This is a genomic window from Rummeliibacillus sp. NPDC094406 (assembly GCF_044763875.1).
Taxonomy (GTDB): Bacteria; Bacillota; Bacilli; order Bacillales_A; family Planococcaceae; genus Rummeliibacillus.
On the sequence record NZ_JBIWGZ010000002.1, the window covers coordinates 230,687 to 288,357 of the forward strand.

62 protein-coding genes (2 of these 62 running past the window's edge) are annotated in these 57,671 nt (G+C 35.7%); all 62 read right to left on the reverse strand.

Features of this window, described 5'->3' with window-relative positions; genetic code table 11:
* Positions 1–603: the beginning of a polyribonucleotide nucleotidyltransferase gene (gene pnp / locus ACIQ4I_RS05940; protein ID WP_403093965.1), read on the reverse strand. It extends 1,509 nt beyond the left edge of the window; 603 of the gene's 2,112 nt are visible here — the first part of the coding sequence; the start codon lies at positions 601–603; the stop codon falls past the left edge of the window.
* 195 nt (positions 604–798) lie between these two features.
* Positions 799–1,068, reverse strand: coding sequence for a 30S ribosomal protein S15 (gene rpsO, locus ACIQ4I_RS05945; RefSeq protein WP_066785740.1), 270 nt, complete (start codon positions 1,066–1,068; stop codon positions 799–801).
* A 151-nt stretch (positions 1,069–1,219) separates the two neighbouring features.
* Positions 1,220–2,167: a bifunctional riboflavin kinase/FAD synthetase gene (locus tag ACIQ4I_RS05950; protein ID WP_403093969.1), complete on the reverse strand. Its 948-nt coding sequence runs from the start codon at positions 2,165–2,167 to the stop codon at positions 1,220–1,222.
* A gap of 11 nt (positions 2,168–2,178) precedes the next feature.
* Complete coding sequence (gene truB, locus ACIQ4I_RS05955; RefSeq protein WP_403093972.1) at positions 2,179–3,093, reverse strand: tRNA pseudouridine(55) synthase TruB; 915 nt, start codon at positions 3,091–3,093, stop codon at positions 2,179–2,181.
* A 258-nt stretch (positions 3,094–3,351) separates the two neighbouring features.
* Positions 3,352–3,699 (reverse strand): 30S ribosome-binding factor RbfA, encoded by a 348-nt coding sequence (gene rbfA, locus ACIQ4I_RS05960; protein ID WP_397537555.1) that lies wholly within the window; start codon positions 3,697–3,699, stop codon positions 3,352–3,354.
* A 19-nt stretch (positions 3,700–3,718) separates the two neighbouring features.
* Positions 3,719–3,997: a DUF503 domain-containing protein gene (locus ACIQ4I_RS05965; protein ID WP_397537554.1), complete on the reverse strand. Its 279-nt coding sequence runs from the start codon at positions 3,995–3,997 to the stop codon at positions 3,719–3,721.
* The gene (gene infB, locus ACIQ4I_RS05970) at positions 3,997–6,288 is read right to left on the reverse strand and encodes a translation initiation factor IF-2 (protein WP_403093975.1); all 2,292 of its coding nucleotides are present in this window, start codon (positions 6,286–6,288) and stop codon (positions 3,997–3,999) included. Before infB ends, ACIQ4I_RS05965 begins: the two co-directional genes overlap by 1 nt.
* A gap of 14 nt (positions 6,289–6,302) precedes the next feature.
* Positions 6,303–6,614: a YlxQ family RNA-binding protein gene (locus tag ACIQ4I_RS05975; protein WP_403093979.1), complete on the reverse strand. Its 312-nt coding sequence runs from the start codon at positions 6,612–6,614 to the stop codon at positions 6,303–6,305.
* A complete protein-coding gene (gene rnpM / locus ACIQ4I_RS05980; RefSeq protein WP_403093982.1) occupies positions 6,611–6,889 on the reverse strand; it encodes an RNase P modulator RnpM in 279 nt (92 codons plus the stop codon). The genes ACIQ4I_RS05975 and rnpM overlap by 4 nt, the downstream gene beginning before the upstream one ends.
* 77 nt (positions 6,890–6,966) lie before the next feature.
* Positions 6,967–8,112, reverse strand: coding sequence for a transcription termination factor NusA (gene nusA / locus ACIQ4I_RS05985; RefSeq protein ID WP_403093984.1), 1,146 nt, complete (start codon positions 8,110–8,112; stop codon positions 6,967–6,969).
* 20 nt (positions 8,113–8,132) lie between these two features.
* Positions 8,133–8,615 carry a ribosome maturation factor RimP gene (rimP, locus tag ACIQ4I_RS05990; RefSeq protein ID WP_397537549.1) on the reverse strand — a complete coding sequence of 161 codons (483 nt, stop codon included), beginning with the start codon at positions 8,613–8,615 and terminating at the stop codon, positions 8,133–8,135.
* Between the two features lie 129 nt (positions 8,616–8,744).
* On the reverse strand, positions 8,745–13,079 hold the full coding sequence (locus ACIQ4I_RS05995; RefSeq protein WP_403093987.1) for a PolC-type DNA polymerase III: 4,335 nt from the start codon (positions 13,077–13,079) through the stop codon (positions 8,745–8,747).
* A gap of 235 nt (positions 13,080–13,314) precedes the next feature.
* Complete coding sequence (locus ACIQ4I_RS06000) at positions 13,315–15,021, reverse strand: proline--tRNA ligase (protein ID WP_403093988.1); 1,707 nt, start codon at positions 15,019–15,021, stop codon at positions 13,315–13,317.
* 176 nt (positions 15,022–15,197) lie between these two features.
* Positions 15,198–16,457 carry an RIP metalloprotease RseP gene (gene rseP / locus ACIQ4I_RS06005; RefSeq protein ID WP_403093991.1) on the reverse strand — a complete coding sequence of 420 codons (1,260 nt, stop codon included), beginning with the start codon at positions 16,455–16,457 and terminating at the stop codon, positions 15,198–15,200.
* Between the two features lie 42 nt (positions 16,458–16,499).
* Positions 16,500–17,645: a 1-deoxy-D-xylulose-5-phosphate reductoisomerase gene (dxr, locus tag ACIQ4I_RS06010; RefSeq protein WP_403093994.1), complete on the reverse strand. Its 1,146-nt coding sequence runs from the start codon at positions 17,643–17,645 to the stop codon at positions 16,500–16,502.
* Positions 17,646–17,658: 13 nt separating this feature from the next.
* Positions 17,659–18,453, reverse strand: coding sequence for a phosphatidate cytidylyltransferase (locus ACIQ4I_RS06015; RefSeq protein WP_403093997.1), 795 nt, complete (start codon positions 18,451–18,453; stop codon positions 17,659–17,661).
* Positions 18,454–18,459: 6 nt separating this feature from the next.
* Positions 18,460–19,245 (reverse strand): undecaprenyl pyrophosphate synthase, encoded by a 786-nt coding sequence (locus ACIQ4I_RS06020; protein WP_403094000.1) that lies wholly within the window; start codon positions 19,243–19,245, stop codon positions 18,460–18,462.
* Positions 19,246–19,564: 319 nt separating this feature from the next.
* Positions 19,565–20,122: a ribosome recycling factor gene (gene frr, locus ACIQ4I_RS06025; RefSeq protein ID WP_403094003.1), complete on the reverse strand. Its 558-nt coding sequence runs from the start codon at positions 20,120–20,122 to the stop codon at positions 19,565–19,567.
* Positions 20,122–20,847 carry a UMP kinase gene (pyrH, locus tag ACIQ4I_RS06030; RefSeq protein ID WP_102692635.1) on the reverse strand — a complete coding sequence of 242 codons (726 nt, stop codon included), beginning with the start codon at positions 20,845–20,847 and terminating at the stop codon, positions 20,122–20,124. The genes frr and pyrH overlap by 1 nt, the downstream gene beginning before the upstream one ends.
* Positions 20,848–20,940: 93 nt before the next feature.
* Complete coding sequence (gene tsf, locus ACIQ4I_RS06035; RefSeq protein ID WP_397537541.1) at positions 20,941–21,825, reverse strand: translation elongation factor Ts; 885 nt, start codon at positions 21,823–21,825, stop codon at positions 20,941–20,943.
* Between the two features lie 99 nt (positions 21,826–21,924).
* Positions 21,925–22,647, reverse strand: coding sequence for a 30S ribosomal protein S2 (gene rpsB, locus ACIQ4I_RS06040; protein ID WP_403094006.1), 723 nt, complete (start codon positions 22,645–22,647; stop codon positions 21,925–21,927).
* A 151-nt stretch (positions 22,648–22,798) separates the two neighbouring features.
* Positions 22,799–23,365 carry a hypothetical protein gene (locus ACIQ4I_RS06045; protein ID WP_403094009.1) on the reverse strand — a complete coding sequence of 189 codons (567 nt, stop codon included), beginning with the start codon at positions 23,363–23,365 and terminating at the stop codon, positions 22,799–22,801.
* Between the two features lie 8 nt (positions 23,366–23,373).
* Positions 23,374–23,682, reverse strand: a complete 309-nt coding sequence (locus tag ACIQ4I_RS06050) for a hypothetical protein (RefSeq protein WP_403094012.1) — start codon at positions 23,680–23,682, stop codon at positions 23,374–23,376.
* A gap of 18 nt (positions 23,683–23,700) precedes the next feature.
* The gene (locus ACIQ4I_RS06055; protein WP_403094015.1) at positions 23,701–24,474 is read right to left on the reverse strand and encodes a FliA/WhiG family RNA polymerase sigma factor; all 774 of its coding nucleotides are present in this window, start codon (positions 24,472–24,474) and stop codon (positions 23,701–23,703) included.
* A 90-nt stretch (positions 24,475–24,564) separates the two neighbouring features.
* A complete protein-coding gene (locus ACIQ4I_RS06060; RefSeq protein ID WP_403094018.1) occupies positions 24,565–24,909 on the reverse strand; it encodes a hypothetical protein in 345 nt (114 codons plus the stop codon).
* Positions 24,909–25,409 (reverse strand): chemotaxis protein CheD, encoded by a 501-nt coding sequence (locus ACIQ4I_RS06065; protein ID WP_403094021.1) that lies wholly within the window; start codon positions 25,407–25,409, stop codon positions 24,909–24,911. The genes ACIQ4I_RS06060 and ACIQ4I_RS06065 overlap by 1 nt, the downstream gene beginning before the upstream one ends.
* A gap of 1 nt (position 25,410) precedes the next feature.
* The gene (locus tag ACIQ4I_RS06070) at positions 25,411–26,043 is read right to left on the reverse strand and encodes a chemotaxis protein CheC (protein ID WP_403094024.1); all 633 of its coding nucleotides are present in this window, start codon (positions 26,041–26,043) and stop codon (positions 25,411–25,413) included.
* A 16-nt stretch (positions 26,044–26,059) separates the two neighbouring features.
* Positions 26,060–26,506 carry a chemotaxis protein CheW gene (locus ACIQ4I_RS06075; RefSeq protein WP_397537533.1) on the reverse strand — a complete coding sequence of 149 codons (447 nt, stop codon included), beginning with the start codon at positions 26,504–26,506 and terminating at the stop codon, positions 26,060–26,062.
* A gap of 26 nt (positions 26,507–26,532) precedes the next feature.
* Positions 26,533–28,572, reverse strand: a complete 2,040-nt coding sequence (locus ACIQ4I_RS06080) for a chemotaxis protein CheW (protein ID WP_403094026.1) — start codon at positions 28,570–28,572, stop codon at positions 26,533–26,535.
* A 13-nt stretch (positions 28,573–28,585) separates the two neighbouring features.
* Positions 28,586–29,674: a protein-glutamate methylesterase/protein-glutamine glutaminase gene (locus ACIQ4I_RS06085; protein WP_403095083.1), complete on the reverse strand. Its 1,089-nt coding sequence runs from the start codon at positions 29,672–29,674 to the stop codon at positions 28,586–28,588.
* A gap of 51 nt (positions 29,675–29,725) precedes the next feature.
* A complete protein-coding gene (locus ACIQ4I_RS06090) occupies positions 29,726–30,595 on the reverse strand; it encodes a MinD/ParA family protein (protein WP_403094029.1) in 870 nt (289 codons plus the stop codon).
* A complete protein-coding gene (flhF, locus tag ACIQ4I_RS06095; RefSeq protein WP_403094030.1) occupies positions 30,592–31,713 on the reverse strand; it encodes a flagellar biosynthesis GTPase FlhF in 1,122 nt (373 codons plus the stop codon). Before flhF ends, ACIQ4I_RS06090 begins: the two co-directional genes overlap by 4 nt.
* The gene (flhA, locus tag ACIQ4I_RS06100) at positions 31,710–33,743 is read right to left on the reverse strand and encodes a flagellar biosynthesis protein FlhA (RefSeq protein ID WP_403094032.1); all 2,034 of its coding nucleotides are present in this window, start codon (positions 33,741–33,743) and stop codon (positions 31,710–31,712) included. Before flhA ends, flhF begins: the two co-directional genes overlap by 4 nt.
* A gap of 24 nt (positions 33,744–33,767) precedes the next feature.
* Entirely contained in the window at positions 33,768–34,853 is a 1,086-nt protein-coding gene (flhB, locus tag ACIQ4I_RS06105; protein WP_403094034.1) for a flagellar biosynthesis protein FlhB, read from the reverse strand.
* Between the two features lies 1 nt (position 34,854).
* Positions 34,855–35,631, reverse strand: a complete 777-nt coding sequence (gene fliR / locus ACIQ4I_RS06110) for a flagellar biosynthetic protein FliR (RefSeq protein WP_403094036.1) — start codon at positions 35,629–35,631, stop codon at positions 34,855–34,857.
* 4 nt (positions 35,632–35,635) lie between these two features.
* A complete protein-coding gene (gene fliQ, locus ACIQ4I_RS06115; RefSeq protein WP_397537525.1) occupies positions 35,636–35,905 on the reverse strand; it encodes a flagellar biosynthesis protein FliQ in 270 nt (89 codons plus the stop codon).
* Positions 35,906–35,918: 13 nt separating this feature from the next.
* Positions 35,919–36,587, reverse strand: a complete 669-nt coding sequence (fliP, locus tag ACIQ4I_RS06120; RefSeq protein ID WP_403094038.1) for a flagellar type III secretion system pore protein FliP — start codon at positions 36,585–36,587, stop codon at positions 35,919–35,921.
* Positions 36,584–37,255 carry a flagellar biosynthetic protein FliO gene (locus tag ACIQ4I_RS06125; RefSeq protein ID WP_403094039.1) on the reverse strand — a complete coding sequence of 224 codons (672 nt, stop codon included), beginning with the start codon at positions 37,253–37,255 and terminating at the stop codon, positions 36,584–36,586. Before ACIQ4I_RS06125 ends, fliP begins: the two co-directional genes overlap by 4 nt.
* Positions 37,256–37,259: 4 nt before the next feature.
* Positions 37,260–37,622 (reverse strand): response regulator, encoded by a 363-nt coding sequence (locus ACIQ4I_RS06130; protein ID WP_403094041.1) that lies wholly within the window; start codon positions 37,620–37,622, stop codon positions 37,260–37,262.
* 21 nt (positions 37,623–37,643) lie between these two features.
* Positions 37,644–38,837 (reverse strand): flagellar motor switch phosphatase FliY, encoded by a 1,194-nt coding sequence (gene fliY, locus ACIQ4I_RS06135; RefSeq protein ID WP_403094044.1) that lies wholly within the window; start codon positions 38,835–38,837, stop codon positions 37,644–37,646.
* The gene (fliM, locus tag ACIQ4I_RS06140) at positions 38,830–39,825 is read right to left on the reverse strand and encodes a flagellar motor switch protein FliM (RefSeq protein ID WP_403094046.1); all 996 of its coding nucleotides are present in this window, start codon (positions 39,823–39,825) and stop codon (positions 38,830–38,832) included. Before fliM ends, fliY begins: the two co-directional genes overlap by 8 nt.
* 32 nt (positions 39,826–39,857) lie before the next feature.
* A complete protein-coding gene (gene fliL, locus ACIQ4I_RS06145; protein WP_403094048.1) occupies positions 39,858–40,286 on the reverse strand; it encodes a flagellar basal body-associated protein FliL in 429 nt (142 codons plus the stop codon).
* Positions 40,276–40,497 carry a flagellar FlbD family protein gene (locus ACIQ4I_RS06150; protein ID WP_403095086.1) on the reverse strand — a complete coding sequence of 74 codons (222 nt, stop codon included), beginning with the start codon at positions 40,495–40,497 and terminating at the stop codon, positions 40,276–40,278. The genes fliL and ACIQ4I_RS06150 overlap by 11 nt, the downstream gene beginning before the upstream one ends.
* 72 nt (positions 40,498–40,569) lie before the next feature.
* On the reverse strand, positions 40,570–41,367 hold the full coding sequence (gene flgG, locus ACIQ4I_RS06155; protein ID WP_403094051.1) for a flagellar basal body rod protein FlgG: 798 nt from the start codon (positions 41,365–41,367) through the stop codon (positions 40,570–40,572).
* Between the two features lie 81 nt (positions 41,368–41,448).
* Positions 41,449–41,829 carry a TIGR02530 family flagellar biosynthesis protein gene (locus ACIQ4I_RS06160; RefSeq protein WP_403094054.1) on the reverse strand — a complete coding sequence of 127 codons (381 nt, stop codon included), beginning with the start codon at positions 41,827–41,829 and terminating at the stop codon, positions 41,449–41,451.
* 14 nt (positions 41,830–41,843) lie between these two features.
* Positions 41,844–42,527: a flagellar hook assembly protein FlgD gene (gene flgD, locus ACIQ4I_RS06165; protein WP_403094057.1), complete on the reverse strand. Its 684-nt coding sequence runs from the start codon at positions 42,525–42,527 to the stop codon at positions 41,844–41,846.
* Between the two features lie 3 nt (positions 42,528–42,530).
* Positions 42,531–43,979 carry a flagellar hook-length control protein FliK gene (locus ACIQ4I_RS06170; protein ID WP_403094060.1) on the reverse strand — a complete coding sequence of 483 codons (1,449 nt, stop codon included), beginning with the start codon at positions 43,977–43,979 and terminating at the stop codon, positions 42,531–42,533.
* Positions 43,980–44,008: 29 nt separating this feature from the next.
* Positions 44,009–44,629, reverse strand: a complete 621-nt coding sequence (locus ACIQ4I_RS06175; protein ID WP_403094063.1) for a MotE family protein — start codon at positions 44,627–44,629, stop codon at positions 44,009–44,011.
* 4 nt (positions 44,630–44,633) lie between these two features.
* On the reverse strand, positions 44,634–45,083 hold the full coding sequence (gene fliJ / locus ACIQ4I_RS06180; protein WP_397537512.1) for a flagellar export protein FliJ: 450 nt from the start codon (positions 45,081–45,083) through the stop codon (positions 44,634–44,636).
* Positions 45,084–46,409: a flagellar protein export ATPase FliI gene (gene fliI / locus ACIQ4I_RS06185; protein ID WP_403095089.1), complete on the reverse strand. Its 1,326-nt coding sequence runs from the start codon at positions 46,407–46,409 to the stop codon at positions 45,084–45,086. It abuts the gene before it with no gap.
* Positions 46,410–46,414: 5 nt separating this feature from the next.
* Positions 46,415–47,191 (reverse strand): flagellar assembly protein FliH, encoded by a 777-nt coding sequence (fliH, locus tag ACIQ4I_RS06190; protein WP_403094065.1) that lies wholly within the window; start codon positions 47,189–47,191, stop codon positions 46,415–46,417.
* On the reverse strand, positions 47,175–48,188 hold the full coding sequence (fliG, locus tag ACIQ4I_RS06195; protein WP_403094067.1) for a flagellar motor switch protein FliG: 1,014 nt from the start codon (positions 48,186–48,188) through the stop codon (positions 47,175–47,177). The genes fliH and fliG overlap by 17 nt, the downstream gene beginning before the upstream one ends.
* A gap of 15 nt (positions 48,189–48,203) precedes the next feature.
* Positions 48,204–49,802 (reverse strand): flagellar basal-body MS-ring/collar protein FliF, encoded by a 1,599-nt coding sequence (gene fliF, locus ACIQ4I_RS06200; protein WP_403094070.1) that lies wholly within the window; start codon positions 49,800–49,802, stop codon positions 48,204–48,206.
* A gap of 60 nt (positions 49,803–49,862) precedes the next feature.
* A complete protein-coding gene (gene fliE, locus ACIQ4I_RS06205) occupies positions 49,863–50,165 on the reverse strand; it encodes a flagellar hook-basal body complex protein FliE (protein WP_403094072.1) in 303 nt (100 codons plus the stop codon).
* Between the two features lie 26 nt (positions 50,166–50,191).
* The gene (flgC, locus tag ACIQ4I_RS06210) at positions 50,192–50,653 is read right to left on the reverse strand and encodes a flagellar basal body rod protein FlgC (protein ID WP_403094075.1); all 462 of its coding nucleotides are present in this window, start codon (positions 50,651–50,653) and stop codon (positions 50,192–50,194) included.
* A gap of 6 nt (positions 50,654–50,659) precedes the next feature.
* Positions 50,660–51,049 (reverse strand): flagellar basal body rod protein FlgB, encoded by a 390-nt coding sequence (gene flgB / locus ACIQ4I_RS06215; protein ID WP_403094078.1) that lies wholly within the window; start codon positions 51,047–51,049, stop codon positions 50,660–50,662.
* Between the two features lie 579 nt (positions 51,050–51,628).
* Positions 51,629–52,408 carry a GTP-sensing pleiotropic transcriptional regulator CodY gene (gene codY, locus ACIQ4I_RS06220; RefSeq protein WP_403094080.1) on the reverse strand — a complete coding sequence of 260 codons (780 nt, stop codon included), beginning with the start codon at positions 52,406–52,408 and terminating at the stop codon, positions 51,629–51,631.
* An 84-nt stretch (positions 52,409–52,492) separates the two neighbouring features.
* On the reverse strand, positions 52,493–53,890 hold the full coding sequence (hslU, locus tag ACIQ4I_RS06225) for an ATP-dependent protease ATPase subunit HslU (RefSeq protein ID WP_403094082.1): 1,398 nt from the start codon (positions 53,888–53,890) through the stop codon (positions 52,493–52,495).
* Positions 53,887–54,432 (reverse strand): ATP-dependent protease subunit HslV, encoded by a 546-nt coding sequence (gene hslV / locus ACIQ4I_RS06230; RefSeq protein WP_403094085.1) that lies wholly within the window; start codon positions 54,430–54,432, stop codon positions 53,887–53,889. The genes hslU and hslV overlap by 4 nt, the downstream gene beginning before the upstream one ends.
* Positions 54,433–54,455: 23 nt before the next feature.
* Entirely contained in the window at positions 54,456–55,358 is a 903-nt protein-coding gene (xerC, locus tag ACIQ4I_RS06235) for a tyrosine recombinase XerC (RefSeq protein WP_403094088.1), read from the reverse strand.
* A gap of 286 nt (positions 55,359–55,644) precedes the next feature.
* Positions 55,645–56,958, reverse strand: a complete 1,314-nt coding sequence (gene trmFO, locus ACIQ4I_RS06240; protein WP_403094090.1) for an FADH(2)-oxidizing methylenetetrahydrofolate--tRNA-(uracil(54)-C(5))-methyltransferase TrmFO — start codon at positions 56,956–56,958, stop codon at positions 55,645–55,647.
* Between the two features lie 30 nt (positions 56,959–56,988).
* Positions 56,989–57,671, reverse strand: the end of a protein-coding gene (topA, locus tag ACIQ4I_RS06245) for a type I DNA topoisomerase (RefSeq protein ID WP_403094093.1). 1,390 nt of this gene lie beyond the right edge of the window; only the last 683 of its 2,073 coding nucleotides appear in the window; its start codon lies off the right edge, out of view — the gene reads right to left on this strand; the stop codon is at positions 56,989–56,991.

The window sequence follows — 57,671 nt, forward strand, 5'->3', positions numbered from 1 at the left end:
AAGCATAGTTTCTTCCGGTACTTCTAGAGCACCTGCTTCAACCATGTTAATTGCATCTTTTGTACCAGCAACTGCTAAGTTGATGATAGAATCTTTCCATTGTTCAACTGTTGGGTTAACGATAAATTTATCGTCTATCATACCAACTTGAACGCCGGCGATTGGGCCATCAAATGGAATATCAGACACCATAAGTGCTAATGATGAACCAAGCATCGCTGCCATTTCTGTACTGCAATCTTGATCTGCTGACATGACCATTGAAATAACTTGGACTTCGTTACGGAAGCCATCTGGGAAAAGAGGTCGAATTGGACGGTCGATTAAGCGTGATGTAAGAACCGCTTTCTCAGATGGTCGTCCTTCACGTTTAATAAATCCACCTGGAATTTTACCAGCAGCGTATAATTTTTCTTCGTAGTTTACTGTTAATGGGAAGAAATCCGCTTGTTTAGGATGTTTGGACATTGTTGCGTTACATAACACAGCTGTTTCTCCATAACGTACCATAACGGCCCCATTAGCTTGTTTTGCGAGCTGACCAACTTCAATTTGCAAAGGTCGTCCTGCCCATTCATAGGTAAAAACCTTTTTCTCGTTCATATATAGAACTCCTCTCTTAAAAAGAAAACCTAATCACATATATGTTTATGTTATGTAGTTACTTGTAGTTTATCAAAAAAAATAATGCTTTGCGAAACATTTCTCTAAACTTCAGTTTCAATTATTAAATAGGAGGTTAGATTTATTGAAGCATAAAGAAAAAGCGGGACAAGCCCGCTTTCACAAAATTGCATTTTATCGACGTAAGCCGAGTTTAGTAATGATTTCACGGTAGCGTTGTACGTCATTTTCACGTAAGTATTTTAATAAGTTACGACGACGTCCGACCATTTTGAATAAACCGCGACGAGAGTGGTGGTCTTTTTTGTGAACACGTAAATGTTCGTTTAAGTTGTTAATCTCTTCCGTAAGGACAGCGATTTGAACTTCTGGTGAACCTGTATCACTTTCATGAGTACGGTATTCAGCAATGATTTCGTTTTTACGTTCTTGTGTTAGTGCCATCCAATTCACCTCCTAAATTGAAATATCCCCGATTACTGAGCTACTCGTTGGTGATTCGATGTGCCAAGTAATGGTTTAGTACCAGCTGTAAGCAAGTCACTTTAGAAATATTAACACAAAGATTTCCCTCATGCAACTATAATTCATGAAACTAGCAATGACTTAAGTATTCCATTGCATGTTGTTTATCTAATTCAATTTGAGCTTTTAAAGACTCGATTCCATCAAATTTTTGTTCACCGCGAAGATATTTATACCAATCCACTTTTACTTCTTCTCCGTATATATTTTTATCAAAATTATTAATATATACTTCAATTGTTAAATTCTTTTCATCAGGATTTTTGAAAGTAGGTTTAAATCCTACATTACATACACCGTCATGCCATTCATTTTGAACAAGTAAGCGAACTGCATAAACACCTATGGCTGGGATAAAGGATCCTTCCACTTCTTGAACATTGGCTGTGGGAAAACCAATTTGTCTACCGCGCTTGTCCCCATGAACGACAATTCCTGGGATTTGAAAAGGACGACCTAGAAGTAGACGAACCCGCTCCATATCTCCTTCTTTTAACGCTTTGCGAATATTAGTTGAGCTAATTTTATCTGATTCTTGCTGTTGCTTTTCAACTATTGAAACTTCATAATCTCCATTACTCATTTCTTCTAAATCCTTCATCGTACCACGTCCCATCGCACCAAATGTGTAGTCAAATCCTGCTGTTACATGTTTTATACTTAAATTACGGATAAACACATCTACAAATTGTTGTGGGCTTAATATAGCAAAATCTGATGTAAATCGAACGACAAATACTGTATCAACTTGTAGTTCTTCTAAAATTTCCAATTTTTGTTTTAGAGGCGTGATGTAAAATACTTGTTCTTTACGTTGTCCTAAAACAATAGATGGATGCGGGTCGAATGTCATTACCGCTAATTTTAAATTTTTATTTTTTGCATTTGTTTTTGCTTCTTCTATAACAGCTTGATGTCCACGGTGTACCCCATCGAAAAATCCAACTGCTAATGAATATGGTCCCTCAATTTCCTTTGAACTAATTTGATGAGGGTACATCAGTTGAATGACTTTCATACGATTGCCTCCTAATCAACTTTCGGGAACATTTTTTCTGGTTTCATAAGTCCCTTTTTCTCCGGATGCTTTACATAGACAGCAACCGCTTTGTTATTTTCCATATAAACTATTTTATCATGTTCTTCAAGAGAAGGATGCATTGGTAAAACTTGGCCATTAATTATTTTCTTAAGAATATCTGGTGTAATTTCAATATGTGGAAAATCCGTCAATGCATATTCTAACGGTTTAATGCAATCTCTTAATTGTTCATTCTCTACTTTTTCTTGTAATTGCTCTAATGTCACGCAATCATCTTTTGTAAACGTACCTGATTTTGTACGAACTAAGGATGCCATATGAGCAGGATAACCAAGTTCCTCACCAATTTGAACAGCTAGTGTACGAATGTAAGTCCCTTTGCTACAGGCAATACGAACAGGGAAAGTAATACTCTTTCCTTCATATATTTCACAATCATCAAGTAAATCTAGCGTATAAATTGTTATTTGACGAGTAGGACGTTCAACAACTTCACCACTTCTAGCATATTCATATAATTTACGCCCATTTACCTTGACAGCTGAAAACATTGGTGGTGTTTGAGATATAACACCTGTTAATGATTTTAAAGCTTCTAAAACTTGCGTGCGAGTAATATGTTTTTCTGTTGTATCTTCTTCTACAACTTCGCCTTCAGCATCTTCTGTTGTAGTGGTTGTCCCAATTTCTATGATTGCTTCATACACTTTTCCAGTATCTGTTAAATATTCAGCGAGTCTTGTTGCATTGCCAATACAAATTGGTAGTACACCTTCAACACCGGGGTCTAACGTCCCTGTATGCCCTACCTTTTTTGTATGTAAGATTTTACGGATTTTAAATACACAATCATGAGAGGTCATGCCTCTTTCTTTCCATAATGGGAGAATACCATGCTGCATGCATATTCACTCCTTTACTTTTAATTTTATTTCGACTACACACTCCAGTCCAACTGTGTTAAATAACTTTAACCATTGAGGCAAAAAGCACCTCTTCAGGTTAAAAATATTTACCTTTAGAAAGTCCACAGGATGGTGATCGATAGCCATCGCAACACGAAGTAGCAAACTTAGGCTATTTCCCATAATTCGGGCGTGTTACGCTATTTTTATTAACAGAAAAAGCCTGCAAATAATAGATCTGCAGGCTTTTTTCGATTATTCTTGCGAATCGTGTAGTTGACGTAACAATGTATCAATTCGATTACCGTACTCAACAGATGAGTCAAACTCAAATGAAATTTCGGGTGTAATTCGTAAACGAATACGTTTACTAATCTCAGATCGAATAAAGCCTTTTGCTTTTTCTAGACCTTTCATCGTATCTTGACGTTCTCTTTCTGAACCTAAGCTAGTAATATATACAGTTGCTTGTTGTAGGTCACCTGTTACATCTACATCTGTTACAGTAACAAATCCAACTCGTGGATCTTTTAACTTACGGCCAATAATATCTGCAAGTTCTTTTTTCATTTGTTCTGCAACACGGTTTGAGCGCATTGACATAATCGTTTCACCTCAATTTCTATAAAAACTCTCGTTGTATGTTGAGACATTGCCATTCAGGGTTAGATTCTAGAAATGCAATGGCACGTCCTAGCTCTTTTTCAGCTGCTTGTTGCGTTGATGCAACCGATACAAGTGCTAGAAGTGTTCTTTGCCAAACATCTTGATGATCAATTTCCGCTATTGAGACATTGTATTTTTGTTTTGTACGAGTAATCATACGTTGTAATACAGCTCTCTTCTCTTTTAGCGAATGTGCAGAAGGGACAAAAAATTCACACTCTGCATATACAATCATTAGCGTTTAATCTCTTCCATGATAAATGCTTCAATTTCGTCGCCAACTTTAATATCGTTGTAAGCTTTAACTGTGAAACCACATTCATAACCTTTTGCGACTTCTTTAGCATCATCTTTGAAACGTTTAAGAGAATCTAATTCTCCCTCAAATATTACAATACCATCACGGATTACTCGAACGCCACTATCACGTGTTAATTTACCTTCAGTTACATAACCACCAGCAATTGTACCCACTTTAGAAACTTTGAATGTTTCACGTATTTCAGCAGATCCAATTACTTTTTCTACGAACTCAGGATCAAGCATACCTTTCATCGCAGCTTCAATTTCTTCGATTACTTTATAAATGATTTTGTGAAGACGAATATCTACGCCTTCTGCTTCAGCAGCACGTTTTGCATTAACGTCTGGACGTACGTTAAAGCCGATAACGATTGCATTTGAAGCAGCTGCAAGTGAGATATCTGATTCAGTGATAGCTCCAGCGCCTGTATGGATAATTTTCACGTTTACGCCTTCTACATCAATTTTCATAAGAGATGCAGCCATAGCTTCTACTGTACCTTGAACATCTGCTTTTACGATTAGGTTTAATTCCTTCATATCGCCTTGTTTCATTTGTTCAAATAAGTTATCAAGTGTTACACGTTGTTTTTCTGAACGTTGCGCTTGGATAGCAGTAGTTTCACGAGCTTCCCCAACTTGACGAGCTGTTTTTTCATCTTCAAATACGACAAAGCGATCTCCAGCTTGTGGCACTTCATTTAATCCTGTAATTTCAACTGGAGTTGATGGACCTGCAGATTTTACACGACGACCTAAATCGTTGACCATAGCACGGACACGACCGTATGTATGACCTACTACGATTGGATCGCCGACATTTAAAGTACCGTTTTGTACTAATAATGTAGCAACTGAACCGCGACCTTTATCTAATTGTGCTTCAATAACAGAACCAATTGCACGGCGTTTAGGATTTGCTTTTAGCTCGCCTACTTCAGAAACGAGTAAAATCATTTCTAATAATTGCTCGATGCCGTCACCTTTTAAAGCTGAGATAGGAACAAAGATTGTATCGCCACCCCAAGCTTCAGGAACTAAACCATGTTCAGTTAATTCTTGCATAACACGATCTGGGTTTGATGTTAGTTTATCCATTTTGTTGACAGCTACAATAATTGGAACTTCTGCAGCTTTTGCATGGTTAATAGCTTCAATTGTTTGAGGCATTACACCATCATCTGCAGCTACAACTAAAATCGTTAAATCGGTGATTTTTGCTCCACGTGCACGCATTGTTGTGAATGCTGCGTGTCCTGGTGTATCTAAGAAAGTAATTTTTTTACCTTTTACAACAACTTGATAAGCACCAATATGTTGTGTGATACCACCAGCTTCACCTTCAGTAACTTTCGTATTACGAATTGAGTCCAATAATGTTGTTTTACCATGGTCTACGTGTCCCATAATTGTTACAACTGGAGGACGTTCTTTGATATCTGCTAGGTTTTCATTTTCATCTTCTTCGAAATAAGTATCAAGGTCTGTAACATCAATACGTACTTCTTCTTCTACTTCTACACCGTAATCAGCACAAATTAACTCGATGGCATCTTGTTCTAACTCTTGGTTGATTGTGGCCATAACACCAAGCATAAATAATTTTTTAATAATTTCAGATGGTTCGCGACCTAATTTTTTTGCTAAATCACCAACTGTTAAATATTCAAAGAAAGTAATTTTTTCTGGTAGTTCTTTTTTCACAACTGGTTGTGGCACTTGTGGACGGTTTTTACGACGTTGACCACCATTGATCCCTGGTTTTCGTCTTTGGTTAAAGTTACGGTTGCCGCCTTGAGAGTTGCCGCCTTGAGAGTTTCCTCCGCGACCTCCGCGATTGTTATTATTATTACCGTTATTATTTGAACGGCCTTGACTATTATTTGTATTTTGTTTTGGTTTTGAATTATCTCTTGAAGTCGAATTATTATTCATAGTACTTCCTTGTGTAGTTTTTTGTTTTGTTTGAGCAGGACTAGAAGAGGTTTGCTCTTTTCGTGCTACAGGACGAGTTCCTGGCTGTCCTTTTGATTGTTCCTTGTGATATGTTGGTTGTGTACTGCTGTTCTTTTTATATACACCATCCAATTTGCTAATCGCTTCTATTTCTAACATAGACATATGGTTTTTTACGTCAATTTGGAGCTTGGATAACTGTTCGATCACTTCTTTACTTGACTTACTTACTTGTTTCGCATATTCATGAACTCGTAATTTTGTCATGTATTCACCCCCGGTTAGATTTCGTTGAGTAGCACTGACAGTTTTTTTGCAAAACCACTGTCCATAATAGCTACGGAAACTCTCGCCTCCCTACCCATAGCGTGTCCAAGAAGATCTCTTGTCGCAAATTCATGTAGCTCAACGTTAAAAGACTTACATTTATCTTGCATTTTTTTTCGTGTATTTTTGGAAGCATCGGTTGATAAAATCACAAGTTTTGCGTTTTGTCCTCGTACTTCCTTAATTACTTGTTCTTCTCCGGTAACCACTTTACGAGCACGAGTGGCTAACCCTAATAAATTATAGATTGCTTGTTCTGGATTCATACTGATGGTTCCTTACTAACGATTGCCATTAAATCGTCGTACACTTGATCAGGAATTTTCACTTCAAGTTGACGTTCAAACACGTTTTTTTCCTTAGCTGTTTTGATGGCTGCTTCAGATTTTGAAACATATGCACCACGGCCGGATTTTTTACCTGTTACATCAACAGTGACTTCTCCCTCTTTTGTACGAACAACACGAATCATTTCTTTCTTTGGAAGCATTTCGCCTGTAGCGATGCATTTTCTTAAAGGTACTTTACGATTGATCGGCATCAGAACTCACCTTTCCTTTGGCGTTAAGAGTTGATTGGTAAGAAATAATACAATCCTACCAACCATTCTACTCTTCTTTATTCTTCGTCGTCTTTATATAAGTCCACTTCTACTTCTTCAACATTAGTTGATTCATTATCTATATCTTCATAAACATCAGTTTGTGCTTCTTGACGAGGATAAATTCCTAATTCAGTTGCATCTGTTTCACTTTTAATATCAATTTTCCATCCAGTAAGTTTTGCAGCTAGTCTTGCATTTTGGCCACGTTTACCGATCGCTAATGATAATTGATAATCAGGTACTACAACTGTAGTAGATTTTTCTTCTTCATTTACTTGCACATCTAACACTTGAGAAGGACTTAACGCATTTGCAACGAAAACAACTGGATCTTCTGACCATTCAACGATATCAATCTTCTCATCGTGTAATTCGTTAACAATTGTTTGAACTCGTGCACCTTTAGCACCAACACATGAACCTACTGGATCTACTTCTTCATTGTGAGCTAGAACTGAGATTTTAGAACGGTCACCAGCTTCACGTGCAATTGACTTAATTTCAACTGTACCTTCAAAAATTTCTGGTACTTCAAGTTCAAATAAGCGACGTAATAGACCTGGATGAGTACGTGAAACGAATACTTGAGGACCACGAGAAGTGCGTTCAACTTTCGTAATATATACTTTAATACGATCATGAGGTTTGTAAACTTCACCTGGAATTTGTTCGTTTTGTGGAAGAACCGCTTCGATTTTACCAATTCCTACATAAATATTACGAGGATCTAAGCGTTCTACAACACCATTAATGATATCATCCGCACGGTCTACATATTCTTCGTATACGATGCCACGTTCTGCTTCGCGGAAACGTTGTGTAACAATTTGTTTTGCGGTAGTTGCTGCAATACGTCCAAAGTTACGTGGAGTTTCTTCTTCTTCAACAACATCCCCTAATTCATAATTAGGATTAATTCTTTGAGCATCTGCTAAAGAAATTTGTAAACGTTCATCTTCCACTTCTTCAACAACATCTTTACGAGAATACAGTTTCATTGTGCCGCGTTCTAAATTTAAGTCTACACGGACATTTGCAGCTTGGTTATAATTCTTTTTATATGCATTAATTAGTGCTGCTTCAATCGCCTCAACGATCACCTCTTTTGAGATACCTTTCGCTTCAAGTGCGCTTAGTGCACCGACTAATTCCTTACTCATTGTCTATTTCACTCCTAAAGTTAACGTTCTGCTGAAAAATCAATTGCCAAGCGTGCTTTTGCAATTTTTTCTTTCGGTATAAGAACTGTAATTTTTCTAGTTTTTATCTGTACAGCAAGTTCAGCGCCTTCGTCTGTGTATGATTTTAAATATCCTTCAAATTCTTTCATACCGTTGATGGCTTCATATGATTTAATATGCACAAATTGATCAATTGCTTTTTCAAAGTCTGCATCTTTTTTTAGTGGACGTTCTGCCCCTGGGGAGGAAACTTCAAGGAAATAATTTTGTTCAATTGGATCAACTTCATCCAGTTTTACACTTAGTAATTCACTAACTTGAGCACACTGCTCAATGTCAATGCTTCCTTCAGGAGTATCCACATAAACGCGTAGAAACCAATCGTGACCTTCTTTAACAAATTCTACTTCGACTAATTCAAGGTTTAGACTTTCTACTATTGGCGTTACTAATTGTTCTACTTCAGTTGTAACTTTGCTCATACAATCCTCCTGACTCACTTAGTTGTCATAACAACAGAAAAGAGCGGGAAATCCCACTCTTTTGCTGCCGTTCTATCAACAAATAATTGACTAAATCATAACACAATTTAGCAGCAAATGCAACCAGCTCTAGAAGAGAGACAGTTGGTTCGCATCTGGTAACCCTTCTAAGCATCCTAATTTGTCCATATACTCAATTAATGATTTTGAAACGCGCCCTCGAATTTGCAAATCCTCTTTAGAAAGGAATTCACCTTCTTCCCTGGCCTTTTCAATAGCGTATGCTACGTTATTTCCTAGTCCTGGAATTGCATTGAATGGTGGAATTAAACTTTCCCCATCAATAACAAATTCTGTTGCCTTTGAACGATATAAATCAACCTTTTGGAATGACATGCCACGTTCACACATTTCAAGTGCTAATTCCAACACAGTTAATAAGTTTTTTTCTTTTGTCGATGCTTCTAAACCTTTTGCATCAATCTCATCAATATGTGCACGAATCATTTGTGAACCGTTCACCATTGCGATTAAATCGAAATCATCAGCACGTACAGTAAAGTATGCACAGTAATAAACAATTGGGAAATGTACTTTAAAGTATGCTATACGAACAGCCATTAATACATATGCAGCTGCATGTGCTTTAGGGAACATATATTTAATCTTTTTACAAGAATCGATGTACCATTCAGGAACACTTTCTTTTCGCATTGCTGCTTCCATATCCTCAGTAAGCCCTTTCCCTTTACGTACATGCTCCATAATTTTAAATGCTAATGATGGTTCGAGACCTTGGTAAATTAAATAAACCATAATATCATCACGACAACCAATAACCTCAGATAATACACAAGTGCCGTTTTCGATTAATTCACTAGCATTTCCTAACCATACATCGGTACCATGTGATAAACCTGAAATTTGGACAAGTTCTGAGAAAGTAGATGGTTTTGTTTCTTCCAACATTTGACGCACAAATCTAGTTCCAAATTCCGGTATTCCTAATGTACCTGTTTTACAATTGATTTGTTCAGCAGTTACACCTAGAGATTCTGGTCCTGTGAAGATTTTCATAACTTCAGGATCATCGGTCGGAATCGTTTTTGGATCAATTCCTGTTAAATCAAGAAGCATACGAATAACCGTCGGGTCATCGTGTCCAAGAATATCAAGTTTTAACACGTTATCATGGATGGAGTGGAAATCAAAGTGTGTTGTTTTCCACTCTGCATCCTGTGCGTCAGCTGGAAATTGGAATGGTGAGAAATCGTATATATCCATATAATCTGGTACTACAATAATACCACCCGGGTGCTGACCTGTTGTTCGTTTTACACCCGTACATCCTTGTACGAGACGGTCAATTTCTGCGCCACGCATATTTATATTATGGTCTGTTGCATATCCTTTTACATATCCGTAAGCAGTTTTTTCTGCAACTGTACCAATTGTACCTGCACGATATGCATAATCTTCACCAAACAATACTTTCGTATAGTTATGCGCACGCGGTTGATAACTACCACTGAAGTTTAAATCGATATCGGGAACTTTATCCCCTTTAAAACCTAGGAATGTTTCGAAAGGAATATCATGTCCATCTTTTTTGTAGTGTGTACCGCATTCAGGACAATCTTTGTTTGGTAAGTCATACCCAGAACCAACAGAACCATCATTGAAGAATTCTACATGCTGGCAATTTGGGCAAATATAGTGAGGTGGTAATGCATTAACTTCTGTAATCTCCATCATTGTCGCAACAAACGATGATCCTACTGAACCACGAGAACCTACTAAATAACCATCACTTAATGATTTTTTTACAAGCTTATGTGATATAAGGTAAATAACAGAGAATCCATGGCCAATAATAGAGCCCAATTCTTTTTCAAGACGCGCCTCTACTATTTCAGGAAGGTTTGGTCCATAAATTTTATGCGCCATATTATAACTCATTTCACGAACTGTTTCTTCCGCTCCTTCAATACGAGGTGTGTACAATTTATCTTTTACTGGTACAACATCCCCGATCGTTTCTGCTATTTTTTGTGAGTTCGTCACAACAATCTCTTTCGCTATATCTTCCCCTAAAAACGCAAAATCTTGCAACATTTCATCTGTTGTTCTTAAATGGACTTTTGGCAATTCATAACGATTTAAAGGATTTGCGCCACCCTGAGAACGTATTAGGATTTTACGGAAAACCGCATCATTTTCACTTAAATAATGAACATTTCCAGTTGCTACAACAGGTTTATCTAATTTTTTCCCGATTTTCACAACTTTACGAATTATATCTTCTAGATTCCATTCATCGCGAATTAATTCAGCTTCAATTAAAGGTGCATAAACAGCTTTGGGATGTACTTCTAAATAATCATAGAATTTTGCTACTTCCATCGCTTCATCCATCGATTTTTGCATAACTGCTGTAAAGAATTCACCTTTATCACATGCTGTACCCACTATTAGTCCTTGGCGATATTTTTGTAATGATGAACGTTTAATTCGTGGTACTCGATAGAATGTTTTAACATGTGATTCACTCACAAGTTTAAACAGATTTTTTAGTCCATCATTATCAACAGCTAAAATCGTACAGTGTGTAGGACGTGCTCTTTTAAAAGCATCTCCTCCACCTATATGTTTGTTGAAGTCATCATGATATTTAATATCTTGTTCGTCGGCTTCTTTTAATAAATGTAACAGTAGATAGCCTGTTGCTTCTGTATCGTAAATAGCACGGTGATGTTGTGTTAAATCAATACCGAATTTTTTACACAATGTATTTAATCGGTGGTTTTTCATTTCTGGATGTAAGAAACGTGCAAGCTCTAAAGTATCAATTACAGGATGATGGAAATCATCAATTCCTGCTTTTTTATAGGCTTCATAAAGGAAACCAATATCGAATGTTGCGTTATGTGCAACGACGATAGCATCTCCGATAAAGTCATGGAATTTTGCAATCATGTCGACCACTTCAGGTGCATCTCTGACCATATCATCGGTAATACTTGTTAATTCAATCGTTGTGGCAGACAACGGATGATGTGGGTTGGCAAAACTTTCGAATGTATCGATTACATCGCCATTCTTAATCTTTACTGCCGCAAGTTCAATAATCGTATCGTATGCCGCAGACAACCCTGTTGTTTCCACATCAAATACTACAAATGTATCATCTTCAAGTAAACGATGTTGGTCATCATATGCGATTGGCACACCATCATTCACTAAGTTTGCTTCAATACCATAAATAATTTTAATCCCATATTTTTTACCTGCATTATAAGCATCAGGGAATGATTGTGCAATTGCATGATCGGTAATCGCAATTGCTGGATGACCCCATTTTGCTGCTTGACCTACAAGTGCATCTACTGAAGATACAGCATCCATTTGGCTCATAGGTGTATGCAAATGTAATTCTACACGTTTTTCCCCTTCTGGTGCTTTATCCACTCTTAATGTTGGTTTAATTTCCATCATATCTTGAGCCATTACGATTAAATCACGTACGAATGTATCATTTTGAACCGAACCACGTACTTTTAGCCACATTCCTTTTTTAGCCATTTGCATAAGAGCTGCATCCTCTTTATCGCGTGAGAACATCTTGACCAAAATAGAATCGGTGTAGTCGGTTAACTTAATTGTTAACAATGAACGGCCGCTTCGTAACTCTTTTACTTCCACATCAAAAACAAAGCCTTCAATTACTACACGTCGTTCTTCATCTTGGATTTGATGAATTTCCATCATAGGTTCATCTGGTTTTATTGCAATCCCCAATTGGAAAGGTCTGTCGGCAACTTCAGCCAAATCAGGATTTTCTTGTTTTTCTTTTTCACGTTTTTGCATATCCATTACAGCTTTTTGTGCAAAAGCAGCTTCTTCTTTACGACGCTGTTCAAGAAACGCTTGTTGTTGTTCCGCTAAATCTTCCGTTGTTTCTTTTAATTGAAAATCAATCGCTATATAAGGGAAACCATAATGCATATATGCCTTTGAAATGACCTCTGCATATTTACTTTTTAATGTCATCAATTGGAATTCTTGTTGACAATTGAGCATTAGCTTTTGTCCATTCCATTCAGGGAATTGTTTTACTAACTCTTCTCTTAATGGTGGAGACATTTCATCAATTTCTTCGACAATCTTCAGCCAGTAATCTGAAATTATTTGTTGTGATACCTGATGATTTTCTGCTTCTATATCAACGAAAACATTCGCAATCTGAGAGAACGCTGCTTCTAAGCGCATTTGAAAATCTTGATATACACGAAAAGGTAATATATTTTGTAATTTCAATGAAAAGCGCCAAACACGGTCTGTTTTATGCACAGTCAAGCGTGTCATTTCAGCCGCTTCAAAAAATGGCATAAAGACGTCTTCTGTCATATTAATCTGTTGTAATAAGAGCTGGAATTTTAATTTTGAATCTTGTTCGTTTGCCATCTTCCCACCTACTTTCTGTCTTACATATATATGAACAAACCGCTTCTTTTTCTGTTACAGGTAACTCTTTATGTTAACGAAACGACGAACCGACGAGCCTCCTCTCAGGAGTCGCCGCCTTTCGCTCTTGTAAGATTCATTAAATAATCAACAATGTCATATAACAGAGCCTTAAATAAAGAAAAGAAAGTACAAGTGTACTTTCTCTCCTAAAATGACCCTTAGCAATCGTTAATTATTCAGCATTAAAGAAATTATTTAAGCGATCTACTAGCTCTTCTTTCGCCCATTCGAATGTTTCACCTGATTGACGGAATTTAACTTCAACAATACCTTCTGCAGCTTTTTTACCAACTGTTACTCGTACTGGTAAACCGATTAAATCTGCATCCGCAAATTTAACCCCTGCACGTTCTTTACGGTCATCATACAGCACATCATAGCGGTATGATTGCAACAATTTGTAAAGGTCTTCAGTTAAGCCTTTTTGCGCTTCATCTTTTTCGTTTACTGAAATTAGGTGAATATCATACGGTGCAACTTGTTTAGGCCATACAAATCCGTAGCTATCTTGGAATTGCTCAGCAACAGCTGCCATTACACGAGAAACACCAATACCATAACAACCCATAATAAATGGTTGTGAACGGCCATTTTCATCTAAGAATGTTGCTTTCATGGAATCACTGTATTTTGTACCTAATTTAAAGACATGTCCAACTTCGATTCCTTCAGCAAATTTAATTGTACCTTTACCATCTGGTGTTGGATCACCAACTTGTACAAAACGTAAGTCTTCATAACGATCAATAGCAAAATCTCTACCTGGATTTACATTAATATAATGATAGCCATCTTCGTTGGCGCCACTTACACCATTACGGATTGATCTGATAGCATTATCTGCTATTACTTTCACATTCACCGGTAATTTTACAGGTCCTAATGAACCTACATGGCAATTTAATAATTCAAAAATAGCATCTTCTTCTGCTAATTCAACAGATTCAGCATCTAATGCGTGTTTTAGTTTAATATCATTAATTTCGTGATCACCACGAGCAAGCACTACAACTAATTCGTCATCTACATTAAATACTAATGTTTTGATACATTGTTCTGGTTTAACATTTAGGAACGTAGCTACGTCTTCAATTGATTTTTGATCTGGAGTTGCTACTTTTTCGAGATCCTTCATTTCTTCGCTTGAATGTGTATAGTCAACATTTACCTCAGCCATTTCAATATTAGCTGCGTAATCTGTTTCATCAGAATAAGCAATTGTATCTTCACCAATTTCAGATAACACCATGAATTCGTGTGTATCTGTACCACCTATTGAGCCAGAATCGGCGATTACTGCACGGAATTTCAAGCCAAGACGAGTGAATATATTTGTATAAGCTTTAACCATATCCTGATATGTTTCATCTAAACTTTCTTGGTTTGCATGGAAAGAATATGCATCTTTCATCACAAATTCACGACCACGTAGTAGACCGAAGCGTGGGCGTTTTTCATCTCGGAATTTAGTTTGAATTTGATATAAAGTTAAAGGCAATTTTTTATATGATTTAATTTCATCACGCACTAGTGAAGTAATGACTTCTTCATGAGTTGGACCAAGAGCAAACTGGCGATCATGACGGTCTTTTAAACGCATTAATTCAGGACCGTAAGCTTCCCAACGACCTGATTCTTGCCATAGTTCAACTTGTTGCAATGATGGCATTAATAATTCCACAGCACCAGCAGCATCCATTTCTTCACGGACAATTTGTTCAATTTTTTGTAGTACTTTAATTCCTAATGGTAAGTATGAATAAACCCCACTTGTATTTTGGCGAATAAAACCAGCACGTAATAAGAGCTGATGAGACTTAACGTCTGCATCAGCAGGTATTTCGCGCAAAGTTGGGATAAATGTTTTGCTTTGTTTCATCAAAAAAACCTCACTTTGAGCAATATTTAATTAGTTTAACTTTTTTTAGCATATGTCTCCCACCTCTATTGGTGGTGAGTTAATTCATACTTTTTCTCTACTTTCAGCGGATGTCCAATACTCGCTAAAAGTAGTTAAGGCCTCTAAGACATAATTTCGCCGAGGCGTAATTGATTTTAAAAGAAGAACCGTTGTATATCATTCCAGGTTACTGCTATCATGAGAATCATTAATAGTACAATCCCCACGAAATGGACCATTCCTTCTTTTCGACGATCTACTGGTTTACCACGAACAGCTTCAAATCCGAAGAATAACAAACGACCCCCATCTAATGCTGGTAATGGTAGTAAGTTCATGATTCCTAAGTTAATACTTAATACAGCTGCCCAGTTCATAATGTTAACAAATCCGTATTTTGCAACTTCTTCAGTTGCTTTGTAAATACCAACTGGACCAGATAATGCATCAATCGAAAATCCTCCTGTAATTAACGATCCGAGGATAGTAAAGATTTTAATAATCCAATGATAGGTCTCTGAAAAACCAAATGCAATTGCTTTCAATGGATTTTTTTCCACAGGACTTTGATATTGCACACCAATTTGACCAATTGTTTGTCCTTCTATTGTCTTTTTAGTTGGTGTTACTTTGATGCTTTCATTTCCACTATTTCGTTTAAGATCTAATGTTAATTGATTTTCAGGATTATTTTGTATCGCATCTGATAATTGTTGCCAACTATCAATAGATTTGCCATTTATAGCTGTTACGACATCACCTTTTTCCAATCCTGCATTAGCAGCTGGGCTACCTTTTACAACTCCAGCAATTACTGGTTCATATGTCGGTACGCCTTGCATTAACGCAATAGCGATAAACACAACAATTGAAAGAATAAAGTTAAACAATGGGCCTGCAAAAATAGTCATTGCTCGTTTACCCACTGATTTTGAATTAAATTGACGGTCATATGGAGCAATAATAAGTTCACTACCATTTTCTTCGATAACCGCATTGCGCGCTATATTGTAACGTACAAGTTTTTCATCTTCATCATAACCTTCAACCCATAAATCTTTTTGAAGATCTGCCTTTTCCACTTCAAGGAATAGCATGTCAGGCAATTGCTTGTTTTGGTTTAAAACGATTTTCGTTATTTCGTTTTGATCGTTCAACAGCATTCCAATTCGATAACCTGGTTGAAGTTCAACCACATCTGCATCGTCTCCTGCCATACGGACATAACCACCCATTGGCAATAAGCGAATGGTATACAAGGTTTCGCCTTTATTGATCCCTAATATCTTGGGACCAAAGCCAATTGCAAATTCACGCACTAATATACCAGAACGTTTTGCAAAGATGAAGTGACCTAGTTCATGGAAAAACACGATGGAACCGAATACTACGATGAATGCAATGATTGATTGCATAGAATCCCACCTTTTTCAGCTTGTGTAAAATCACTACTATTGCTATTTTAGCATGCTTTGAACTGTTTTTCTCGTTTCTTTATCAACATGTAAAATAGTTTCTAAATCTGGATGTTGAATATTCATATGATCGTTCATCATTTTTTCGATAATGTCTTCAATTTCAAGGAATTTAATTTCCCCTTGCAAAAATGCAGCAACAGCAGCTTCGTTTGCGGCATTCATAACTGTTAAAATTGTACCACCCATTTTACCAGCTTGATATGCGAAATCTAAGCAACGGAAGCGGTTTAAATCTACATTTTCAAAATGCAATTGACCTATTTGTGCTAAATCTAATCTTTCAGCTGCCAGTCTTGGTAATCTCTCAGGATAGCTTAATGCATATTGAATTGGTGTACGCATATCTGGGGTACCTAGTTGAGCCATTATACTTGTATCATGATATTCAACCATTGAGTGAATAATGCTTTCTCGATGGATTAATACATCAATTTTATCATAGGGCATGTCATATAATACCGATGCTTCAATTACTTCTAAACCTTTGTTCATCAAGGTTGCTGAATCTATTGTAATTTTGGCTCCCATTGACCAATTGGGGTGATTTAATGCTTCTTTAATAGTTACATTTTCAAGCTCTTCACGTGTTTTGTCACGGAAGCTACCACCTGAAGCGGTAAGAACTAAGCGTGAAATAGACTTACGATTTTCACCTTGCATTGATTGCCAAAGAGCTGAATGTTCACTATCTACTGGTAAAATTGGCGCACCATATTTTTTGGCTTCACTCATTACTAAGTGTCCAGCAGTCACAAGCGTTTCTTTATTGGCGATTGCAATTGCTTTCTTTTCGCGAATTGCTGCTAATGTTGCTTCAAGACCTATACTTCCTAATACTGCGTTTAATAAAACGTTTGCTTCTGAAAAAGTAGCTATATCTACTAATCCTTTTGTTCCATAAGTAAAGTCAATATGAGAAAACTCTTTAGAAAGAGTATGTGCATCTTTCTCTAATTGTACAGATACTAATTTGGGTTTAAACTCACGAATAATATCTTTTGTTATTTCGATATTTTTACCTGCTGCAAATGCCACAATTTCAAATTCATCCGCATGTTCTCTTACAATATCTAATGTTTGCAAGCCAATGGAGCCAGTAGCTCCTAATAAGCTAATTGATTTCATTTAAAAGACTCCCTTATCCAATGAAGTGCAAGAAATAGAGCAATGGTAAAACGAATAATAGACTATCAAAACGATCTAATATCCCACCATGCCCGGGTAGTATTTTCCCAGAATCCTTCACACCATAATGACGTTTAATTGCTGATTCTACTAAATCACCTAATTGACCAAATATCGAAGCTACAATCGATACTATAATTAATGTTGCGTAAGATATATCTAATTTCGCGATTAATTGGAAAATTATCGCTGCAATAATAGCTACAATGATTCCGCCGACAAAACCTTCAACTGTCTTATTTGGCGAAATCTCTGGCCATAGTTTATTTTTCCCAAGTTTTCTACCAATGAAGTATGCTCCTGAATCAGTAGTCCATACAATAACTAATGCATAAACAACAAATGCTAAACCTTCTGCTCGTGTTGTAATAAAGAAGTGGAATCCAATTCCAACATACATAGCACTTGCTAATAAAAAGCCTACATCATCAAACGTAAATTTGTTTTTTAGTAGTACTGTATAAATCAGCAATAATATTGCAATTATGAATAGATATTCAATCTTTGAATAAGATGTTGCATTTTGGACTCGTTCACTCCAATCATCTGGCATTAATATAACAAACAATGCAAATAATGTGATGATTCCTGGTAGTGAGAATAACGAAATTCCTCGCATTTTCAATATTTCATATAACCCTACTGCCGCCATTACGTATATCAAAATGGTAAATGGTAATTGACCATAGATGACGAATGGTATAAACAGTGCAGCGGCAATTAGCGCCGTAATAATACGCTGTTTCAATCTTCCTTATTCTCCTTTCAATCCACCATATCGGCGATTGCGTTTTTGATAGGCTTTAATAGCATCAAAAAAGGCATGTTCGTCAAAGTCTGGCCATAGGATCTCCGTAAACCAAAATTCAGTGTAAGCAAGCTGCCACAACATAAAATTACTTAAACGAATTTCTCCACTCGTTCGAATTAATAAATCAGGATCTGGTAAATTAGCAGTCATAAGTCCAGATGAAATATTCTCCTCTGAAATATCTAATACATCTAATTCTCCATCCTTAATTTGTTTGGCTATTCGTTGCATAGCAAGTACTAATTCTTTCCGACTGCCATAGTTCAATGCAAAATTAAGAACCATTCCTGTATTTTCTTTTGTTTGATTCATCGCGTTTTGAACTGCGCGCTGTGTATGACCTGGCAATGCATCCATTTCGCCAATCATTTCAATTCGAATATTTAGCTCCATTAACTCAGGTAGAAATGAACCTAAAAATTCTTCAGGTAACCGCATCAAAAATTCTACTTCTTTTCTCGGGCGTTTCCAGTTTTCTGTTGAAAAAGCATATAACGTAATGGCTTTTACTCCGATTGCATTTGCAGCTCGTGTAATTTTACGTACGTTTTTCATTCCTTCATGATGTCCAGCAACACGAGGTAAAGCACGTTTTCTCGCCCATCTACCGTTGCCATCCATAATAATTGCTATATGGGCAGGCACTTGTTCATTTGAAATATCTGAAATTCGTTCCTGTAAATCTTGACGTTGTTTATCTGATTTTCCCCATACGAGTTTGTTTAACATTTAGAATCCTCCACTAACTTACAAATCGGAACGTATACTACTTCTATCATATCAAAAATACGGATTTTTTTCCTTAATCTTAACAAAAAAGACGTCCCTGTACTTATAGGACGTCTTAAAAAACACAAGGTTCTAAAAAATCAATTACGCCTCAGCGTAATTTCGTACAAATTTCGAACTGTGTTTGCACAATCAGAAATTTGTAACATCCAACTGAGACTTTAACTAATGTCAGCGATTTTTTTAACAATTGCTTAAAGTAGAAAAAAATTCTGTATTCATCTCTTCACCAATAGAAGTGGAGACTTCTGCTGAATGATTAAACAGACATAATTTCGCTTTCTTTTTCTTTTGCAATTTGATCGACTTTAACAATATTTGCATCTGTTAGTTTTTGGATATCATCTGAGAAGCCACGTAAATCATCTTCAGTAATTTCGCCAGTTTTTTCTAATTTTTTAAATTCATCATTAGCATCACGACGAACATTACGGATGACAACTTTCGTTTCTTCTGCTTCTTTTTTTACTAATTTAACTAGTTCTTTACGACGTTCTTCTGTTAATGCCGGAATTGTTAATCGAATAACATTACCATCGTTTGTTGGTGTAATACCAATATCAGATTTTAACAATGCTTTTTCGATATCACCAAGAACTGTTTTATCATAAGGCTGAATAACCAATAGTCGTGCTTCAGGAATTGAAATACCAGCTAGTTGATTAATAGGGGTTGGTGCACCATAATAATCAACGCTTACATGGTCTAGTAACGAAGCATTTGCACGACCAGCGCGAATAGATGCTAATGCACGTGTAAACGCTTGAATTGATTTTGTCATTTTTTCTTCAGCTTTTGCCATAACTTCTTTTGACATTATGAATTCCTCCTAACAACTGTTCCGATTGTTTCGCCTAATACGGCGCGTTTAATATTACCGTTTTCAGTAATTGAGAATACGATTAATGGAATATCATTATCCATACATAAAGTGGACGCTGTTGAATCCATTACTTGCAATCCTTGTTGAATTACTTCTAAGTATGTTAGATTATCATATTTTACTGCATCTGCATTTGTTTTTGGATCTGCAGAGTATACGCCATCTACGTTGTTTTTAGCCATTAAAATGACATCTGCATTGATTTCAGCTGCACGTAACGCTGCTGTCGTGTCTGTAGAGAAGTAAGGGTTACCTGTGCCCGCTGCAAAAATAACAACACGTTTTTTTTCTAAGTGACGAACCGCTTTTCTACGGATATATGGTTCTGCTACTTGCGTCATAACAATTGATGACTGCACACGTGTTGGAACGCTAAGATTTTCAAGTGAGTCTTGAAGTGCTAATGCATTCATAACAGTTGCTAACATTCCCATGTAATCGGCATTTGCACGTTCCATGCCCATTTCAGCACCAATTTTCCCTCTCCAAATGTTTCCGCCACCGACTACTAGGGCAACTTCTACCCCTAGATCAACAACCTCTTTTACTTGTTCTGCTACTGATTTAACAATTTTAGGTGATAAGCCAAAGCCTTCTTCTCCAGCAAGGGCTTCTCCACTAAGTTTAATGACTACTCTTTTGTACTGTGGCATACTCATTGGAACCTCCATCATGCTTTTTTCTTGAAAAAGAGGGAACACCATAAGCTGTGCTCCCTACTTTTTTCACATTAATATTTAATAAAATCGGTATTAGTTACCTTTAACTTGGTTCATTACTTCTTCAGCGAAGTTATCTTCACGTTTCTCGATACCTTCACCAACTTCATAACGTACGAATGAAGTTAATGTACCGCCAGCAGCTTTTACAAAGTCGCCAACTTTTTGATCTGGGTTTTTAACGAATGGTTGGTCAAGAACACAGATTTCTTCGAAGTATTTACGTAAACGACCTTCAACCATTTTTGCAACGATGTTTTCAGGTTTACCTTCGTTAAGAGCTTGTTCAGTTAATACTTTGCGTTCGTGAGCAATTTCTTCTTCAGAAACTTGATCATGAGCAATGTATTTAGGGTTTAATGCAGCGATGTGCATAGCAACGTCTTTTGCTGCATCTGCATCAGTTGTACCTTCAACTACTGCTAATACACCAATGCGGCCACCCATGTGTAGGTAAGCACCGAATGCATCTGCATCAGTTTTAGTAGCTACAGTAAAACGACGAAGAGTGATTTTTTCACCAATTGTAGCAATTGCTGAAGAAATATGGTCAACAACTTTTGCACCGTTTTCCATTGTTGTTTCTAAAGCTTCTTCTACAGTTGCTGGTTTAGCAACTAATAAGTGATCAGCTAATTCTTTAACTAAAGTTTTGAAACCTTCGTTTTTAGCAACGAAGTCAGTTTCAGCGTTAACTTCTAAAAGTACAGCTTCATTACCTTTTACTTCGATATAAGTTGTACCTTCTGCAGCTACGCGGTCAGCTTTTTTAGCAGCTGAAGATAATCCTTTTTCACGTAGGAAATCGATTGCTGCTTCCATATCTCCATCAACTTGTACTAATGCTTTTTTACAATCCATCATACCAGCACCAGTTTTTTCACGTAATTCTTTAACCATTTTTGCAGTTACTGCCATTGATAGTTCCTCCTTATAAATTCATATGAAATTATTATCATTCTCAAAAAAAGGTGATAAGAGGGTTTAGCCGCTTATCACCTTTTTTCTAATCAGAAATTACTCAGCTGCAACCTCTTCAGCTGGAACTGCTTCTTCTTCACCTTGTTTAGATTCGATTAAAGCATCAGCCATTTTTGCAGTGATTAATTTAACTGCGCGAATTGCGTCATCATTTGAAGGAATAACGTAATCGATTTCGTCAGGGTCACAGTTAGTATCTACCATAGCTACTAATGGAATGTTTAATTTGCGAGCTTCTGCTATAGCAATACGTTCTTTGCGTGGGTCTACTACGAACATTACGTCTGGTAGATCATGCATATCACGGATACCGCCTAAGAATTTAACAAGACGTTCGTGTTGTTTTTTAAGTTGAACAACTTCTTTTTTAGGTAGAACTTCGAAAGTTCCGTCTTCTTCCATTTTTTCGATATCTTTCATACGTTTTACACGTTTTTGAATAGTACCGAAGTTTGTAAGAGTACCACCTAACCAACGTTGGTTGATATAGTAGTTACCTGAACGTTCAGCTTCATCTTTAATAGCTTCTTGAGCTTGTTTTTTAGTACCAACGAAAAGAACTTTACCACCATCTTGGCCAACTTGGCGCATGAAGTCGTAAGCTTCTTCTAATTTTTTAACTGTTTTTTGTAAATCGATAATGTAGATACCGTTACGTTCAACAAAAATGAATTTTTTCATTTTTGGGTTCCAACGGCGAGTTTGGTGACCGAAATGTACACCAGCTTCTAGTAATTGTTTCATTGAAATTACTGACATGAGTGTTTCCTCCTGATATGGTTTTTTTGTCCTCCGCATTCATCATCTGTAGGAGTAACTCATAACGAGCACCTTCTCCATGCATCAGAATACGTGTGTAATGTAACACCACTTGATAATATATCACACCGTCTTGTCCTATGCAACCTTTTTAGTGCTGAAATTTCAATAATAATTCGATTTCTGTTTTTCCTTTTTGCAGCATTTTTGCAATTTCATCAACGGTCTTTCCACTATGATATAATTCTTGGATTTGTTCATCCAAAGTAAGTTTCTTTTTAGCTTCAACAAGATGCGCCATTTCTTCATTAAAGGATTCATTTTGCATTGTTATGGTTGGTGTTGTTGTAGAATTATTTTTATATGCCTTTGCTGCGACGTTTCTCGGCAAATTATAAGTTGGTACTATGACTTCTTCTTTTTTAGCAGATTGGTTTTCATGTATCCCGGCATTATCTTTCTCTGTAGTAGTATGCTTATTCTCGTTTTCATCTATTTGTCTATTTCTATTCATCATAGTTAATTCTTTAATTAATCTATCATTTTCATCACGCATTTCCGCTAAATAAGCACCAACTGCATTATACATTTCATCCTTTAATCGTTCCTGACTCTTTTCAATATCTTTTAGTCGAGAAATTTTCGTATAAAGTAAAATAATGAAGTAAAAGCTTAACATTTGTGCAATAAATAAAATCACTAAAATTGTTGCTACCATTATAACTCCTATCCGCTAAAATCTACAAAATGTCCTTTGAAAGGATGTTGAATCTGATCAAGAGTGGAAGATTCATGTTTCTTTTTTTTGCCTCGTTGCTTTTCATTTTCTCTATCATCGGATGGATCATCTTCTCTAATTTGGGCAGTTTTATCAGATTCTAAAACAGCTGTTCTATTTCGTTCAATCTGTTTTTGTAATGCCTGATTAGCTAAATCTTGGCCTGCATTCACTTGCTGCTGTGCTTGTTCCGTTATTTTACCTGCTTCAAAAGTCTTAGGTAAAGCAATTTGTAATTCTACTCCTTTTAAGCTCATACATTTGCCTCCAGCACATTATACATTTTGCATCTCGGCTGATAATAAATTTCGCAATTTAAAGAGCGCCTTTGAATGTATTTGAGATATTCTTGATGTGGAAAGTTGAAGCATATCTCCAATTTCAGTTAGAGTTAACTCTTCTGTATAAAATAAACTCAATACTTGTTGCTCTTTTTCGTTTAGCTTTAATATGTTCTCGACTAAATCATCTAATAGTTCTGTTCGAACAATTTCTTGCTCAGGTGTACGTACTTGTTCATCCCTAATGGCAAATGTCTTGACCTCTGAATCATCTTGATCTGAAGAATGCTCGTCCATAGATAAGATATTAGACATAAAATGTTCTTGCATTGTTTGATATACATCGTCTACACTGACGCCTAATTCTTGAGCTACTTCTTCCGGTGTAACATGCCGTTGTAGTTGTTGCTCCATCGCTTCAATCTGTGCTTCTAGTTTTTTTGACTTTTCCCTAGCAGATCGTGGCAACCAATCTTCCTTTCTCAGTCCATCAATTATTGCGCCACGAACTCGGAAAGAGGCATATGTATCAAACTTTAAATCTCGTGATATATCAAATTTGTTAAGTGCGTCGAATAATCCCATCATGCCAAGGCTTGTCAATTCATCTCTCGATACATTCTTGGGTAAACCAGTACTAATACGTTGTACATGGTAAGAGACGAGTGGAGTATATTTTTTTATTAACAAATCTCCTGCACGAGGATCACGTTCAGCTACCCAGCTTTGCCAAAGCTTTTGTTCTTCATTTGACGTTGGTTGCATCATCGAATCCACCTCGTTGTCTTTTCTAAATGACATGTATATTATATCAAATCTTTACTATAAAAGGGAGCCGAAATAAGCTCCCTTTCGAAATTATTCGTCATTTGACATCATTGTTTTGACAGCTTTCGCTAATTCTTCTGCTTGATTCTCACTAAGGGTACTGGAAGTATTCTCTTTCAATGAATGTTGTTCTTCAACTTCCCCATCAGATTGTATCATTGTTTCTTGATCTGTTGATTCTTCATCAGAAGGAGTGTACATAACAAACGCAATAATAAAACGAACTACATAAGTCAATAAAAACACAATAACAGCAACAATGAATGAATGAATAATAATACTTGTTGGATTTTCTACTGATTGAAATGTCATTAAAAAGTAAATTGTAAAAGCTATTACAGCTGCCCAACAATTGGATAAAAATGAGCCTATCATTATATTTCTTTCACTCCTTGGTTGACAGTACGAATATGTAAAACGGAAGTTGAAGTGTCGAATTCAATCGTACGCCCACTACTTCCACCAGTATCTTCTGCAACTATAGGAATTGATAACATCTTTAATTGCTGTTTCACTGCCTCTACATTTCTAGGGCCAATTCGCATCGAATCACGATTTGATGTGAATTGGAACATTTGAGCCCCTCCTGCAATCTTAGCTTTTAATTTAAACGAATGAACGCCTTCTCTTTTCAATTGTTCCACCATAGCCGGTATACCGGTATCAGCAAATTTCGCTACATTAATTGATTCGCTACGACCTAACTTTGAGTCTGGCAACATAACATGAACTAAACCTGCAATTTCTTTTAATTCATCATAAAGTACTACACCTACACATGACCCTAAACCTGATGTTCTAATTGTATTTGGTGATTTTGCTATATCCATTTGAGCAATACCAACTTTAACAACCGTGCTTATGCTCGCTAACATTTTATGAAACCCCTAAAGATCTAAAAATCGTTTCAAAAGAGTCAGGATCCGGCAATAAGAAGAAGTGTCCACGGACTGTTTCTGAATCACCCATATGTTCTTCAAAAATAGTAGTATCAATGACAATTACATGATCACCGATTTGTGAAACTTCAACAAGGCCAAAACTAATAATTGCACCAAACATATCAACAGTTAAAGCAGGTGGTGTAGGATAAATTTTCAAGCCAGTAAAATCTGATAATGCAGATAAATAGGAACCAGATAGTATATTTCCAAGTTCTTGCATAGCAGATCGTCCTAACTCGGAAACTGGTGTATTTCTAAAATCAAATGATTCATCATGGATTAATTTTTTGATAAAATGATTTGCTTGTTCTACCGGAAGAATAAAAAACATTCCACCTTCCGCATCACCTTCAATTCGAAGATAAATACCCGCAACAACACTTTCAGCACCCCCAACAAATTCCATCATCTCATTAAATGAGACCATTTCAACTTTTGGGACCCGCATATCGATTTTAGTATTCAACAAATCTGAAAGGGCTGTAGCAGCGTGAGCAGCCCCTATATTTCCAATTTCTTTTAAAACATCTAAGTGCAAAGACGTTATTTTATTGTAAAATGTCATTAGATTTTACCATTCCTTATTTTAAGGTATTAAGTACTTTCTCTAAATTCAATAATATTAATAGTCTTTTATCTACTTTTGCAACGCCTGAGATAAATTCTTCTTCATAAGACCCTACAACTTCAGGTTGTGGTTCAATTGCTACTTTTGGAATGTCCATTACATCATTAGCAGCATCGACGATAAATCCTACTTCCATTTCATCTAATGAAATAATAATAATACGTGTATTTTCATTTTCAACTGATGATTTCACGTTAAAACGGTCGCGAAGATCGATGATTGGTGTAACTACACCACGAAGATTAATTACACCTTTAACGTATTCAGGAGTTTTCGGTACACGTGTAATATGCATTGTTTTTTCAATTCCTTGAACTTGATTTACTGGAATCGCATACTCTTTATCACCAAGTTGAAATACAATTACTTTTACACTTTCTACATCAAGTGAATTTGCCATTATGGACACCTCTTTTTATAAGTACGTTATTTAATTAGTGAATTACAGTCGACGATTAATGCTACTTTACCATTACCTAGAATAGTAGCTCCTGAAATTGCAAATACATTTGTCAAATAGTTTCCAAGTGATTTTAAGACAATCTCTTGTTGTCCTATAAATGAATCTACTACTAACCCCGCCATTTTTTCACCTTTACGTACAAGTACAACTGAATGGAATTCATCATCTTTTGATTCAACGCGAGGTACTTCAAAGATTTCATCCAAAAATACAAGCGGAACAACTTTTCCACGGAAATCAATTACTTTTTGATTATGAGCATTCATAATATCAGATTTGCGAATAATTGATGTTTCTATAATTGATGATAGTGGAATTGCATATATTTCTTTTTCAATTTCTACTAACATTACAGAGATTATAGATAGTGTTAAAGGCAATTGAATAGAGAATAATGAGCCTCTACCTTCAGTAGAATCTATTGTGATATTACCGCCTAGTGATTCAATTGTTGATTTGACTACATCCAGTCCCACACCGCGTCCAGATATATCAGAAATTACATCAGCTGTTGAGAAGCCAGACGCTAAAATCAATTCATTTACTTGATTATCTGTCATGGAATCAGCAGTTTCTAGCGATACAATTCCTCTAGAAATGGCCTTTTCTAATACTCTTTCACGATTAATGCCAGCGCCGTCATCTTCTAATTCAATGAATACATGATTACCACTATGATAAGCACGTAGCACTATTTTACCCACTTCAGGTTTTCCTGCTGCTTTACGTTTTTCCGGGCTTTCAACACCATGATCTAGAGCGTTACGGATAAGGTGTACAAGCGGATCACCTAACTCATCAATTACAGTACGATCTAACTCAGTTTCAGCACCAATAATTTCCAAATCCACTTTCTTGTGTAAATCTCGAGTTAATTGACGGACCATTTTAGGGAAACGGTTGAAAACAGTTTCAACTGGTACCATACGCATTGTTAAAATAATATTTTGCAAATCTCCTGAAATACGTGACATTCTTTCTACGGTTTCATTTAATTCACTATGATTTAATTCTGATGCAATAGATTGTAAACGCCCACGGTCAATGACAAGTTCTTCAAATAGATTCATTAAAATATCTAAGCGTTCAATATTAACTCGAATCGTCTTACTACTTGTGTGTGAGGGTTTCTTTTCAGGTGCTTTTTTAGCAGCTGTATTAGTAGTTACTGGTGTGGAAGTATTCTGTGCAACTGGTACTTCTTCTACTGTTACAGCAATTTCTTGTTTTACAAGCGCATGATAATCGATTGATGTAACTATTACATTTTCTACTTCAGATACTTTCAATAATTTCTTTTGTACATCGTTCGCTGAATCTTTTGTTACCAAAGCAACATAGAAATCATTATCAAACTGCTCTTCTTCTAGTTTTTCAACAGTTGGCGAGGATTTAATTACATCCCCTAATTTTTCTAATATATCAAATACCATAAATACCCTTGCCGCTTTTAATAAACAATCTTCACGTAAGTGTATAGCGATTTCATATGTATTGAAATCTTGTTCATGCGATTGTTGAATGACAGTTAACTCAAATTCATCATATCGCAAGGCTTCAGCGCTAGAAATAGGTCCACCTACAGTAGATTCTTCAGCAGGAATATCCACTTCATCAATTGGTTCTCCGTTTTCAATATGTTTTAATTTAGCAACAGTGGCTGTTACATCACGTTTACCATCACCACCATTAGCAATATCATCAATCATCGCTTCTAAATGGTCGACTGATTCAAAAACGACATCCAAAATCTCTGGAGTTACGGTAATTTTCTCATTACGAATCGCATCCAATACGTTCTCCATTTTATGTGTCAAATCAGCTAAATCTTCAAAACCCATTGTCGCTGACATACCCTTTAAAGTATGTGCATTACGGAAAATTTCATTGACTATTGCTAAATCATGCGGATTTTGTTCTAATGCTAATAAGTTTTCATTACAAGATTGAAGATGCTCTTTACTTTCATCTATAAAGACCTCTAAATATTGGTTTGTATCCATTAAAAGCCCCCCTTTAAGGCAAATATTTCATAATTATATTTGAAATATCATCAACATCTGCAACTTCGTCAACTAAACCTGTTGCGTAAGCAGATTTTGGCATACCATAAACAACACATGTATCTGCGGATTCAGTAATAGCAATGACATTTCCATTGTTTTTTAATGCTTGCAATCCTTTTGTACCATCTGAACCCATGCCCGTCATAATGACAGCGATTTTATCAAAATCATTGTATTTACTGTTATCTTCAAACATGACATCCACAGAAGGTCTATGCCCCCCACGTGGTGGTTCTGATTGATCTAATTCAATACAATAGGACATGCCTATTTTTCGAATATGTAGATGGAAACCTCCAGGAGCAATATACGCAACACCCGATTGGAGAATATCTCCTTGTTCAGCTTCTTTTACGGTAATTTTGGCCAGTTGATCTAATCGATTGGCCAATGATTTCGTAAATCCTTCAGGCATATGTTGCACAATAAGTATAGGTGCTGGAATATTTTGCGGTAGCCGAGTAATAACTTCTTGCAAAGCTCTAGGGCCACCTGTTGAAGTACCAATAAGCACCATTTTCTTAGAATGCGAACTCCATTTCACAGGAGGATTAGCATGAATTCCTCGTTGAATATCATCTTTAGTATTCATGCTACTATGGGAAAGAGTAGATACTTTTTCTTTCGGAATAGTTGTCTTCTCGATATCCTTCTGTTCTGCATGTCGTAATTTAGATACATGTACTGTAGCCGCATTTTCTACAATTCGAATTACTTCAGATTGAATCTTGTATAGGTCCAATGAAATTGGCCCACTTGGTTTTGCGATAAAATCAACAGCGCCACTTGCCATTGCTTCTAATGTTATCTTTGCGCCACTTTTTGTTGTGCTTGATAACATTACAACAGGAACCGGACATTCTTTCATTATTACTTTTAGCGCTTCAAGTCCGTTCATCTCTGGCATTTCTACATCCATCGTTACAACATCTGGTTTAAGCATTTGAATTTTCCTTATTGCATCTTTACCATTACGAGCTGTCCCAATCACTTTAATATGAGGATGATCGCCAAAGAAATCTGATATCATTTTCCTCATAAACGCTGAGTCATCAACTATTAATAGTTTTTTCGGTTGGGTAATAGACAACTAATCACTTCCTTTCGAAAAAATACTTTTTAATTTAGAAATAAAATTATTCGATTGAATTGGAACGATAATTTCTTTCGTATTTCCTTCGATAAATCTATTCGTTATTTCTTTCAATGTCTTCGTAATTTGAGCGTTAGGATATAATATTGAAAAAGGGACTTGTCTTTTTACTGCTTGACGAACAAGTTTATCTTCTGGTAGTGCACCTAATATCGTTACTTCCTTTGCTAAAAACCGAGCCATTGTTTGTTTCAATCTATTCAATGTATCGGAGCCTTCTTCATTAGTTAAAACTCTATTGCAAAGCAAATAAAAATTTTTCTCACGATCTTTGTAATGGATATATTTCATCATTGAATAGGCATCCATAATAGAAGTAGGTTCTGTAGTTGAAACAACGATAATATCATCTACAGCAACTAGTAAATCCAATGACCAATTTGTGGCGCCAGCTCCCATATCAAATAAAATATAATCATAGGTTGCTTGCAGATTCTCAAAAGCTGTCAATAGCCGTTCAAACATAAGATCAGACCATTCTAGCAATCCCGCAAGTCCTGTACCACCTGAAATATAATGCAAACTATTAGGTCCCTCAAAAATTACTTCTTGTAATGAGACATCTCCTTGCAAATAATCCTTTAAACTATTTCTAGAACTTTTGCCTAATAGGATATGAATATTTCCCATCCCTATATCCATGTCTACAATTATAACTTTTTTACCATATGCGGCTAAAGTATTAGAGAAGTTTGTTGTAAAATTACTTTTCCCTACTCCACCTTTACCACTAACTACAGCAATAGATTGCCCTACAATCTTACTTTGTTGCATTTTCAATCTTAATGCTTCAGCCTGATCTCTCATATGTTATCTCCCTGAAAAAGCAATTCTATAATATTATTGATAGATGCTTCTTCAATATCTTCTGGTACTTCCTGACCATTCGTATAGTAAGCAAGTCCCTTCTTATATTTAACCATTAAATTGATCATTGAGCCAATAGTATTTGTTTCATCTGTCTTTGTAAATATTAATTTTTCCACAGGAAATGCTAAAAATTGTTCAATAATTGTTGCCATATCGCGTTCTTTCGCTGTCATAGACAAAACTAAGTAATTTTCTACATTTTGTTCAACATCAATTAACTGTTGTAGATCATTAATATATTTTGCTTCTTTATAATTTCGTCCAGCAGTATCGATAAAGACTAAATCTAACTGTTCAAATTTTATTAGGGCTTTCTCATAATCTTCCCTACTATAAACAATTTCCACTTGTGCTTGTAAAAGATTCGCGTATGTTTTGAGTTGTTCAATTGCAGCAATCCGGTATGTATCTGTTGTGATAAAACCTATTTTCTTTTTCTTTTGCAATACTGCTCTTGCTGCCATCTTTGCAATTGTAGTTGTTTTACCAACACCAGTTGGACCTAATACATTAATATATTGTTTATTAAATGAGATGCCTCCGAAAGGTAAATCCTTCAATAAGTTCATTAGATATTTTTTTGCTATTACTTCTAGTTCTTTTTGTGATAAATCTTCTTTACTATTTTTCATAACCGCAAAGAGCTCATCACCTATTTGCGTGATGAGCTCAGGATTAATCTCTTGCTGCTCTAATCTTTCAATAATAGCTGATAGTCCATCTGGATATTGAACGCTAATAGATTGGCGTTGCATAGATTTCATCATTATTTTTAAATCTGCAAGTTCTTTTTTAATTTCTTCTGTTTGTTCTTCAGTAGATTCTGATTCAATAATCATTGGTTGTTGTACAATTCTAGAAGGAATCCTAGCTTCTATTGAATTTGTACGATCAATCCCCGCTACTACTTCAAAGCTTTTCTTTTTGAACATACCTAAAAAGCCTTTTGAGTATAAAACTTTCGAACTTGCAATAATTGCATCATCACCTAATTCTGCTTGTACTTTTTTCATCGCAGCAGTCATTGATGGCGCTATATATTTTTTCATTTTCATTCAACGTTCACCACCCCAACACTTTGAATCTCTATTGATGATTCTAATTCATTATACGAAAGAATTGGAATTTGAGGGAAATATCTTTCTGTCAATTGTCGTAAATACATACGTACTGCAGGAGAACATAAAATGACAGGTGATTGTTCAAAGAATGCAATACGTTCCACTTCTTTTGCAATAGATTCTAAAATAGCTTGTGACTCAGTTGGATCCATTGCTAAATAATTTCCGTGATCAGTTTGTTGGATACTATCTGCAATTGTTTTTTCGACTTTCGCAGAAACAGTCAATACTTTTAACTCTGTTTGTCCTGAGGCATATTGGGTTGTAATTTGACGTGCTAAGGATTGTCGAACATACTCAGTTAAGACATCGACATCAGATGTTAATTTCGAATAATCTGCTAATGTTTCAAAAATTACAGGTAGATTTCTTACAGATACATTTTCTTCTAGCAATTTCGCTAATACTTTTTGAATTTCACCAATGGAGAGCGGTGTTGGCGTTAACTCGTCTACTAGTATTGGTGCAGTTTCTCTTAGGTGATCGATTAATTGTTTTGTTTCTTGACGACCTAATAGTTCAGACGCATTTGCTCTAATAATCTCAGTTAGGTGAGTTGAAACAACACTTGGTGGATCGACAACTGTATATCCTAACATTTCTGCTTCTTCTTTTACCTGCTCAGTAATCCATTTTGCTGGTAAACCGAAGGAAGGTTCTACAGTATCAATACCTTCAATCGAATCATCATCTCCGGGACTCATTGCTAAATAATGATCTAACAATAATTCACCACTTGCTAACTCATTTCCCTTTATCTTAATACGATATTCGTTTGGTTGAAGTTGAATATTATCTCGAATTCGAACAACTGGTATCACAATCCCTAATTCTAGAGCCAATTGACGGCGAATCATGACAACGCGATCAAGTAAATCTCCTCCTTGCGAAGCATCTACAAGAGGAATCAAACCATAACCGAATTCAAATTCAATTGGATCAACATTCAATAAATTGACAACATTTTCTGGACTCTTTAAATTATCAGTAGTTTCAACTTCTTCAATTTGTTCAAGTTCTTCTATGTTCTCTTTCTTAGCATGATTTAAACTATATGCAACAATTGCTAATACCGCTGCAACTGGAATTGTATAAATAAATTTTATTGGTGTAACAATTCCAAGGATAAAAATAGTTCCGGCTGCTATGTACATTAATGTTGGATTGACCAATAGTTGACCCGTAATATCTTTACTTAAGCTACCATCAGATGCCGCACGAGTTACCACAATACCTGTAGCTGTAGAAATAAGTAATGCTGGTATTTGAGATACAAGACCATCACCGACAGTCAATGTAGTAAATAAATGGACAGCATCAGAAAATCCCATATCCATTTGCACGATCCCGATGATCAAACCAACGATTAAGTTGATTAATACAATAATGATCGCTGCAATGGCGTCACCTTTTACGAATTTCGTAGCACCATCCATTGAGCCATAGAAATCTGCTTCATTACTAACTTTTTCTCGACGCTCTCTTGCATCTGATTCTGATATCAATCCAGCATTTAAATCTGCGTCTATCGCCATTTGCTTCCCTGGCATTGCATCTAATGTGAAACGTGCAGCCACTTCTGATACACGTTCAGCCCCTTTAGTAATTACTATAAATTGGATAATTACCAAAATAACGAATACAACTAAACCAACTAGAACGTTACCGCCTACTACGAAGGTACCGAAAGTTTCAACGACATTCCCTGCATCTCCACCAGTTAAAATTGCTCGAGTAGTTGAAACATTTAAACCTAATCGGAACAAAGTTAATAATAATAAGAGAGATGGAAAAATTGAAAATTCTAATGCTTCTTTCATGTTCATAGCTGTTAGCATTACAAGTAATGCTAGCGTAATATTAATGATAATTAAAAAGCTTAACAACCATGGTGGTAAAGGGATGATGAGCATTGCCACAATCATTATTACTGCAGCTAATACTCCTATGTCGCTAAATTTCATGTTTGTCCCTCCCGTTAATAAACTCTAAATTTTTCTTTTAACACGATATACATACGCTAATACCTCAGCTACAGCTTTGAAAAATTCATCTGGAATATGTTGTCCAATCTCAACCTGATCGTACATGGCACGAGCTAAGGGTCGATTTTCCACCATCACCACATCATTTTCTTTTGCAATTAATTTGATTTTCTGAGCAATGAAATCTGTGCCTTTTGCAACTACTTTCGGCGCATCCATTTTCTCATCATCATATTTTAAGGCAATTGCGTAGTGAGTTGGGTTTGTAATAACCACGTCTGCTTGTGGTACTTCTTGCATCATTCGACGCATGGCCATTTCACGTTGACGTTGTTTAATTTTAGATTTGATGAGGGGGTCCCCCTCTGAATTTTTATATTCATCCTTAATATCCTGCTTGGACATTTTTAGGTTTTTTTCATAATCAAATTTTTGATAGAAATAATCGAGTACAGCTATTAACAACAACACAATAGATGCTGCAATACCCATTAAAACAGTAAGCTTTGAAACTGTTACAAGAGAATCCCATGGAGTTTTGAATGATAAGCTCAATACATCATCAATATTCATCCATAAAATCGCCGTTGTAACTGCTCCAATTAATGAGATTTTCAAAATCGATTTAATTAATTCGATTACTGATCTGAGTGAAAAAATCCTCTTCATTCCTTTAATTGGATCTAGTTTTTTTAAATCGAACTTTAATGGTTCGGTTGTGAACAATAGACCAAATTGAAGAAAGTTCCCTACGATTGCTGCAATTACTGCAATAGCCATAATTGGTAATACGACTACGGCCGCTTTAGTTATTACCTCTTTATAAACTTTTACCACAAGCTCGATTGACAAAGAATCAACAAGCATATATTTTGAAAAGGTTTGATTAAAAAAGGACATAACGCCATCTCTCATTGAGGTCGCTGCGATTAACAGAAATAAAAACACTGATAACATGACGAGCGCACTTGTTACATCCTGACTTTTTAATACTTGACCTTTTTTACGAGAATCTTGACGTTTCTTAGGTGTCGCTTTTTCTGTTTTCTCACCAGCAAAGAATTGCAAATCTAACTCAAGCAATTGCATACTATCCACCACCTATAAGAACCATAAAGTCTCTCATACTAATAAACATAAAATTAAATAGTTTCTGCATAACTGCAACCATTACACCCATCATGACGATTAATACGATGAAACTAACGCCGATTTTAATAGGAAACCCTACGACAAAAATATTTAGTTGTGGTACAGTCCGAGCAGTAATACCTAGAGCAATATCTACCAAGAACAGTGTTGCGACAATTGGCACTGACATTTGAAAGGCGATTCCAAAAAGCGTACCGAAAGTTTTCAGAACAAACTGTGGTAAGTCGCTGGATCCAAACGCAGGCCACACACTATCCATTGGAATATATTTATAGCTATAAAATATCCCATCTAAAATTAAATGGTGACCATTAGTCCCTAATAATACTAAAAGAGCTAGTGTATTAAAAAATTGGCCTAATAAAGGACTTTGTGCTCCAGTTTGTGGATCAATAACGTTTGCAATTGCAAACCCCATCTGGAAATCAATAAATCCACCTGCTATTTGTATAGCAGACATAATTATATAAGCAATAAGACCTATAGATAGACCAACAACAGCTTCTTTCATCATTAATAATATGTATTCTCCATTAACATCAAAAGGTTTTACATCTATCGTATAATACATCATCCATGACAATACAACAGCAAGCGTAATTTTTACTTTAGCAGGAATCGTTTTATATGAGAAAAATGGTACTGTCATAAAGAATGCCGAAATTCGTATAAGAATAAGAAGAAAGATGGTTAAGTTCGGAACTAATTCATTCATTCTCTCACCCTATAAAACGGCCTAAATTTTCAAATATATCTTTAGTGTATGAAGTCACTTGAGTAAGCATCCAGGGACCGAAAAAGATAATAGCAACAAGTACTGCAATAATTTTTGGTACAAAAGCTAGTGTTTGCTCTTGAATTTGTGTTGTTGCTTGAAAAATACTAACTAAAAGACCCGTTACTAATGCAACAAGTAATAATGGACCTGATGCAAGTAATATAACTTTAATTGCTTCTTCTGCAACTTTAATGACTACTTCTGCTGTCATAATTCCCCATCCCCTAAAAGCTTTCTAATAGTGATTTCACCACAAGATACCAACCATCTACTAATACAAACAACAGTATTTTGAATGGTAGTGAAATCATTACCGGCGGTAGCATCATCATACCCATAGACATAAGTACACTGGCCACAATCATGTCTATTACCAAGAAAGGAATGAATATCATAAAGCCCATCTGGAATGCTGTTTTTAACTCACTAATCGCATATGCAGGAACCATCGTTGTAAGTGGGATATCATCTATCGTTTTAGGACGTTCCTTTGCTCCAGAATACTTTAAAAATAAATCTAAATCCTTTTGTCTAGTGTTTTTACTCATAAACTCTTTGAACGGCTTACTCGCCTTTGAGTATGCTTCATCCAATGTGATTTTCTCATCGAATAAAGGTTGTAATGCATCTTTATTTACTTCTTGGAATGTAGGCGCCATGATGAAAAACGTTAAAAACAGGGCTAACCCTACAAGGACTTGGTTTGGTGGCATTTGTTGTGTTGCCAATGCTGTTCGTACAAAAGATAATACGATGACTATTCTTGTAAAGCATGTCATCAAAATTAATATACTTGGTGCTAAAGATAATACTGTAAGCAACAACATCAATTTGACAGCTGAAGATACATTTGTTGGATCGCTAGTGGAGAAGTAATTGACAAAATCACTCATTCATTTTCCCTCTCCTTCTGCTTCCATTCCTCTAATTCTTTGCGACGATTTTGTTGAATCTCCGACAATCGTTTTTGAAACTCTTCCTTAAATTCTTCGCCCGACGAATCTCCCTCTTTTTCAGAGTGACGACTTTTAAACTTTGAAAAAAGCTCCGAAACATATGGAACTTGTGCTGAAAGTTCTTGTTTGTCATTGTATAAACTTAACAAGTGCTCTTTTTCTGTGTTGTCCTTTACTTCTTTTAAGATATGTACGTCATCACCTACACCCACTAAATAAAGTGAATTTCCAACTTTTAAAAGTTGCACTGATTTTTGCTGTCCAAGAGATATGCCACCAAGATTTTGCATTAACTGATTTTGTTGATATTTGTTGTTGCGTCTATTTACAAATTTAAGAACACCATAAAGTAAGGCGATGACAAAAATAAGCGATAATACCATTCTAATGTAATCCCCTGCGGACAAGCCAACAGCTGTCGATTGATCCTTGCTCTCGACAGCTGGTGTTGAATCATCTTTGCATGCATCAGGATTTTTTATGCATTCATATGCAGAACTATTAGACTCCGCATAGACAACAATTGATTGTTGAATAGGTTGAATTGTTATAACGGTAAAAAGCGATACACACAACATCAGTTTTAATAATGTTTTATAAAGCATTATACTAACCTAACGCTTTTTGGATTGCTTCTATTACTCTATCAGCTTGGAATGGTTTTACAATGAAATCTTTTGCCCCAGCCTGAATTGCATCTATAACCATTGCTTGTTGCCCCATAGCTGAACACATAATAATAATGGCACTAGGATCTTTTTGTTTAATAGCTTTTAGTGCTGCAATACCATCCATTTCTGGCATTGTAATATCCATTGTAACTAAGTCAGGGTTTAACTCATTATATTTTTCAACAGCTTGCGCACCATCACCAGCTTCACCAACTACTTCAAACCCATTTTTAGTTAAAATATCTTTGATCATCATTCGCATGAATGCTGCATCGTCCACAATTAATATACGTTTTGACATGATTAACTCCTCCAATTATTACTATCTTAAATTATTAAGTCGATCCGCTTTACTTAAGATATCTGTAATACGTACACCAAAGTTTTCATCGATTACAACTACCTCACCTTTGGCAATTAATCGGCTATTTACAAGAATATCTACTGGTTCACCAGCTAATTTATCCAACTCGATAATCGAACCACTTGCTAGTTCTAAAATTTCTTTAACAGAGCGCTTTGTACGACCTAATTCAACAGTAACTTGCAACGGTATGTCAAGTAACATATTTAAGTTTCTGGCTTCTGATTGTTTTAAATTTGTATTTTCGAAGCTAGCAAATTGAGCTTGTTGAACATTTAAAGGTTGCTGTGGTGCTCGTTGTTGCATCGTAGCATATGGCTGTTCATATACCGGTTGAGTTGGTTGTTGCATAGTTGACATTAAATCCTGTACAGGTAACTGTGTTGCTGTTTCAGCTTGAGCAACTGGTTGTTGAACTGGACTTTCTTGTTGCACTTCTGCTGTAACCGCTACTTCTTCTTGCTCAGGATTCATCAATTGTTGCACTAAAGATTTACTAAATTCTAAAGGTAACAATTGCATAATATTTGAATCTATTAAATTACCTATCTTTAATCGGAATGATACTTTAACAAGTAATTCTTCTGATGGGATATTTTCTGTACCTTGATCTTGTGAAAAATTCATTAAATCGATTGTTGGTGGTGAAATATCCACTTTCTTATTAAAGATAGTTGACATGGATGTTGCAGCAGACCCCATCATTTGATTCATTGCTTCTTGTACAGCACTTAAATGGATTTCTCCAAGATCATCTGCTGGAGCTACTCCATCTCCACCTAACATTAAATCAGCAATAATAGCTGCATCAGACTGTTTGATAACAAGTAGGTTCATTCCCATTAAGCCTATTGTGTATTCAACTTGGATGGCTACATAGGGATGTGGAAATTCTTCTTCCAACTTATCACGGTTGATCATACTAATTGTAGGTGTAGTAATTTCAACTTTTTGACCTAGTAATGAAGATAAAGCTGTTGCTGAACTACCGAAAGAGATATTGCCAATTTCTCCAAGTGCATCTTGAGACATTGGATCTAAATAATCTTCCACATTATAATCTGTCTGAGAAGACGGTTCATTATTTTTATCGATAGACTCGCCTCTTAATAAGGCTTCAATTTCTTCTTGTGATAACATATCATCACTCATCATCGTCTCCTCCTTTCAAAGACTCTATTACTTGAATAGCCATTCTATTTTTCAACTTACCTGGTTGAACGGTAAATTTAGGAATTCCCCCAACCTTTAAAGGAAGAGGTTGGTCAATTTTCTGATTTAGTTGAATCACATCACCGTATTGCAGTAATAAGAAATCTTCAATGCTAATATCAGAATTGCCTAGTTCAGCTACAACTTCCAAATCAGATTGCTTAACTCTTTTTTCGATAATCGCTGTTTGTTCTGGAGAAACTTCTTTTTTATTTGATTGCATCCAGTATCGAACAGATAAGTTTGGAACGATTGGTTCTAAAACAACATGTGGAATACAAATATTGATCATACCACTTGTTTCACCAATGATAGAGTTAAATGAAATAACAACAACTGTTTCATTTGGTGATATCATTTGTAAGAATTGCGGATTTACTTCTAATTCTGTTAAAACTGGATCAATATCCGCAATATTCGCCCAGGCTTCTCTCAAATTATCAAAAGAACGCTCAAATAGGTTTGTCATAATTTTCGTTTCAATTTCTGTAAGATTATCAACGTTACTATGACTTGACCCTGTCCCCCCCATCAAACGATCTAACATTGAATAAGCAATATTAGGGTTGATTTCCATTAAAATATTACCATCTAAAGGGGGAACTTCAAACACATTTATCAAAGTCATATTCGGAATTGATCGGATAAACTCTTCAAATGGTATTTGATCGACTGATGCGACAGTAATTTGCACGTAAGTTCTAAGCTGTGCTGAGAAAAACGTTGTTAGCAAGCGTGCAAAGTTTTCGTGAATTCGCGTTAAACTACGAATCTGATCTTTCGAGAAGCGGAGGGCACGTTTGAAGTCATAGACCTTTACCTTTTTTGACTCCTCTTCTTTTTTTATGTCATCTGCCGTCATTTCCCCTGTTGATAACGCTGATAAAAGCGCATCAATTTCGGATTGGGATAACACATCTCCTGCCATTTGCCCACCTCCATGTACAATTCAACTAATGATTACTGAATAATGAGAGAAGTAATATATACTTGTTGAACTTCTCCATCTTGCATTAGTTCATTAATCTTCATTTTTAACGTATTTTCAAGCATTTCTTTACCTTTTTTTCCTTCCAAGTCTGCTCTTGACATTTCAGATAATTCTCCAATTAAAATACTCTTCACTTGGAAATCACGTTTTGTCAATTCTGCAGCTGCATCTTTACTAGATGTTTGAATTTTAAGTGCAATTTTAACATAATTATCATCAGCTATATTGGTTGTTATTTCTTCCATATCAACCGACTCTGCGACGATATCATCAATATTTTGTACTGAAGATGCTGTTCCCTTATTTAATTGAGTCATAACAACAAATGCAACAACTCCAATAAGCGTAATTGACACTAAAATAATCAACATAATCGATAATAGCTTATTATTCTTCATCTTTGTCACCTCTTAAGTACGGGTTTGATAGGAGTTGCACACTACGATAAAATTCAATCATTCTTTTTTGAACCTCATCCCTAGTTTCTAATACAACATATTTTCGCCCGGTCGTTAACGTGATTGTCGTATCAGGAAACTCCTCGACCGATTCTATGTATAAAGCATTTAATGAGAACGGTTTTTTACTTAGTTTCGTTAGAGCAATCATAGGATGTAAGGGCCGGGTGTACAAGAGCCGGCCCAGCCCCCCTCCTTTACCTTAAATTTAAATGCAGATCAATTATCGTTTAAGATTTACCAATTCTTGCAAAATCTCATCAGAAGTTGTGATAATACGTGAGTTTGCTTGGAAACCACGTTGGGCTACTATCATTTCAGTGAATTCTTCAGATAAGTCAACATTGGACATTTCTAGGAAGCCGGATTCAATAGAACCTCGACCCTCTTCTTTTGCATTTCCTGTAACTGCTTCACCAGAGTTATTAGATGGTTGAAAGTAATTTCCGCCTACTTTTGTTAAACCTCCAGGATTCGCAAAGCGAGCAATTTGAATTTTCCCTACTTCTGTAGGAGTAGTACTACCAGGTAGCATAACTGTAACTGTACCATCTTGACCGATTGTTAACTCTGTTGGACCTTGATCCATAGGTACAGCAATTTGACCACCATCTCCTACAACGTTCTTTCCATCAGCAGTTACTAATATTCCGGTACTATCTAAATAAAAGTTACCTGCACGAGTATAGTAGTTGTTTGTTCCATCCGATACCACAAAATAACCGTCGCCTTGTATTGCACAATCCAGTCCTCGGTTTGTTGTTTGCATAGAACCTCCTTCATGAATTGTATCAATTGCAGCAATTTGTGAACCAAGTCCAACTTGTTTTGGATTTGTTCCGCCTTGAGTACCATTAGGCGCTGTGGCACCTTGTGTTGTTTGAGAAATTAAATCTTTAAAGACTACGCGACCTTTTTTGAAACCAGAAGTGTTAACGTTTGCAATATTGTTACCAATAACATCTAACTTTGTTTGGAAATTGCGTAGACCACTAATTCCAGAATACATAGAACGTAACATAAAATAATTTTTCTCCCTTCAGATTAAAGTGTACTACCTCAGTCATTCGGTAATACGAAGGCACCCTCAAAAGGTCCTGCCTTATCCCAGCACAATTGTGCCATCAATGTTGGTAAATAATTGATCTTGAGCTTCATGTCGATCCATTGCTGTAATAACTGTAGCATTTTTTGCACTTACAATAAGAGCTGCGTTGCTTGTTAAAACGAGTGAATCATTGACACCTTTAGATTTTGCTTCAAATACTTTGTTTGTAATGCGTTCCCACTGATAATCATCAATATGAATATTGCGCTCTTGGAGTCTATTAGATGCATGTTTGCTCACTTTTAACTGTTTTGTCGTTTTTTCAGCTAATAACTCACTAAATGATTGCTTTTCTAGTTGTTTTACATTTACTGTTTTTTGTTTAATTCCTGATTGTATAGGATATTGATGCTGAATATATTTAATTGTCGGCATATATTAATCCTCCATTATTCAGATATAGAGGATAATTGATCTGCTTGAATTTCTTTATCATTTGATAACACTAAAACAATGTTGCCGTCAGAAGTTTTTTTAACAGATTTCACAGTAGCTTTTATTTCTTCATTTTCTTCTGTGTATGATACGTTTTTCCCTATTAACATACTAGCTTCCACAAGTGAATTAGCTGGATTTTTTTCTGATGTTCCACTTAATACTTCAGAAATATTAGCTGGTGTTAGTTTTTTTCCATCTTCAAGTGTGATAATAACACTATCACCGGTATATGAAATCTTACTTACAACACCACTTCCTGAATTTACAATAGGATTTCCTTCTTCATCTTTTTCAGATGTTAATTCATGCCAGTTAACAGTTTTTCCGATAAAATTGTTATATTGCATAAGCTGTGATTGCTTCGAAATCTCAGATAAAGTATCAACCGATTTCGCTACATTTTGCATTTGTTCTAGGGATGAAAATTGAGCCATTTGAGCAATGAATTCTTTATCATCCATAGGACTAGTAGGATCTTGGTTTTGCAATTGTGTAACAAGTAATTTTAAAAAAGCATCTTTATCTAATGAACTATTGCCTGTCTCTCTGGTACTGTTTTTTTTATTAGATAAATAGTAATCTGATTTTACAGTTTTATCTGTTACTGCATTATTTATTCCAGTTGTATCTGCCATTCTCTAAACCTCCAATTCCATTAAGAAATCATTAAAGTTTGACTTCTCTTCTTCTTCATCTTTTTGCTGTTTTTGCTGATCATCTGAGCGCTGTCTAAAATCATTCTGGAACTGCTGCTGTTGTCCTTTTTCATGACGATTTGTTTCATTTAATGCTTGAGCAACATCAATTCGATCTAATTGTATATTTTGGTTTACTAATCCTTGTTTCAACTGTTGTAGTTGGCTTTCAAGCATTTGTTTACCAATATTCGTCGATGCTAAAAATCGTGCCGTCATTATTCCGTCTTTTTGTACAAGCTCTACACGAATAGACCCTAAATTTTCTGGATAAAGCTTAATTAATAACTTTGTTCCAGCTGCATTGCTCGAAAATTGACTACGATTCATAATCGCTTGAAATTCTTTCACGAATGCTTCTGCTTGAGCTGCTTTAGTTGTCGGTAGTGTTAATGAAACAGTTGTTGTTGCAGCTTTAGAAGTTGTTTGGATTGTGCTAACACTTTCGTTTGCTGTAGTATCAGCTAATTTAATATTTAGTTGTTGAATATCATTTGATTTTGTCAGTTGCGTCTCACTTTTTGCTACTGCAGTTTGTTCTACTTCTGATGCAAGCGTGGATAACAATTCCTTTACTTGAAATGATTGATATTCTTGTTTCACCATTAGATCTGTTTTAGGAGCTACTAGTTCTACTACTTTCAAAAACTGCAAAACTTGCGAAGCTTGCGATTTAGAAATTTTAGAGCTTGAATCATCTTTAATAGATGACATCAGATTTTGGATGAAAGTAAATTGATTTTGATCAATTCCTGCAAGCATATCCCAAACATCTTCTGCTTTGGCCTGATTTCCTGTTAACTGATGTAATGCTTTTTGTAAATCTTCCTTATTAATCCCTAAAGCTTGAAGGATATTATCTAGTGACAATCCTCCCGAAAAATCTTGTTGTTCTAGTTTAAAACCTAATGTAGCACCAAGTTCTTTTAACGATGATGCATTAATAATGGATAATAGGTCATCAATAGATATCGTTTGTTCTCCTTTTGAATCATCTACAAGTTTAGATACAGTCCCAAGAAGTCCTTCTAAACCTTTTGATAAATCAAGTTTGAATCCACTTGTTGTAGCCTTTGTTTCTTTACTTTCCGGAATTTCTTTACCTTCTGGAATTTCTTTACTTCCTTGAGTTTCTTTACTTTCTGGAGTTTCTTGTACTACTCCTGTTGCTTGTGATCCTTGAGACTCTTTTGTATCTGATCTCACTGATTGATTTGTGGCTATCTCTTTTCTCGAAAAATCACTTTTTCTTGCTTCGGCTTGATTCTTTGTGGAAACTGAAGAATTTGCCTTCGTTAACACTTCTGCAAATCCTTTGCTATTTGATGAAGATTTAGAATTATGTACTTCTGGTTTTACTGTTTTGGAAACTTTCAGCAATTCAATATTCACTATTTCACCTCCTTTCAACGTACAATTAATTAGTTGCCTTTAGATAGCAATTCTGTATAATGTGCAGCTTTATTAGGTGGCATTTTTTCTAGAATTGCTGCTAGAGTATCTGGTTTTAATTTTGAAAGAATTTTCAATGCCTCTGAATCCTTCATGTTTATAATAGCTGGTGCAGCAGCTTTTGGCGTCATTTTTTCATAAGTTGTAACAAGATCACTAAATTGCGCTTGAGTCACGTTATTCCCTTTTTCAATTTTTTTGATCTGTAATTCTAAACGATGTTTTTCAATTGCCATTTTAGACTTAGCACTTTTCGAATCTTCAACTTCTCCATGCAATTTGGCGATTTCTGCATCCTTTTCTTGAACTTGTGCTTTCAAATCTGCAATTTGTTTTTCGTTATTAGAGTTGAATTTTGTTGCATCTTTCGCTTTTTCATCCGATGAAGAAGTTCCGGTTATTTCTTTGGCTTTTTCAAAAACATTTGTACCTGTAACCTCTGCCGCTATCAGGAGAACAGCAGATACGAAGAGAAATGGGATAATACCCCAAAAGAATAACTTCTGAATGATGCTAGGTTTCTTTTCCTCTTCTACTTCTTCGACTTGTGACCTTTGCTTATTTACTTTTTTTCTAGGCTTTGTTGCCATGTTCTCACCTGATTTCATTGTTGTAATAAGCGATGGAAGAAAGTTCATCTAATTGAATCATTTCAAGACGATCTTGTTCTTTTTGATAGGTTTGATAATCCTTTTCTTTCATCTTTTCATATTTTCGACATTCTAATGATTTTTCTAGCAATTTATCTTTATGCCATTCCATTTTAGAGCGAGCACGGATAACTTTTTGTTGAGTATCGTCTATTGATTTTTCAACACTATCTAAAAATCTTGAATAGTGATGGATTTCATCAATCGTTGCCCCATTTGCTAATTTCTTTTCTTGAAAAACGATTAAATCTTCCTTTTTTCTCAAGAGATCGTATAACTTTGTAGCTACATCCTCAAATGACTTACTAGCATCTTTATATGCGATTTCAGTTTGATCTTTTTCTTGTTGTTTCACGGTTATCACTTTATCAAAGCGATATTTATAAACTTGCATTTACCGACCACCGCCATTCGATAATTTCACTAATTCAGCAACACTATCTTCCATACTTACTTTATCCATATAGCCTTGTTTTAGAAATGATGTAATCAATGGCTCGTAAAATATGGCTTCATCTATTTCTTTTGATGTACCTTTTTTATAGGCACCGATATTAATCAAATCCTCTGATTTATCATAGGTGTAATAAAGTTCTCTAAGAAGCTCTGCCGCTTTTACATGTTCGGGCGTTGCAATATGATTCATTAATCGACTAACACTCTTCAAAACATTGATTGCAGGATATTGGCCTTTGTTGGCTAACGTTCTATCTAAGACAATATGTCCGTCAAGTATACCTCGTACAGTATCTGCGATTGGTTCATTCATATCATCACCATCTACTAGTACTGTATAGAATGCTGTAATAGACCCTTTTTCATTTGTACCTGTACGTTCTAGCAGCTTTGGCAGTATCCCGAAAACTGAAGGTGTATATCCTTTTTGAGCAGGTGGTTCACCAGTTGCAAGTCCAATTTCTCGCTGTGCCATCGCAACACGTGTAACAGAATCCATCATGAGCATGACATTTAACCCTTTATTACGGAAATATTCAGCAATAGCGGTTGCTGTGAATGCACCTTTTATCCGCATTAATGCTGGCTGATCAGATGTTGCAGCAACTACGATTGATCTTTTTAAACCTTCTGGACCTAAGTCACGTTCGATGAACTCTCTAACTTCTCGTCCACGTTCACCAACCAGTGCTATAACATTTAAGTCAGCAACAGTATTTCGAGCAATCATTCCAAGTAGAGTTGATTTCCCGACACCTGAACCAGCAAAGATACCAACACGTTGGCCCATCCCTACTGTCAACATACCGTCAATTGCTTTAACACCAACCTCTAGTGTTTCGTCTATTGGTGGTCTAGTTAAAGGATTAGGAGGATCTTCTTCTGTTTGTACTGTCGCCAAACCTTTTGGCAAGTTACTCCCATCAATCGGTAAACCCATTGAATTTAAAACTTTCCCAATAAGTTCTGGCCCTACCTTAACTTCTAAAGGGGTTCCAGTTCCTTCAACTAAACAGCCAATTGAAATTTCACGGAGAGATGTATATGGCATTAACACTACGATTTCATCTTTAAATCCTACTACTTCAGCGAGAATTTCTTGGTGACCATGTTTGACAGTATTTACGTGGATTTTACATACATCCCCAATTGAGCTATCTGGTCCTTGTGATTCAATCATTAAGCCGACAACTTTTGTAACTCTGCCAAACTTTTTGAAAGTTTGTATGGATGATATATGCTCTAATAAATCTGCCGCTTTCATCATACTCAATCCACGCTTTCTAAAATTTCTACAAGTTTTAATCTTAGTTCATTTAACTGCTGGTCGATACTAACCATAATTCTGCCGTGATTTGTTTCAATATAACAATCCATTTCTCCGATATCCTCATTAACAAATATCATAAATGGAACGCCGACTGGGAACATTGAACATAACTCTTCGCGATGATCCGTTATCAGTTGGTGATAAGTTGGCGAGACATATAATTTGATTTCTTTCATTTCTCTTGCTTCTTTTAATCCTCTTCGGACGATATCGATGAATCGCTCAGGATTTTCTTCTAAAGTTGTACCTAGTATTCTCTCAGCGGAGCGAATAGCAAGATCTAATATGATTTCTTCTTGTTCTTGTAAATACTGCTCTGCATTTGCCTTCGATTGAATAATTGTATTATTTGCCAATTGAATTGCTTCTGACATATTAGCTTCCGCTTTCAAGCGACCTTCTTCAAGGCCTTGCTGAAAACTTTCGTCATAAGCCTGTTGCTGTAATACGATTTTATCCTCTTGCCATTTGTTTTTTGCTTCATCCAACGCTTGTCGCTCACTCAAACATTGCTTTTCAAAGGCTTCTCTTTGATATTGGATATTTTGATGAGCTTCACTGAGTAGCTTATCTCTTTCTTCCAGAATATTATGTGGTGTTATATCTTCTTCTACATCTTCTTGTGAAAGGAATAATTCTTTTATTTCAATGGTGCGGAATTTTTCTTTAGATGTTTCGGGATCGTCGAATCGTATAATCCTAGACAATGACGTCATCTCCTCCGCCACGAGCAATAATAATTTCACCTGCATCCTCTAATCGACGTGTTACAGCAACAATTCGAGATTGTGCCTCTTCTACATCTCTTAAACGAACAGGACCCATTACTTCCATTTCTTCTTTGAATGTCTCTGCCATTCGTTGTGACATGTTTTTGAATATAATTTCCTTTACTTCTTCACTTGAAACTTTCATAGCAAGTAGTAAGTCTTCGTTTTCGCAGTCACGAATAACACGTTGAATCGAACGATTGTCCAATGTAACAATATCTTCGAAAACAAACATCCGTTTTTTAATTTCTTCTGCAAGTTCTGGATCTTGAATTTCAAGTGCATCAAGAATTGTTTTTTCAGTTTGACGATCAACGCCATTCAGAACTTCAACCACTGCATCTACGCCACCAGTTTCTGTGTAATCTTGGGTAACAGTTGATGATAATTTTCGTTCAAGGACAGATTCAATTTCACTTATCACTTCAGGAGAAGTAGAATCCATTGTTGCTATACGTTTTGCAATATCAGCTTGAACTTCTTGTGGTAAAGAAGAAAGAATTACACCTGCTTGTTGCGGTTCTAAATAAGATAGAATTAATGCAATCGTTTGCGGATGTTCATTTTGGATAAAGTTAAATATCTGAGCAGGGTCTGTACGGCGTGCAAAGTCAAATGGTCTTACTTGTAGAGATGATGTTAATCGGTTAATTATTGCTTGTGCTTGATCATTTCCAAGTGCTTTTTCTAATACTGTTTTGGCATAACCAATACCGCCTTGCGAAATGTAGTCTTGCGCAAGTGCGATATTGTGGAATTCTTCAATGATTCCCTCTTTTATTTCTGGTTCTACTTTTTTAACGCTTGAGATTTCTAATGTTAGTCTTTCAATTTCTTCTTCATTTAAATGTTTGTAAACAGCAGCTGAGACTTCTGGTCCTAATGAAATTAATAGGAGTGCTGCTTTTTGTTTACCAGATAGGTCTTTTTCTTTCTTAACCACAGCTTAAACCTCCCACTAATCTTCTGAAATCCAAGTTCTTAGTAATTTTGCAAACTCATCTGGTTTTTCTTTAGCCATCTTTTCGAGTTGTTTTCGACGTAGTGTCGTTTCGGTTTCTTTTTCTTCAGAAATATCATCTACTTCTAAAGATTCCTCATCTGCATATTCGTATTCCTCATCTTCATATTCTTCTTGTCTTCTTGAACGAATAATAAAGAAAATTAATAGAATAATCACAACTAGCAAAATACCGCCAACAACCCATATCCACCATGGAATTGAACTTTGAGTTGTAACTGGATTCACATTTCCATTTAATTTTTCAACGCCAACTGTCACTTTTTGATTTAATTGAGCGTTTGTTAACTGTCCAGCTTCATTCTTATCAATTGAAGTGCGTACAATTGAATTAAGCATATTTTTAATATCTGTTTGTGTAGAAGCCGGCAATGATGTTGGATCATTTGGTTTTGGTGGTTCAATCAGCACTTGAATTCCAATATCACGAATACGATAAGGACTTTCTTGAATTTGTCGGTGAATACGATTTACTTCGTAGTTAACTGTATCTTGCGTTTTTTCATAATCACCGTTTCCGTTAGTTGATGATTGATAATTTGTAAAGTTATCTGTACTTTGCCCTGCTTCTGGTGTTCCACCAGCAGCAGCTCCTGTACCTGTATAAGTTTCACTAATCTTTTGAGCACTAATTTGGATACCAGCCATATTCTTTTTGTCAACTGGTTCAACTAAATCTTCTTTTCGTTTTTCTTGTGTAAAGTCAATATCAGTCGTTACCGAAACAGCCGCTTTCCCAGCTCCCATTAATTGTCCAAGCATTGTTTGTACTTGACGTTGCAGATCACGTTCTATTTGTTTTTTTACTGATAACTGTTTCTCTGCATCTGATGATCCTATACCATTCCCAGATGAACTTTGTGAATTCAAATCGTAGTATTCAAAATACTGGTTTGTAATAACAATATTTTCAGGTTTTAAATTAGGCACACTTTTTGATGCTAAATTATATAATGTTTGAATTTGTGAATCTGAAAACTGATAGCCTGGTTCAGTATTTAATACGATGGAAGCACTAGCTTCTTGTTGCGTATCACTAACGAATACGCCTTGTTGAGGTAATGTAAGCATTACTTTTGCGTCTTTGACACCTTTTACTTCCTTCATAAGGTTTGCAAGCTCTGTTTGCATAGATGCTAATTTTAATACATTAAACTCATTATCTGTCATACCGAAGCCTGCATTTTTTGAGAAGAAAGAGTAATCAATTTGACCAGATTGTGGATATCCTTGTGATGCTAAATCTACTTTTAAGTTATCTACTTGATCAGCTGGTACTGCAATAGCAGTTCCGCCATTTGTAACTTGATACTTAACTCCCTTTGAATCTAACTGTTCTTTAATTTGTCCAACTTCAGCAGCTGATAAGTCTGAATATAAAGGTGCATATGTTACTCTCGTAGCAAAGTATGTAATAATAGAAGCAATTAATAATACAGCTAGAATTGAACCGATAATTGTACCTTTTTGCACTTTTGTTCGACTACCCCAAAACCCACCGAATTTGGTTTTGATATTCTTTAGTCTTTCATTCATTTTAAGCCTCCGGTTATAGTGACTGTTTCAAATTCTTATATCATTGCGATAACCTTTCTATTAAACTGTCATTCGCATAATTTCTTGGTAAGCCTCTACTACTTTGTTGCGGACCTGTAATGCGGTATTTAATGTGATATTTGCCTTTTGAGCAGAAATCATTACATCATGAAGCTCTACATCTTCTCCATTTACTAATTTATCTGTCATCTTATCAGATGCTATTTGACTATCATTAACAGCAGAAATAGCATTTTTTAATACCGATCCAAAGCTTTCTTTATTTGACGGAATTGTCTGTGACACTGTTTGCGTCAATGTTGGTTGAACTGGTTGTGTAATAGAAACTTGTGAAATCGCCATTATTCCTCATCCTTCCTTAGTTAAAATTACTTACCAATTTCAAGCGCTTTAGATAGCATTGATTTATTGGCATTAAATACGGTTACGTTTGCTTCATAAGATCTTGTTGCTGAAATTAAATCTACCATTTCTTTTAATGAATCTACATTTGAAGTCTGAACATATCCATCTTTATTTGCATCTGGATTAGTTGGGTCATAAACGAGTTTATATGGGGTTTTAGTATCCTCATTTATACTTGTAACTTTCACACCATTTCCCACTGATGCATTTCCACCACTACCCATAGCTACATTTAGGTAATTTGAAAACGAATTTTCTTTTGGAACTAAGGATACAGTTTTTCTTGTGTAGGGAACCCATTCACCATTTACCTTTTTTGCACGTGTTGTATCAACATTCGCCATATTAGAAGAAATTACATCCATTCGAAGTCGTTGTGCTGTCAAAGCAGATCCAGTTGTGTCCATACTTTGGAAAATCGTCAAATTGAATTATCCTCCTTTGGCAACGGTTAACAGTGAATTTAACTTACCATTAACTCGATCGATTAATGCATTATAATAAAGTGTATTTTTTGCTAAACTTGCCTGTTCTTTATCCATATCCACACCATTCCCATTTTCTCTATAACTCAAATTAGAGTAACTATATACACCCGGTGTTTGGGAATCAGTTTGAAAATCAATATGCTTATCGCTAGTCCGATACGCTTTTATGTATGAATCTTGAGCATCTGACAACATTTTACTAAAACTTACATCTTTCGCTTTATAGTTAGGTGTATCAACATTTGCTATATTTTGTGCTATTGTTTTTTGTTTTACGCTGGCATATGACAATCCATTTTCTATATTACTTATAGTGCCTCCAAAAAAGCTCAAATCGTTCACCTCAATTCGACTAAAAATGCCAAATTCCCTAATATTTCATCACTTTCTAATTGTAATAAAGATGTTATAAAGTGTCTATCATTTATATCATCTTTTTAATAGGACAAATAAACTATTTTTATATAAAAAATGGTAGCGAAAGCATTTTTCTCGTTAATATATTGATACTTTGTAATCACAGTATATTTTCACTATATATATAGTAGAAAACGATAAAATATAGGCTATTGCATCTTTTTCAGTGTTAAAAATTCACTTTTATAATAATTTTTTGGTAAAATATTTCTCTTACTTTCTTCCTGTTAATTTTCATTTCACTCTAAAAGTCATTACGGAAGGTAGATATCATTTTTTTATTAAAAAAATCATATTAAACTGAAATAATAATTCTAAATAACTACTATTCATACAATTAATTTGTCATAAGTGAAACTTAGAAGCTTAGCTTGTTAAAAACCGGCATCATACTTGATAGTTAAGTGGTAACACAGTTATAATGCTCATTAGCTTAACAGACGAAAAAAAACCTTTTCTGTCTTTTACAGAAAAGGTTTTTAATCAGTTATTTCATTAACGCATTTTAATTTCTGCTAATGCATTTAAAAATTTACTATTCAATACTTTAATATAAGTACCTTTCATACCTAATGAGCGAGATTCGATAACGCCCGCTGATTCTAATTTACGTAATGCATTAACGATTACTGAACGAGTAATCCCAACTCGATCCGCAATTTTAGAAGCAACTAATAATCCTTCAGAACCATCTAATTCTTCAAAGATATGTTCAATTGCTTCAAGTTCACTGTAAGATAGTGAGTTAATAGCCATTTGAACAACAGCTTTGCTACGAGCCTCTTCTTCAATTTCTTCAGCTTTTTCACGAAGGATTTCCATACCTACTACAGTTGCGCCATATTCAGCTAGGATTAATTCGTCATCTTCAAATTTACTTTCTAAACGTGCAAGTACTAGTGTTCCTAAACGTTCTCCGCCACCATTAATTGGTACAATTGTTGTTAAACCAGATTTGAATACTTCTTGAGTTTCAACGGGGAATGCACTATGTTCATCGAAGACATCTAAGTTAGAAGCAGTTTCAGAGAAGTCGTATAAGTGGCGAGTGTATTCTTCTGGGAATTGACGTTCTTCAAGCATTTTTTTCAAACGTTCGTTTTCAATTTGTTGATTTGCAGCAATACCAAGTAATTTACCTTTACGGCTTACGATATAAACGTTACTTTCGATCACTTCACCAAGTGTTTCAGCCATTTCTTTAAAGTTAACTGGTCTACCTGCTGATGCTTGAAGCATCGAATTAATTCTTCTTGTTTTAGCTAATAAATTCATTTTTATTTAGCCTCCTGTTAATTTTCCTTAATTTATGCAATATTCAAAAGGTTTTAAATTTTGTGCAATATCTTAGATTATAAACTATAAAATAAACTGTGACAAATCTTTATTCTTGACAATTTCGCTAAGTTTTTGGTCAACGTAGCTTTCTGTAATTTCTATATGTGCTGGTGAAATATCCGCAGCTTCGAAGGATAGCTCTTCTAAGAGGCGTTCAAGAATAGTATGCAAGCGTCTTGCACCAATATTGTCTGAATCTTGGTTTACATTTGTTGCAATTTCAGCAATACGTTCGATAGCTTCATCTGTAAACACAATTTCAACACCTTCAGTAGCAAGTAAAGCTTGATATTGCAAGATAAGTGAATGATCTGGCTCTTTTAAAATACGTACAAAATCTTCCTTCGTCAACTTTTCCAATTCTACACGAATTGGGAATCGCCCTTGTAATTCAGGTATCAAATCAGATGGTTTAGACATATGGAACGCTCCTGCTGCCATAAATAACATAAAGTCTGTTCTCACAGGACCATATTTCGTATTTACAGTTGAGCCCTCTACAATCGGCAATATATCACGTTGAACACCTTCACGTGAAACATTCGCATTACCACCGCTACTGTTGTTTCTTGTCGCTATTTTATCAATTTCATCAATAAAAATAATACCGGATTGTTCAGCACGAAGAATAGCTTCTTCTGATACTTCATCGCTATCAATTAGTTTGTTTGCTTCTTCGATTGTTAAGATACGTCTAGCATCTTTTACTTGTAAGCGGCGTTTTTTCTTTTTAGGTGGCATTAAACTCGAAAGCATATCGCCCATATTCGTTCCACCCATATCCATTCCGCCACCAGGGAACATGCCCATCATATTGGTTTGTTGTTCTGTTACTTCAACAGTTACCCATTCGTTTTCTAATTTCCCATCGCGTAAATTATCGGCTATTTGAGAACGTTTTAAGGTAACTTGTTTATCTTCTTCTGTATTCTCTTCTGACGTGTCATTTTTTTGACCAAAAAGAGCTTCAAAAGGATTTTGCGTTGTTTGCTTCTTACGCATACTAGGTACTAGCAGCTTAACAATTTGATCATTTGCTAAACGTTCAGCTTGTTCTTTAACTTCTTCTTGTTTCTCTTCTTTTACTAGGCGGTTAGAGATTTCAACCAAATCTCGAACCATTGATTCTACATCACGCCCAACATAGCCTACTTCTGTAAATTTTGTGGCTTCTACTTTAAGAAATGGAGCTTTCACAAGGCGAGCAATACGTCTAGCAATTTCAGTTTTACCAACACCAGTTGGACCAATCATTAAAATGTTTTTTGGTATTACTTCGTTTTTCATCTCTTCAGAAAGTAATTGTCTGCGATATCGATTACGAAGTGCTACAGCGACTGCTCGTTTAGCTTGGTTTTGGCCTACAATATAACGATTCAAATACTCCATCATTTCTCTAGGGGTGTTTTGTTGTGTCATACTTTTAGATCCTCCACAATAATATTATGGTTCGTAAATACACAAATATCTGCTGCAATTTCTAAAGATGCCTTCGCAATTTCTTTTGCAGTCATCTGATCTCCAGCATATTGTTTTAATGCTCTACCAGCTGACAATGCATAATTCCCTCCGGAACCAATAGCTAAAATTCCGTCATCTGGTTCAATTACTTCACCCGATCCAGATACTAACAATAAAGTCTCACTATTCATGACAAGTAATAATGCTTCCAACTTTTGTAGCATTTTATCTCCACGCCATTGTTTTGCTACTTCTACTGCAGCGCGTTGTAAATTCCCATTATACTCCATCAATCTACTTTCGAACATTTCAAATAATGTAAAAGCATCTGCCACAGAACCAGCAAAACCTGCAAGTACTTTACCATTATATAAACGACGTACTTTTTTAGCAGTATGTTTCATAACTACAGAATTTCCTAGTGTAACTTGACCATCACCCGCCATGGCACTTTGACCATTGTGCTGAATAGCAAATATAGTTGTTGCGTGCAAATCCATTCTTTAAAACCTCCTCCAAAATATTAAGCTCTGGGATGAGCATTCATATATGTGTTTCGTAGATGTTCTTTCGTTACATGCGTATAAACTTGCGTTGAAGACAAACTTGAATGACCTAATAATTCTTGAACTGTTCTTAAATCTGCTCCATTATTTAAAAGGTGCGTTGCAAAGGTGTGTCGTAACATATGCGGGTGTATTGTTGTATGTAACTCCGCTTGTTTCATCATGTCGTTTAATATAAAGCGAACGCCTCTAGCTGTTAGAGCGCCACCCCGCATATTAACAAATAACTCAGAATGCTGTATACCTTTTATAAGTTTAGGACGAGACTCTTCTAAATAGTGTTGCATTGCTTCTGCTGCAAAATGACCAAATGGTACATAACGCTCTTTTCTACCTTTCCCCATCACTCTAAGGATATTCAATGAAAAATCAATATCCTTTAATTCAATAGATGTAAGTTCGCTTACACGAATTCCAGTAGCATATAGAAGCTCTAAGATAGCCATATTGCGTAATGATTTTGAATCTGTACCTTCATTGGCCTTGAAAAGTTTCGTTAGTTCTTCTTCGTAAAAAAAGTGTGGTAACCTTACTTCTTTTTTTGGATGATATAACGCTTGAAATGCAGTGTCGTCCAAATCATATTCCTTATTTAAAAATTTGAAAAAGGAACGGATAGAAGAAATCTTTCTTGAGATTGTTGTTCTCGCTTTTTTTTCTTCATACATTTTAGTTACATAAAGTCTAGCGTGTATGTATTCGACTTGAGCCAAATCCGCCACAGCTTCTACTTGTAGAAATACGAAAAATTCGAGTATATCCGCTCGATAGTCTCGAACTGTTAAAGGTGAAAAGTTTTTTTCTAGTTGAATATAAGTAACAAACTGTTCAATTGCCTGATCAAATTGTATGTTGTTCATCGGAACACCTCATTTACTCATGTTCTCAATTCTATTTTCTCACTGCCAATCAATTATATAAAGTGAGAACGCTTTCTAACAACTTAGACTATGGCAATTTTCAGTAGATTTATGACATATTTGTGTACATTACCTTTTCACATACATATTTTATGTTAGTATGTCTAATTATGGAAGTTTCTAATCTAAAAAACATGATTTAGCGCAAAAAAAATTTCAGCAAAGAAAAACTGTTGCAAAGAAAAAAGCCCTTAAAAGTATAACAACATTTAAGGACTTACGCAAATTAAATATTTGCTGAAGTTTTGAAATCACGCAAAGCATTTAAAGCACGTTCTGCATGTTTTTCTCCACGTTCTTGTTTTGATTTAATCTTTTCACCTAAGGCTGGGAATAATCCAAAGTTAACATTCATTGGTTGGAAATGTTTTGAATCGGCTTCAGTAATATAACGAGCCATACTTCCTAAAGCTGTTTCAGCAGGGAAGATACATAGATCTTGTTGTAATGCTAAATGAGCTGCGTTCACACCTGCAACTAATCCACTACCAGCTGATTCAACATATCCTTCGACACCTGTCATTTGGCCAGCAAAGAAAATATTTGGGCGGCTTTTTAATTGATATGTTGGTGCTATAGCTTTTGGTGAGTTGATAAAAGTATTACGATGCATTACACCATATCGAACGATCTCAACGTTTTCTAAACCTGGAATCATAGAAAATACACGTTTTTGCTCGCCCCATTTTAAGTGTGTTTGGAACCCAACAATATTGTATAGTGTACCAGCTGCATCGTCTTGTCGAAGTTGTACAACCGCATATGGGCGTTTATCTGTTTTCGGATCTTCAAGACCAACTGGTTTCATCGGACCGAATAACATTGTTTTTTCACCACGTTCTGCCATTACTTCAATTGGCATACAACCTTCAAAATACTTTTCTTTTTCAAATTCGTTTAATGGAGCTTTTTCAGCTTCTACTAACGCTTGACGGAAAGCATAGAATTCTTCTTTATTCATTGGGCAGTTTAAATAAGCCGCTTCCCCTTTATCATAACGTGATTTTAAATATACTTTATCCATATCTATGCTGTCTTTTTCAATAATTGGAGCTGCAGCATCATAGAAGTATAAATAATCTTCACCTGTTAAATTTTGAATCTTTTCTGCTAAAGCTTTTGAAGTAAGCGGACCTGTAGCAATTACTGTAATACCATCTTCAGGAATTTCTGTCACTTCTTCATGAATCACTTCAACAAGTGGATGATTTTTCACTTTTTCAGTAATATAGCCTGAAAACTCGTGGCGATCTACTGCAAGGGCACCACCAGCTGGTACCGAACAATTATCTGCAGCTTCAATGATAATAGATTCCATTTGGCGCATCTCTTCTTTAATAACGCCTACAGCATTTGTTAAATTATTTGCGCGTAGAGAGTTACTACAAACTAGTTCTGCAAATTTATCTGTATGATGAGCAGGTGTTTGTTTAACTGGTCGCATTTCATAAAGACGTACTTTTACTCCTCTTTTAGCAATTTGCCAAGCTGCTTCACTACCAGCCAAACCTGCTCCGATTACATTAACTATTGGTGTCATTCTATTTTTTACCTGCTTTCTAAAAACTCATCATTGTGTTGGTTCTTCTTTGTAGTCACAACTTGTACATTGGACTTGAATACCTTTTTTGATTTTCTTTTCTACTAATAATTCATTACATTTTGGACACGGACGGTTAATAGGCTTATCCCAAGATACGAAATCACATTCTGGATAGCGGTTACAACCATAGAAAATACGTTTTGTCTTGCTTTTTCTTTCGACGATTTCTCCCTCTTTACATTTTGGACACTTCACGCCGATTTCCTTCACTATGGCTTTAGTATTACGACATTCAGGGAAATTACTACACGCCATGAACTTTCCATAGCGACCAAGTTTAAATACCATCGGAGATCCACAGACTTCACAATCTTCTCCTGCTGGCTCATCCTTAATCTCTACTTTTTCCATCGCAATTTCTGCATGCTTTAAATCTTTTTCGAATTTTTGATAAAAATCATCTATGATTTTTACCCATTTAATATTTCCATCTTCAATACTATCTAAATCTTTTTCCATTTGAGCTGTAAATTCGATATTTAAAATATCTGGGAAAAATTCAAGTACTAAAGAATGAACAATTTCACCAAGCTCAGTTGGTACAAATCGTTTAGTTTCTAATGTTACATATCCACGTTTTTGAATGGTATCTAAAGTTGGTGCATAGGTGGATGGTCGCCCAATACCTAGTTCTTCAAGTGTTTTAACAA

Coding starts and splice junctions, on each gene's coding strand:
- rpsO (WP_066785740.1), bottom strand. CDS start 1,068: ATGGCACTAACACAAGAACGTAAAAACGAAATCATTGCTGAATACCGT.
- ACIQ4I_RS05950 (WP_403093969.1), bottom strand. CDS start 2,167: ATGAAAGTCATTCAACTGATGTACCCTCATCAAATTAGTTCAAAGGAA.
- truB (WP_403093972.1), bottom strand. CDS start 3,093: ATGCAGCATGGTATTCTCCCATTATGGAAAGAAAGAGGCATGACCTCT.
- rbfA (WP_397537555.1), bottom strand. CDS start 3,699: ATGTCAATGCGCTCAAACCGTGTTGCAGAACAAATGAAAAAAGAACTT.
- ACIQ4I_RS05965 (WP_397537554.1), bottom strand. CDS start 3,997: ATGATTGTATATGCAGAGTGTGAATTTTTTGTCCCTTCTGCACATTCG.
- infB (WP_403093975.1), bottom strand. CDS start 6,288: ATGACAAAATTACGAGTTCATGAATATGCGAAACAAGTAAGTAAGTCA.
- ACIQ4I_RS05975 (WP_403093979.1), bottom strand. CDS start 6,614: ATGAATCCAGAACAAGCAATCTATAATTTATTAGGGTTAGCCACTCGT.
- rnpM (WP_403093982.1), bottom strand. CDS start 6,889: ATGCCGATCAATCGTAAAGTACCTTTAAGAAAATGCATCGCTACAGGC.
- nusA (WP_403093984.1), bottom strand. CDS start 8,112: ATGAGTAAGGAATTAGTCGGTGCACTAAGCGCACTTGAAGCGAAAGGT.
- rimP (WP_397537549.1), bottom strand. CDS start 8,615: ATGAGCAAAGTTACAACTGAAGTAGAACAATTAGTAACGCCAATAGTA.
- ACIQ4I_RS05995 (WP_403093987.1), bottom strand. CDS start 13,079: ATGGCAAACGAACAAGATTCAAAATTAAAATTCCAGCTCTTATTACAA.
- ACIQ4I_RS06000 (WP_403093988.1), bottom strand. CDS start 15,021: ATGAAACAAAGCAAAACATTTATCCCAACTTTGCGCGAAATACCTGCT.
- rseP (WP_403093991.1), bottom strand. CDS start 16,457: ATGCAATCAATCATTGCATTCATCGTAGTATTCGGTTCCATCGTGTTT.
- dxr (WP_403093994.1), bottom strand. CDS start 17,645: ATGAAATCAATTAGCTTATTAGGAGCTACTGGCTCCATTGGCTTGCAA.
- ACIQ4I_RS06020 (WP_403094000.1), bottom strand. CDS start 19,245: ATGTTAAACAAACTCGTATGGGGAAAATCAGATAAACAACGTCAAGAT.
- frr (WP_403094003.1), bottom strand. CDS start 20,122: ATGTCAAAAGAAGTTATGGCAAAAGCTGAAGAAAAAATGACAAAATCA.
- pyrH (WP_102692635.1), bottom strand. CDS start 20,847: ATGAGTATGCCACAGTACAAAAGAGTAGTCATTAAACTTAGTGGAGAA.
- tsf (WP_397537541.1), bottom strand. CDS start 21,825: ATGGCAGTAACTGCAAAAATGGTTAAAGAATTACGTGAAAAAACTGGT.
- rpsB (WP_403094006.1), bottom strand. CDS start 22,647: ATGTCAGTAATTTCAATGAAACAATTACTAGAAGCTGGTGTACATTTC.
- ACIQ4I_RS06045 (WP_403094009.1), bottom strand. CDS start 23,365: ATGGTAGCAACAATTTTAGTGATTTTATTTATTGCACAAATGTTAAGC.
- ACIQ4I_RS06050 (WP_403094012.1), bottom strand. CDS start 23,682: ATGAGCTTAAAAGGAGTAGAATTACAAATTGCTTTACCTAAGACTTTT.
- ACIQ4I_RS06055 (WP_403094015.1), bottom strand. CDS start 24,474: ATGATGCAACCAACGTCAAATGAAGAACAAAAGCTTTGGCAAAGCTGG.
- ACIQ4I_RS06060 (WP_403094018.1), bottom strand. CDS start 24,909: ATGATAGGCTCATTTTTATCCAATTGTTGGGCAGCTGTAATAGCTTTT.
- ACIQ4I_RS06065 (WP_403094021.1), bottom strand. CDS start 25,409: ATGTTAGCGAGCATAAGCACGGTTGTTAAAGTTGGTATTGCTCAAATG.
- ACIQ4I_RS06070 (WP_403094024.1), bottom strand. CDS start 26,043: ATGACATTTTACAATAAAATAACGTCTTTGCACTTAGATGTTTTAAAA.
- ACIQ4I_RS06075 (WP_397537533.1), bottom strand. CDS start 26,506: ATGGCAAATTCACTTGATGTAGAAAGTGTAAAAGTAATTGTATTTCAA.
- ACIQ4I_RS06080 (WP_403094026.1), bottom strand. CDS start 28,572: ATGGATACAAACCAATATTTAGAGGTCTTTATAGATGAAAGTAAAGAG.
- ACIQ4I_RS06085 (WP_403095083.1), bottom strand. CDS start 29,674: ATGAGGAAAATGATATCAGATTTCTTTGGCGATCATCCTCATATTAAA.
- ACIQ4I_RS06090 (WP_403094029.1), bottom strand. CDS start 30,595: ATGAGAGATCAGGCTGAAGCATTAAGATTGAAAATGCAACAAAGTAAG.
- flhF (WP_403094030.1), bottom strand. CDS start 31,713: ATGAAAATGAAAAAATATATAGCGCCATCAATGACTGCTGCGATGAAA.
- flhA (WP_403094032.1), bottom strand. CDS start 33,743: ATGAAATTTAGCGACATAGGAGTATTAGCTGCAGTAATAATGATTGTG.
- flhB (WP_403094034.1), bottom strand. CDS start 34,853: ATGCAATTGCTTGAGTTAGATTTGCAATTCTTTGCTGGTGAGAAAACA.
- fliR (WP_403094036.1), bottom strand. CDS start 35,631: ATGAATGAATTAGTTCCGAACTTAACCATCTTTCTTCTTATTCTTATA.
- fliQ (WP_397537525.1), bottom strand. CDS start 35,905: ATGACAGCAGAAGTAGTCATTAAAGTTGCAGAAGAAGCAATTAAAGTT.
- fliP (WP_403094038.1), bottom strand. CDS start 36,587: ATGAGTGATTTTGTCAATTACTTCTCCACTAGCGATCCAACAAATGTA.
- ACIQ4I_RS06125 (WP_403094039.1), bottom strand. CDS start 37,255: ATGCTTTATAAAACATTATTAAAACTGATGTTGTGTGTATCGCTTTTT.
- ACIQ4I_RS06130 (WP_403094041.1), bottom strand. CDS start 37,622: ATGTCAAAACGTATATTAATTGTGGACGATGCAGCATTCATGCGAATG.
- fliY (WP_403094044.1), bottom strand. CDS start 38,837: ATGAGTGATGATATGTTATCACAAGAAGAAATTGAAGCCTTATTAAGA.
- fliM (WP_403094046.1), bottom strand. CDS start 39,825: ATGGCAGGAGATGTGTTATCCCAATCCGAAATTGATGCGCTTTTATCA.
- fliL (WP_403094048.1), bottom strand. CDS start 40,286: ATGAAGAATAATAAGCTATTATCGATTATGTTGATTATTTTAGTGTCA.
- ACIQ4I_RS06150 (WP_403095086.1), bottom strand. CDS start 40,497: ATGATTGCTCTAACGAAACTAAGTAAAAAACCGTTCTCATTAAATGCT.
- flgG (WP_403094051.1), bottom strand. CDS start 41,367: ATGTTACGTTCTATGTATTCTGGAATTAGTGGTCTACGCAATTTCCAA.
- ACIQ4I_RS06160 (WP_403094054.1), bottom strand. CDS start 41,829: ATGCCGACAATTAAATATATTCAGCATCAATATCCTATACAATCAGGA.
- flgD (WP_403094057.1), bottom strand. CDS start 42,527: ATGGCAGATACAACTGGAATAAATAATGCAGTAACAGATAAAACTGTA.
- ACIQ4I_RS06175 (WP_403094063.1), bottom strand. CDS start 44,629: ATGGCAACAAAGCCTAGAAAAAAAGTAAATAAGCAAAGGTCACAAGTC.
- fliJ (WP_397537512.1), bottom strand. CDS start 45,083: ATGCAAGTTTATAAATATCGCTTTGATAAAGTGATAACCGTGAAACAA.
- fliI (WP_403095089.1), bottom strand. CDS start 46,409: ATGAAAGCGGCAGATTTATTAGAGCATATATCATCCATACAAACTTTC.
- fliH (WP_403094065.1), bottom strand. CDS start 47,191: ATGACGTCATTGTCTAGGATTATACGATTCGACGATCCCGAAACATCT.
- fliF (WP_403094070.1), bottom strand. CDS start 49,802: ATGAATGAAAGACTAAAGAATATCAAAACCAAATTCGGTGGGTTTTGG.
- fliE (WP_403094072.1), bottom strand. CDS start 50,165: ATGGCGATTTCACAAGTTTCTATTACACAACCAGTTCAACCAACATTG.
- codY (WP_403094080.1), bottom strand. CDS start 52,408: ATGAATTTATTAGCTAAAACAAGAAGAATTAATTCGATGCTTCAAGCA.
- hslU (WP_403094082.1), bottom strand. CDS start 53,890: ATGACACAACAAAACACCCCTAGAGAAATGATGGAGTATTTGAATCGT.
- hslV (WP_403094085.1), bottom strand. CDS start 54,432: ATGGATTTGCACGCAACAACTATATTTGCTATTCAGCACAATGGTCAA.
- xerC (WP_403094088.1), bottom strand. CDS start 55,358: ATGAACAACATACAATTTGATCAGGCAATTGAACAGTTTGTTACTTAT.
- trmFO (WP_403094090.1), bottom strand. CDS start 56,958: ATGACACCAATAGTTAATGTAATCGGAGCAGGTTTGGCTGGTAGTGAA.